At 74.8% G+C, this 55,996-nt stretch carries 50 protein-coding genes, 5 tRNA genes and 2 pseudogenes (2 of these 57 running past the window's edge); 17 read left to right on the forward strand and 40 right to left on the reverse strand.

Annotated elements, in window-relative coordinates; translation table 11 throughout:
* Positions 1-951, reverse strand: partial view of a threonine--tRNA ligase gene (gene thrS, locus B124_RS01210; RefSeq protein WP_496500692.1) — the start only. The gene continues 1,032 nt to the left of window position 1, outside the view; 951 of the gene's 1,983 nt are visible here — the first part of the coding sequence; it begins with the start codon at positions 949-951; its stop codon lies off the left edge, out of view.
* A 113-nt stretch (positions 952-1,064) separates the two neighbouring features.
* Complete coding sequence (locus B124_RS01215) at positions 1,065-2,225, reverse strand: hypothetical protein (protein ID WP_496500693.1); 1,161 nt, start codon at positions 2,223-2,225, stop codon at positions 1,065-1,067.
* Between the two features lie 544 nt (positions 2,226-2,769).
* Between B124_RS01215 and B124_RS01220 the strand changes: the two genes are divergently transcribed.
* Positions 2,770-3,498, forward strand: coding sequence for an exonuclease domain-containing protein (locus tag B124_RS01220; protein ID WP_496500694.1), 729 nt, complete (start codon positions 2,770-2,772; stop codon positions 3,496-3,498).
* Positions 3,499-3,557: 59 nt separating this feature from the next.
* On the opposite strand, the gene B124_RS01225 is transcribed toward B124_RS01220, so the two are convergent.
* Positions 3,558-3,629 (reverse strand) — tRNA-Val (locus tag B124_RS01225).
* Positions 3,630-4,016: 387 nt separating this feature from the next.
* Between B124_RS01225 and B124_RS01230 the strand changes: the two genes are divergently transcribed.
* Positions 4,017-4,430, forward strand: coding sequence for an SsgA family sporulation/cell division regulator (locus B124_RS01230; protein ID WP_018836768.1), 414 nt, complete (start codon positions 4,017-4,019; stop codon positions 4,428-4,430).
* Between the two features lie 175 nt (positions 4,431-4,605).
* Positions 4,606-5,256 (forward strand): CGNR zinc finger domain-containing protein, encoded by a 651-nt coding sequence (locus B124_RS01235; protein ID WP_496500695.1) that lies wholly within the window; start codon positions 4,606-4,608, stop codon positions 5,254-5,256.
* Here B124_RS01235 and B124_RS01240 read toward each other — a convergent pair.
* On the reverse strand, positions 5,246-5,398 hold the full coding sequence (locus B124_RS01240; RefSeq protein WP_496500696.1) for a hypothetical protein: 153 nt from the start codon (positions 5,396-5,398) through the stop codon (positions 5,246-5,248). The two genes, B124_RS01235 and B124_RS01240, sit on opposite strands and share 11 nt — an antisense overlap.
* A 152-nt stretch (positions 5,399-5,550) precedes the next feature.
* Positions 5,551-6,027: a hypothetical protein gene (locus B124_RS01245; RefSeq protein WP_496500697.1), complete on the reverse strand. Its 477-nt coding sequence runs from the start codon at positions 6,025-6,027 to the stop codon at positions 5,551-5,553.
* 128 nt (positions 6,028-6,155) lie between these two features.
* Here B124_RS01245 and B124_RS01250 point away from each other — a divergent pair, with 128 nt between their 5' ends.
* A complete protein-coding gene (locus B124_RS01250) occupies positions 6,156-6,668 on the forward strand; it encodes a DsbA family protein (RefSeq protein WP_496500698.1) in 513 nt (170 codons plus the stop codon).
* A gap of 236 nt (positions 6,669-6,904) precedes the next feature.
* On the opposite strand, the gene B124_RS01255 is transcribed toward B124_RS01250, so the two are convergent.
* The 3 genes from B124_RS01255 to B124_RS01265 form a co-directional block, all read right to left on the reverse strand.
* On the reverse strand, positions 6,905-7,735 hold the full coding sequence (locus B124_RS01255) for a GNAT family N-acetyltransferase (RefSeq protein ID WP_496500699.1): 831 nt from the start codon (positions 7,733-7,735) through the stop codon (positions 6,905-6,907).
* 69 nt (positions 7,736-7,804) lie between these two features.
* The gene (locus B124_RS01260) at positions 7,805-8,644 is read right to left on the reverse strand and encodes an aminotransferase class IV (RefSeq protein ID WP_496500700.1); all 840 of its coding nucleotides are present in this window, start codon (positions 8,642-8,644) and stop codon (positions 7,805-7,807) included.
* Complete coding sequence (locus B124_RS01265) at positions 8,641-9,741, reverse strand: chorismate-binding protein (RefSeq protein ID WP_496500701.1); 1,101 nt, start codon at positions 9,739-9,741, stop codon at positions 8,641-8,643. The genes B124_RS01260 and B124_RS01265 overlap by 4 nt, the downstream gene beginning before the upstream one ends.
* A 256-nt stretch (positions 9,742-9,997) precedes the next feature.
* On the opposite strand from B124_RS01265, the gene B124_RS01270 reads away from it, so the two are divergent.
* The 6 genes from B124_RS01270 (at position 9,998) to B124_RS01295 (ending at position 13,194) form a co-directional block, all read left to right on the forward strand.
* Positions 9,998-10,070: transfer RNA gene (locus B124_RS01270), tRNA-Gly, on the forward strand.
* 26 nt (positions 10,071-10,096) lie between these two features.
* A tRNA-Cys gene (locus tag B124_RS01275) sits at positions 10,097-10,167 on the forward strand.
* Between the two features lies 1 nt (position 10,168).
* Positions 10,169-10,243, forward strand: a tRNA-Val gene (locus B124_RS01280).
* Positions 10,244-10,399: 156 nt separating this feature from the next.
* Positions 10,400-11,614 (forward strand): GNAT family N-acetyltransferase, encoded by a 1,215-nt coding sequence (locus tag B124_RS01285; protein WP_496500765.1) that lies wholly within the window; start codon positions 10,400-10,402, stop codon positions 11,612-11,614.
* A gap of 210 nt (positions 11,615-11,824) precedes the next feature.
* Positions 11,825-12,970: a S1 family peptidase gene (locus B124_RS01290; protein ID WP_496500702.1), complete on the forward strand. Its 1,146-nt coding sequence runs from the start codon at positions 11,825-11,827 to the stop codon at positions 12,968-12,970.
* Between the two features lie 152 nt (positions 12,971-13,122).
* A tRNA-Val gene (locus B124_RS01295) sits at positions 13,123-13,194 on the forward strand.
* Positions 13,195-13,295: 101 nt separating this feature from the next.
* On the opposite strand, the gene B124_RS01300 is transcribed toward B124_RS01295, so the two are convergent.
* The 4 genes from B124_RS01300 to B124_RS01315 all read right to left on the reverse strand — a co-directional run bounded on the left by B124_RS01300 (position 13,296) and on the right by B124_RS01315 (position 15,724).
* Positions 13,296-13,577 (reverse strand): TFIIB-type zinc ribbon-containing protein, encoded by a 282-nt coding sequence (locus tag B124_RS01300; RefSeq protein ID WP_496500703.1) that lies wholly within the window; start codon positions 13,575-13,577, stop codon positions 13,296-13,298.
* 66 nt (positions 13,578-13,643) lie between these two features.
* Positions 13,644-14,813, reverse strand: a complete 1,170-nt coding sequence (locus B124_RS01305; protein ID WP_496500704.1) for a phosphotransferase family protein — start codon at positions 14,811-14,813, stop codon at positions 13,644-13,646.
* 265 nt (positions 14,814-15,078) lie between these two features.
* Positions 15,079-15,285 (reverse strand): hypothetical protein, encoded by a 207-nt coding sequence (locus B124_RS01310; RefSeq protein ID WP_496500705.1) that lies wholly within the window; start codon positions 15,283-15,285, stop codon positions 15,079-15,081.
* A 184-nt stretch (positions 15,286-15,469) separates the two neighbouring features.
* Positions 15,470-15,724, reverse strand: a complete 255-nt coding sequence (locus tag B124_RS01315; protein ID WP_496500706.1) for a DUF8836 family protein — start codon at positions 15,722-15,724, stop codon at positions 15,470-15,472.
* Positions 15,725-15,893: 169 nt separating this feature from the next.
* Here B124_RS01315 and B124_RS01320 point away from each other — a divergent pair, with 169 nt between their 5' ends.
* A complete protein-coding gene (locus B124_RS01320; protein ID WP_496500707.1) occupies positions 15,894-17,192 on the forward strand; it encodes a serine/threonine-protein kinase in 1,299 nt (432 codons plus the stop codon).
* A 111-nt stretch (positions 17,193-17,303) separates the two neighbouring features.
* Here the strand turns inward: B124_RS01320 and B124_RS01325 are convergent, their stop codons facing one another.
* From B124_RS01325 to B124_RS01360, 8 genes and pseudogenes are all read right to left on the reverse strand, one after another.
* A complete protein-coding gene (locus B124_RS01325; RefSeq protein ID WP_496500708.1) occupies positions 17,304-18,122 on the reverse strand; it encodes a TrmH family RNA methyltransferase in 819 nt (272 codons plus the stop codon).
* Between the two features lie 80 nt (positions 18,123-18,202).
* Positions 18,203-19,444 (reverse strand): uroporphyrinogen-III C-methyltransferase, encoded by a 1,242-nt coding sequence (gene cobA / locus B124_RS01330; RefSeq protein ID WP_496500709.1) that lies wholly within the window; start codon positions 19,442-19,444, stop codon positions 18,203-18,205.
* Between the two features lie 301 nt (positions 19,445-19,745).
* Entirely contained in the window at positions 19,746-24,530 is a 4,785-nt protein-coding gene (gene cobT / locus B124_RS01335; protein ID WP_496500710.1) for a nicotinate-nucleotide--dimethylbenzimidazole phosphoribosyltransferase, read from the reverse strand.
* A 376-nt stretch (positions 24,531-24,906) separates the two neighbouring features.
* Positions 24,907-26,178: a precorrin-6y C5,15-methyltransferase (decarboxylating) subunit CbiE gene (cbiE, locus tag B124_RS01340; RefSeq protein ID WP_496500711.1), complete on the reverse strand. Its 1,272-nt coding sequence runs from the start codon at positions 26,176-26,178 to the stop codon at positions 24,907-24,909.
* A gap of 134 nt (positions 26,179-26,312) precedes the next feature.
* Positions 26,313-26,918: a GNAT family N-acetyltransferase gene (locus B124_RS01345; RefSeq protein WP_496500712.1), complete on the reverse strand. Its 606-nt coding sequence runs from the start codon at positions 26,916-26,918 to the stop codon at positions 26,313-26,315.
* A 77-nt stretch (positions 26,919-26,995) separates the two neighbouring features.
* Entirely contained in the window at positions 26,996-27,802 is an 807-nt protein-coding gene (locus tag B124_RS01350; protein ID WP_496500766.1) for a MetQ/NlpA family ABC transporter substrate-binding protein, read from the reverse strand.
* Positions 27,797-28,516: pseudogene (locus B124_RS01355) on the reverse strand (methionine ABC transporter permease); the annotation flags it as partial. The gene B124_RS01350 and the pseudogene B124_RS01355, both read right to left, overlap by 6 nt.
* Positions 28,513-29,535: a methionine ABC transporter ATP-binding protein gene (locus tag B124_RS01360; RefSeq protein WP_496500713.1), complete on the reverse strand. Its 1,023-nt coding sequence runs from the start codon at positions 29,533-29,535 to the stop codon at positions 28,513-28,515. The gene B124_RS01360 and the pseudogene B124_RS01355, both read right to left, overlap by 4 nt.
* A gap of 575 nt (positions 29,536-30,110) precedes the next feature.
* On the opposite strand from B124_RS01360, the gene B124_RS01365 reads away from it, so the two are divergent.
* The gene (locus B124_RS01365; RefSeq protein ID WP_496500714.1) at positions 30,111-30,479 is read left to right on the forward strand and encodes a hypothetical protein; all 369 of its coding nucleotides are present in this window, start codon (positions 30,111-30,113) and stop codon (positions 30,477-30,479) included.
* On the forward strand, positions 30,472-30,933 hold the full coding sequence (locus tag B124_RS01370; protein ID WP_496500715.1) for a hypothetical protein: 462 nt from the start codon (positions 30,472-30,474) through the stop codon (positions 30,931-30,933). The genes B124_RS01365 and B124_RS01370 overlap by 8 nt, the downstream gene beginning before the upstream one ends.
* On the opposite strand, the gene B124_RS01375 is transcribed toward B124_RS01370, so the two are convergent.
* Positions 30,887-31,390 carry a GNAT family N-acetyltransferase gene (locus B124_RS01375; RefSeq protein WP_496500716.1) on the reverse strand — a complete coding sequence of 168 codons (504 nt, stop codon included), beginning with the start codon at positions 31,388-31,390 and terminating at the stop codon, positions 30,887-30,889. The two genes, B124_RS01370 and B124_RS01375, sit on opposite strands and share 47 nt — an antisense overlap.
* Before the next feature lie 238 nt (positions 31,391-31,628).
* The gene (locus tag B124_RS01380; RefSeq protein WP_496500717.1) at positions 31,629-32,792 is read right to left on the reverse strand and encodes a glycerophosphodiester phosphodiesterase; all 1,164 of its coding nucleotides are present in this window, start codon (positions 32,790-32,792) and stop codon (positions 31,629-31,631) included.
* 215 nt (positions 32,793-33,007) lie between these two features.
* Here B124_RS01380 and B124_RS01385 point away from each other — a divergent pair, with 215 nt between their 5' ends.
* Positions 33,008-33,679, forward strand: a complete 672-nt coding sequence (locus B124_RS01385) for a lysophospholipid acyltransferase family protein (RefSeq protein ID WP_496500718.1) — start codon at positions 33,008-33,010, stop codon at positions 33,677-33,679.
* A gap of 39 nt (positions 33,680-33,718) precedes the next feature.
* Here the strand turns inward: B124_RS01385 and B124_RS01390 are convergent, their stop codons facing one another.
* The 11 genes from B124_RS01390 to B124_RS01440 all read right to left on the reverse strand — a co-directional run bounded on the left by B124_RS01390 (position 33,719) and on the right by B124_RS01440 (position 46,260).
* Positions 33,719-35,026 (reverse strand): sensor histidine kinase, encoded by a 1,308-nt coding sequence (locus B124_RS01390; protein WP_496500719.1) that lies wholly within the window; start codon positions 35,024-35,026, stop codon positions 33,719-33,721.
* Entirely contained in the window at positions 35,023-35,694 is a 672-nt protein-coding gene (locus B124_RS01395; RefSeq protein ID WP_496500720.1) for a response regulator transcription factor, read from the reverse strand. The genes B124_RS01390 and B124_RS01395 overlap by 4 nt, the downstream gene beginning before the upstream one ends.
* Before the next feature lie 9 nt (positions 35,695-35,703).
* Positions 35,704-36,609 carry a S1C family serine protease gene (locus tag B124_RS01400; RefSeq protein WP_496500721.1) on the reverse strand — a complete coding sequence of 302 codons (906 nt, stop codon included), beginning with the start codon at positions 36,607-36,609 and terminating at the stop codon, positions 35,704-35,706.
* An 11-nt stretch (positions 36,610-36,620) separates the two neighbouring features.
* Complete coding sequence (locus B124_RS01405) at positions 36,621-37,571, reverse strand: VWA domain-containing protein (RefSeq protein WP_496500722.1); 951 nt, start codon at positions 37,569-37,571, stop codon at positions 36,621-36,623.
* A 631-nt stretch (positions 37,572-38,202) separates the two neighbouring features.
* A complete protein-coding gene (locus B124_RS01410; RefSeq protein WP_496500723.1) occupies positions 38,203-39,162 on the reverse strand; it encodes a DUF58 domain-containing protein in 960 nt (319 codons plus the stop codon).
* Positions 39,159-40,229, reverse strand: a complete 1,071-nt coding sequence (locus tag B124_RS01415; RefSeq protein WP_496500724.1) for an AAA family ATPase — start codon at positions 40,227-40,229, stop codon at positions 39,159-39,161. Before B124_RS01415 ends, B124_RS01410 begins: the two co-directional genes overlap by 4 nt.
* A complete protein-coding gene (locus B124_RS01420) occupies positions 40,226-40,462 on the reverse strand; it encodes a hypothetical protein (RefSeq protein ID WP_496500725.1) in 237 nt (78 codons plus the stop codon). The genes B124_RS01415 and B124_RS01420 overlap by 4 nt, the downstream gene beginning before the upstream one ends.
* Positions 40,463-40,712: 250 nt before the next feature.
* Complete coding sequence (locus B124_RS01425; protein WP_496500726.1) at positions 40,713-41,684, reverse strand: aldo/keto reductase; 972 nt, start codon at positions 41,682-41,684, stop codon at positions 40,713-40,715.
* A gap of 130 nt (positions 41,685-41,814) precedes the next feature.
* Positions 41,815-43,320: an argininosuccinate lyase gene (argH, locus tag B124_RS01430; protein WP_496500727.1), complete on the reverse strand. Its 1,506-nt coding sequence runs from the start codon at positions 43,318-43,320 to the stop codon at positions 41,815-41,817.
* Complete coding sequence (locus B124_RS01435) at positions 43,317-44,513, reverse strand: argininosuccinate synthase (protein WP_496500728.1); 1,197 nt, start codon at positions 44,511-44,513, stop codon at positions 43,317-43,319. The genes argH and B124_RS01435 overlap by 4 nt, the downstream gene beginning before the upstream one ends.
* Before the next feature lie 139 nt (positions 44,514-44,652).
* Positions 44,653-46,260 carry an SLC13 family permease gene (locus B124_RS01440; RefSeq protein ID WP_496500729.1) on the reverse strand — a complete coding sequence of 536 codons (1,608 nt, stop codon included), beginning with the start codon at positions 46,258-46,260 and terminating at the stop codon, positions 44,653-44,655.
* 83 nt (positions 46,261-46,343) lie between these two features.
* On the opposite strand from B124_RS01440, the gene B124_RS01445 reads away from it, so the two are divergent.
* From B124_RS01445 to B124_RS01455, 3 genes and pseudogenes are all read left to right on the forward strand, one after another.
* Positions 46,344-47,399, forward strand: a complete 1,056-nt coding sequence (locus B124_RS01445) for a tartrate dehydrogenase (RefSeq protein ID WP_496500730.1) — start codon at positions 46,344-46,346, stop codon at positions 47,397-47,399.
* A 95-nt stretch (positions 47,400-47,494) separates the two neighbouring features.
* Positions 47,495-48,080, forward strand: a pseudogene (locus B124_RS01450) (pyridoxamine 5'-phosphate oxidase family protein).
* Positions 48,081-48,168: 88 nt separating this feature from the next.
* Positions 48,169-48,723 carry a GNAT family N-acetyltransferase gene (locus B124_RS01455; RefSeq protein WP_496500731.1) on the forward strand — a complete coding sequence of 185 codons (555 nt, stop codon included), beginning with the start codon at positions 48,169-48,171 and terminating at the stop codon, positions 48,721-48,723.
* A gap of 64 nt (positions 48,724-48,787) precedes the next feature.
* On the opposite strand, the gene B124_RS01460 is transcribed toward B124_RS01455, so the two are convergent.
* The 7 genes from B124_RS01460 to B124_RS01490 all read right to left on the reverse strand — a co-directional run.
* Positions 48,788-49,111 carry a DMT family transporter gene (locus tag B124_RS01460; protein WP_496500732.1) on the reverse strand — a complete coding sequence of 108 codons (324 nt, stop codon included), beginning with the start codon at positions 49,109-49,111 and terminating at the stop codon, positions 48,788-48,790.
* Positions 49,112-49,720: 609 nt separating this feature from the next.
* On the reverse strand, positions 49,721-50,245 hold the full coding sequence (locus B124_RS01465; protein WP_496494890.1) for an arginine repressor: 525 nt from the start codon (positions 50,243-50,245) through the stop codon (positions 49,721-49,723).
* A 23-nt stretch (positions 50,246-50,268) separates the two neighbouring features.
* Complete coding sequence (locus tag B124_RS01470; protein WP_496500733.1) at positions 50,269-51,489, reverse strand: acetylornithine transaminase; 1,221 nt, start codon at positions 51,487-51,489, stop codon at positions 50,269-50,271.
* Positions 51,486-52,454 carry an acetylglutamate kinase gene (gene argB, locus B124_RS01475; RefSeq protein WP_496500734.1) on the reverse strand — a complete coding sequence of 323 codons (969 nt, stop codon included), beginning with the start codon at positions 52,452-52,454 and terminating at the stop codon, positions 51,486-51,488. Before argB ends, B124_RS01470 begins: the two co-directional genes overlap by 4 nt.
* Positions 52,451-53,617, reverse strand: coding sequence for a bifunctional glutamate N-acetyltransferase/amino-acid acetyltransferase ArgJ (gene argJ, locus B124_RS01480; protein ID WP_496500735.1), 1,167 nt, complete (start codon positions 53,615-53,617; stop codon positions 52,451-52,453). Before argJ ends, argB begins: the two co-directional genes overlap by 4 nt.
* The gene (argC, locus tag B124_RS01485) at positions 53,614-54,642 is read right to left on the reverse strand and encodes an N-acetyl-gamma-glutamyl-phosphate reductase (protein ID WP_496500767.1); all 1,029 of its coding nucleotides are present in this window, start codon (positions 54,640-54,642) and stop codon (positions 53,614-53,616) included. The genes argJ and argC overlap by 4 nt, the downstream gene beginning before the upstream one ends.
* A 144-nt stretch (positions 54,643-54,786) precedes the next feature.
* On the reverse strand, positions 54,787-55,996 hold the 3' portion of the coding sequence (locus B124_RS01490; protein WP_496500736.1) for a GMC oxidoreductase. The gene runs 548 nt beyond the window's last position; the window shows 1,210 of its 1,758 coding nt (coding positions 549-1,758); its start codon lies off the right edge, out of view; the stop codon is at positions 54,787-54,789.

The following is a 55,996-nucleotide window of genomic DNA, read 5'->3' on the forward strand; positions in this document are numbered from 1 at the left end:
CGCGTGCGGGGTGTAGACGAACTCGTAGCCCGACTCCTCGTGCCGCCGGCGCGAGTAGTCCTCCATCGTGCGGCGTACCACGCCCCCCTTGGGGTGGAAGACGGCGAGGCCCGAACCGATGTCCTCGGGGATGGAGAAGAGGTCCAGTTCGGTGCCGAGCTTGCGGTGGTCGCGCTTCTCGGCCTCGGCCAGGAACTCCAGGTGCGCCTTCAGCTCGTCCTTCGACGGCCAGGCGGTGCCGTAGATCCGCTGGAGCTGCGGGTTCTTCTCGCTGCCGCGCCAGTACGCGGCGGCGGAGCGCATCAGCTTGAAGGCGGGGATCATCCGCGTCGTCGGCAGGTGCGGGCCGCGGCAGAGGTCCTTCCAGCACAGCTCGCCGGTCTTGGCGTCGAGGTTGTCGTAGATCGTCAGCTCGCCGGCGCCGACCTCCGCGGAGGCGCCCTCCGCGGCGTCGGCGGCGCTGCCCTTCAGGCCGATCAGCTCCAGCTTGTACGGCTCGGCGGCCAGCTCCTCGCGGGCGTCGGCGTCGGTGGTGACGCGGCGCGAGAAGCGCTGGCCGCGCTTGACGATCTCCTGCATCTTCTTCTCGACGCGCTTGAGGTCGTCGGGGTGGAAGGGCTCGGCGACGTCGAAGTCGTAGTAGAAGCCGTCCTTGATGGGCGGGCCGATGCCGAGCTTGGCCTCGGGGAACAGCTCCTGCACGGCCTGGGCCATGACGTGGGCGGTGGAGTGGCGCAGGATGTCCAGGCCGTCGGGGCTGTCGATCTCCACCGGCTCGACGATGTCGCCGTCGGCGACCTCGTACGCGAGGTCCTTCAGCACCCCGGCGACGCGGGCGGCGATCACTGTGCGCTGGCCGGGGAAGAGGTCGGCGGCCGTCGTGCCCGTCGTGACCACGCGCTCTTCCCGCTGGGCGGCATCGCGGCTGATGATCACACGGACGTCGGACACGGGGACTCCTTCGCTGGGAACGGGTGCCGCGCGGGCGGCGGCACCGGCGTGAATCGTACCGAGCCCGGGGGGCGCACGGCGAAATCGGGCGTCGCGTGCGCAGGCCGGCGCCCTCAGCCGTCGCCGTACGCCTCGTCGAGGAGGTCCGGGTGCCCGTGCGGCGCCTGCGGCGGCCGGTCCCGCCGGGCGTCCTCCACCGGTACGGGCCGCACCCCCGAGGCCCCGGTCAGCCGCCGGAAGCCGCCGCGGCTCTCCAGCCGGCCGCTGAGCCGCACCGGCACGCCGGCCAGGTGCGCCTCACCCGCGACGCGGTACGCCTCCTCGTCGAGCGACGTGCGCACCTCGGTGACGTCCGCGCCCGCGAGCACCCGCAGCCGCACCCGGCCCGGGCCGGCGGCTGCCGACCGGCTGAGCCGGATGACGGCTGCGGTGAGCCGGACCGGGAGGGAGGGCTCCCGGTGCCGGTAGCGCACGGCGGCCTGCTGCAGGGCCGGGATATCGCCGGGGGTGAACTCCACCGCCTCGGGGACGGCGGCGAAGCCCTCCGGCGGCGGGTGCGCGGGGGCCCAGGCCAGGGTGATGCGCACGCCCTGCGTGCCGCGCACGAGCGCGGTCAGGGCCTCGGCCAGCTCGTGGCACACACCGAGTCCGACGGCGCCGTCGAAGGCGTCCATGCTGCCGGTGGTGCGCTGGTGGTCCAGCGCGTCGCGGGTGCCGCGCAGGGCGCGGAGCAGGGCGGTGGTGACCGATCGCCGCGCCGGCGCGGGGACGAAGGCGGTGAGCCGGGCGGCGTGGGCGCCGGGGCCGAGCAGGGTCTCGTCGACGTCCCGCGCGGCCTGCGGGCGCAGCCGGGCGCCGTGGAACCCCGCGGGGCGGCGGGCGGCGAGCGCGCCGGCCAGCAGCATGGCGCGGGCGGCGGCGGACAGCCGCTCGGCGTCGGCCCACCGCGCGGGCCCGGCACGCCGCTCGGCGCCGTACTCCCAGCTCACCTCGTCGCTGGGGACGGCCAGGGCGGTGAGCACGAGGGGGGCGGACGGCTCGGGGCTGCGGGCCAGCGCGGCGAGGGCGTCGGCGAGGAGGTCGGTGCAGTCGGGGAAGGCGCGGTCGGACGGTACGAGGACGCCGGCGCCGCCCGGCGCGGCGCCAGGCGGGGTGAAGCGCGCGTACCGCCCGGTGGAACCGCCGTGCCGGCGCCAGCCATGGCGGGCGAGGAGGGCGCCGAGCACGGCGGGGTCGGTGTGGTCGGGGTCGGGCTCGGGGGGCTGCCGGTGCATCAGGGTCTCCCTCCCCTGCCGGCCCGCGGCGCGTTCCCGCGGCGCGCGCGGCCGTCGACGAGGCGCACGGCGCGGCGGGCCGGAGCGCGGCGGGCCGGAGCGGCCCGGTGGCGGCAGCGCCGCGGTTCCGGCCGCGCGTGCGCGGCCTGTAAGCCGGCGCGCCGGTCGGTGCCGCTGCCGGGGAAGGGCTGCGTGAGGGTGCAGCCGGCAGCGGCAACGACCGCGCGCGGGCGGCCGGTCTGCCGCGTCTGCGTACGCGCCGCCACGGCGGGGGCGGTGCGCCGCGCGGCGGCCCGCTCGGGGAGCGGGCCGCCCGGTTCCGGCCGGGTGAGGGCCATGGCCCAACTGCCTTCCACGCGCTGTCGGTAGCGGACGGGGGCCGGCCCTGCCACGGGCGGCCGAGACGCGCCCGGCCCTCACTCTCTGTTGTCACCGCGCTGACTCTCCGCCAAACAACCATTGTTCGAACGGGGGGTGTTGCGGGTATCACCGGGTGGGTGGGCCTGCCCTCCACTACCCGTAAAAGTCCAGGGAGTTGGGGCTGATGACGCTCTGGTACGAGGGGCCGCTCGCGGCCTTCGACACTGAGACCACCGGCGTGGACGTGGAGCGCGACCGGATACTCTCCGCAGCCGTCGTCGTGCAGCCTCACATCACCTCGCCGCCGCGCTGTACGTCGTGGCTCGTCTGCCCCGACGTGGAGGTCCCGGCGGCGGCCACGGCGGTCCACGGGCTGACGCTGCCGCATCTGCAGCGCCTGGGCCGCTGGCCGGCGCCGGTGATGGAGGAGGTCGGCAAGGCGCTGGCGGCGCAGTGCGCGAGCCATGTGCCGCTGGTGGTGATGAACGCCCCGTACGATCTGTCCCTGCTGGACCGCGAGTTACGCCGGCACCGGGCCTCCTCGCTGCCGAAGTACCTCGGCGGCGCACCGCTGTGCGTGCTGGACCCGCTGGTGCTGGACCGGCACCTCGACCGCTGCCGCAAGGGCCGCCGCACCCTGACCGCCCTGTGCGAGCACTACGGCGTGGAGCTGACCGGCGCCCACGAGGCGGGCACGGACGCCACGGCGGCGCTGCGTCTCGTACGGGCCATCGGCCAGCGCTACGCGGACCGGCTGGGCGAGCTGAGCGCCGCGGAGCTGCACGCGCGGCAGGCGGTCTGGCACGGCGCCCAGGCGCGCGGCCAGACGGCGTGGTTCGCGCAGACGGGCTCGGACGAATGCTGCGACCCGGCCTGGCCGTTGCGCACGAGCGGTCTGGCGACCGTGGCCTGAGCGGTGCGCGGGGAACGAGTGAGGGCCGTCCCGCGCAGTGCGGAACGGCCCTCTCCGGGTGGGCGATACTGGGATCGAACCAGTGACCTCTTCGGTGTGAACGAAGCGCTCTCCCCCTGAGCTAATCGCCCCGGAACGCCGTGGTGGCGTGGCCAGAACCATACCGCGCGGTGGGCTCACTGTTCAAACTCGCAGCCGCACCCGGAGACGCCGCGGGCGGCCCGTACCCGAGGTGAGCATCCCCGCGTGCCGCTCACCGGCCTTCGCCGACGTACCCCCGCGCGCCTCCGTCACAGCACGCCCAGTTCTCGTTACTCTCCGCATCCATGGAGTCCAAACTATCCGTGCCGGAGAGTTCACCGGAACGGACCCGCTCCGAGAACCCTCACTAGGCCGTACGAACTACGAAAAACATCACAAAACAGTCAGAGGGGTTTACAACGCCCCGGTAGGTGGCATGTCGACTTCGCCGACGTGCGAATCCCCGAGCGCACACTGAGCGAAAGGCCCTGGCGCTTATGAACCACACGGTCAGCTGCGAGCTGCACCTGCGCCTCGTTGTGTCGAGCGAGTCTTCCCTGCCTGTCCCCGCAGGTCTGCGGTACGACACCGCGGATCCTTACGCCGTGCACGCCACCTTCCACACGGGCGCAGAAGAGACGGTCGAATGGGTGTTCGCCCGCGATCTGCTCGCCGAAGGGCTCCACCGCCCGACCGGCACCGGAGACGTCCGCGTCTGGCCATCCAGGAGTCACGGCCAGGGCGTCGTCTGCATCGCCCTCAGCTCGCCCGAGGGCGAGGCGCTGCTCGAAGCGCCCGCGCGGGCGCTGGAGTCCTTCCTGAAGCGCACGGACGCAGCCGTGCCGCCCGGGACGGAGCCACGCCACTTCGACCTCGACACCGAGCTCTCGCACATCCTCGCGGAGAGCTGAGCCCCTGCGACCCCACCGTCCGCAGCCGTCAGCCTCGGGGAGACGGCCGGACCCGACCGGACAACCGCATCAGCACCGCCGTCGTGCCACTCTGGGCGACGGCGGTGTCACGTTTTGGCTAGAGTCGGCGTCAGACCGACCAGGGGAGCACGCGGCCCGACCAGGGGAGCGAACGGTGCTGATCAATCACGACACCCGGTGCGCGCTCGACATCGTCGTAGCGCTGCTGAACACCGACACCGGGGGCGAGGACGCGGACGTGCTCGTGGACGTGGGTGCCCTCCAGGGGTTCACCGACGAGCACGGGATCAGCGGGATCGAGGCCCTCTGCACCTCCGACGTGGCCGCGGTGCGGGCCGTACGGAACGACCTCTCCGCCGTCTTCGCCGCCCCGGACGACCGGGCGGCGGCGGAGCGGCTCAACGCGATCGTGGCCGCCGCCGGCACGACGCCGCAGCTCACGGACCACGACGGCTACGAGTGGCACGTGCACTACTTCGCCCCGGGCGCCTCCGTCGCCGAACACCTGGCCGCGGACGGCGGGATGGCGCTGGCGTTCCTCGTCGTCGCCGGCGAGCGTGAGCGGCTGCGCCGCTGCGAGGCGCCGGACTGCGGCCGGGCCTTCGTCGACTACTCGCGCAACCGCTCCCGCCGCTACTGCTCCAGCCGCACCTGCGGCAACCGGCTGCACGTGGCGGCGTACCGCGCACGGCGGCGGGAGGCGGCGGCCGAGAACGGAAACGGGACGGGGACAGGGACGAGGGCAGGGGCGGGGACCGGGAAGGCGGCTGCCGGGGCAGGCGGCGGGGCGGCGCTCACCAGCTGATGAGGTCGTAGACCGACGTGCCGAAGATCAGCACGCCCACGACGGTGAGAAAAAGCATCAACGGCGGCTGGGACAGGGCGAAGAGGCAGCCTCGGGGCTCGGCAGGGGCGGGAGGCCGCGGTGCGGGCGTGTGATCGTTCATCTCGCGCAGATAATTGCGCAGGCCCGCATACCCACGTGGGCAACACGCCAGGAAATACCGGCCTGTTCACGAAGATCGGCCGTGCATGATCGATTCTTGTCGTTGGAGACCGACTCAGCGGCTGCGCAGGGTAGTTCGGCGGGGCCGCAGCGTCAGATTCCGTGCTTCTTCAAGATGGCCTCGATGTCGGAGAAGTCCTCGTCTCCCGCGCCGGAGCCCTTCCGGCCGGACGCCGCCGGCGCCGAGCCGCGCGACCTGCCGCCCTTGCCCCCGCCCAGCGCGGGCCGCGACGCCGAGGGCGCTGCCGCAGGGGCCGCGGCGCCCCCGCCCGCCTTGCGCTTGGCGCGCTCGCCGGCGAGGCGCTGGCCGACCCACAGCACGACGGCGACCGCGAGCACGCCGAAGCCGCCCCAGACCGAGGGCTTGAAGACCAGGTCCGTCGCCCAGTCCCCGGTGGCCTTGCCGACCTTGCCGCCGAGCTCGACAAGCCCCGCCATGGCCAGGCCGACGGGCACCAGCGACAGGGCGGCGATCTTCGTCGCCCGCCGGAACCTTCGCCGGTATGCGGTCAACAGCGCGATCGCGAGCCCCGCCGCGGAGAGCGCGGCGCAGACCGTGGTGGTGAACATGCTTCCATCGTGCACCGGAACGCGCCGCGATTGCCATGGTGCGGCACGGCATGGGGGACATCTCCGGGTCCGCCTCGTCCGCAGGACCGAGACGGCGGTGCCCCGCGGGGACTGGAAGACTGACGTCCATGGAGAACGATGTGAACGGCGCGCCCGTCCTCGACGTGTGGTGCGAGCTGCAGTGCCCGGACTGCCGGACGGCGCTCGCCGACGTGCGCGCGCTGCGGGAGCGCTACGGGGACCGGCTCGACATCCGGCTGCGCCACTTCCCGCTGGGCAAGCACCAGCACGCCATGGCGGGCGCCCAGGCCGCCGAGGAGGCCGCCGTGCAGGGCAAGGGCTGGGAGTACGCCCAGGCCGTGCTGGCGCGGGTGGAGGACTTCGCGAAGCAGGGCGAGCCGCTGCTGGTCGAGGCGGCGCGGGAGCTGGGCCTGGACGCGGCGGAGGTGGAGACGGCGCTCGTGGACGGGCGGCACTTCCTGGTCGTGGACGCGGACGTCGCGGAGGGCAAGGCGATCGGGGTGACGGGGACGCCGACGTACGTCGTCGGGGGTGAGCGCCTGGACGGCGGCAAGAGCCAGGAGGGGCTGCGGGAGCGGATCGAGGAGATCACGGACCGCCTGCTGGCCGCGGCGGACTGAGCCGGGACGCGGCGGGCGGGCTGCGCACCGCGGGGCCCCGGCCGGCGGGCGGGCACCCACGCGAGGTCCGTGGCGGGCCCGCGCGGGCTGGAGCGGGTCGTACGGCCCGGGCGGCCGGGGCCGGCAGCCGCGGCGCGTGCGGCGTCCCTGAGGCCCCAGCCGGATCCGGACGGCCGGTTGCGGGCGGTGTGCGGGCAGCCCTCGGGCGACGCCGCGGCCGGCGCGCACGCGGCCGGTCAGACCAGGGGCTTGCGCAGGTGGTAGGCCGTGGGGCCGTAGCCCAGGGACTCGTACAGGCGCAGCGCGGCCTCGTTGCCCGCGAAGACGTGCAGGCCCACGGTGCGCAGCCCCGCGGTCAGGCACTCGCCCTCCGCGGCGCGCATCAGGGTGCGCCCGTGGCCCCTCCCCCGGTGCTCCGGGGCGACGGTCACCGAGTAGACGTACCCGCCGGTGGCGATCCGCGGTCGCAGCGCGATCCAGATCGTGCCCACCTGCACCCCGTCCTGCTCCAGGACGCGCAGCGCCACGTCGGGGGTGGCGGTGCCCGCGGGCAGCAGGTCGTCGTGGTTGGCGCGGGCCCGGCTGCGGGCTTCGTCCGGTGACATCCCCTGCTCCAGCCACCGCTGCGCGTACCCGTCCGCCTCCGCGGTCCGCCAGGCCGGGTACTCGTCCGCCGTCATCGGCCGCACCACCGAGCCGCGCGGCGGCTCGGGCGGCGCGGCCGGCTCCTTGGCCAGTGTCCGGCCGGTCTCCGTGTAGCCCAGTGCGGTCGCGAGCCGGAGGCCGACGTCCGCACGGGCGTCCAGGCTGAGCAGGACCTCCCGGCAGCCCCAGCCGCGCAGCACCTCCTCAGCGGCCAGCGCCGCCACCGTGCCGCGACCGCGACCGCGTTCCGGCAGCCGGATCCGCAGCGCGCGCACGCGGCCGGCGGCGGGGCCGAGGCGCGGGTCGGTGGCCAGTTCGACGTCGCCGACCGGGCGGCCGTTGACGCACACGGCGTATGCGCGCACACGGCCGCCGTCCGGCTCACGCCGCTCGGCTCCGGCCGGGCGCAGGTGGGTCGTCATCGCTTCCCCTTCGTCCTCGCACCGCTCGTCCTCGCACTGCTCGGCGTCCCGCTCCCGGCCCCGGGGTCGCTACGGGTCGATGCCGGCCGCCGACCGCTCGGCGAACACCTGCATCGCCTTCGCCGCGACCGGCCCGGCGGCCCCGGGCAGTTCGCGGCCGTCGAGGCGGCGTACGGCCTGGACGTCGCGCAGCGAGGAGGTCAGGAAGACCTCCTCCGCCTCGCCGCCCTCCGCGAGCACCGAGAACGGCAGGTCGGTCTCCTGCGCCCCGGTCCATTCCAGGACCAGTTGCCGGGTGATCCCGGCCAGGCAGCCGGAGGCGAGCGGCGGGGTGTGCACTTCGCCGCCGATGACGACGAAGACGTTGGAGCCGGTGCCCTCGCAGAGCCGGTCGCGGGTGTTGGCGAAGAGCGCTTCGCTGGCGCCGCCGTCGTGCGCGCGGGCCAGTGCGACGACGTTCTCCGCGTACGACGTGGTCTTCAGGCCGGTGACGGCCCCGCGCTCGTTGCGCGTCCAGGGCACGGTGACGACGTCCGTCTCGTCCGCCCCGGGCTCGGCGGCGGCGAGGGCGGCGACCAGGGTGGGGCGGGCGTCGTCCGCGTCGCTGCGGTGGGAGGACAGGGGGGCGGCGCCGCCGGTGTACGTGATGCGCAGCCGGCCGTGCGGCACGGGCTCGGCGGCCAGCACCGCGGCGCAGGCCCGGCGCACCTCGTCGAGGTCGGGCTCGGGCAGGCCGAGGCCGCGGGCGGAGCGGGCCAGGCGCTCCAGGTGCCGGGTGACGGCGAAGGCGGTGCCGCCGGTGGCCTTCAGCGTCTCGAAGACGCCGTCGCCCACCGTGATGCCGTGGTCGAACACGGAGACCCGTGCCTCGGCCAGCTCGCGCAGCCCGCCGTCCAGCCAGACCTTCATGGGCGTACGGTCCCTTCACTCGTGACTTCCGCCTCCGACGCTACCGCGAGCAGCCGCGACGCCTTCAATTCGGTCTCCCGCCACTCCTTCTCCGGGTCCGAGCCCCAGGTGATGCCCGCGCCGGTGCCGAAGCGCAGCAGGGGGCCGCCGGCCGCGGCGCGGTCGATCCAGAACGTCCGGATGCCGACGGCCAGTTCGCCGGTGCCGCGGTCGGCGTCGACCCAGCCGACGCCGCCGCAGTACGGCCCGCGGGGCGCGGTCTCCAGCTCGTCGATGAGGCGCAGCGCGCTGCTCTTGGGCGCGCCGGTGATGGACCCGGCGGGGAAGGTGGCGCCGATCAGCTCCGCCCAGCCGGCGCCGGGGGCCAGTTCGCCGCGGACGGCGGAGACGAGGTGGACGAGGCCGGGGTGCTCCTCGACGGCGCAGAGGGCGGGCACGGTGACGGAGCCGGTGGTGCAGACGCGGCCGAGGTCGTTGCGCACGAGGTCGACGATCATGACGTTCTCGGCGTGGTCCTTCGCGGTCAGGTCGGCCGTGGTGCGGCCGGTGCCCTTGATGGGGCCGGACTCGACGGTACGGCCGGTGCGGCGCAGGTACAGCTCGGGCGAGGCGGTGGCGACCTCGACGCCGTGCGCGGGCAGGCGGACGACGCCGGCGTACGGGGCGGGGTTGCCGCGGGCGAGGACGGCGGCGAGGGCGTCCACGTCGGCTGTGTCACCGTCGGCACCGGCGTCGGCGGCGGCCCCGACCCGCGGGCCGGGGAGCGGGGCGCTGAGGATGCGGCACAGATTGACCTGGTAGACGTCGCCGGCGCCGATGTGCTCCCGTATGCGGTGCACCCCCGCGACGTAGCCCGCGCGGTCGAGCGAGGTCGTCCAGTGGGCGGCGCGGGGGCCGCGCCAGCGGTGTGCGCGGGCGGCGGGCGGGTGCGGGTCGGGGCGTACGTCACCGAAGCGCGCGCACACCGTCCGGCCCTCGTACCCCGCGACGACGGCCCACCAGCCGGTGGAGTCGAGCGCGGCGGGGTCGTCGGTCACGTCGCGCAGGTCGGAGGCGACGAGACCGCCGAAGCGGGCGAGCGGGGCGAGGCGGGGCACGTCGCGAGTCTATGGCGGCCGGCCGGTATCAGGCCGGGCCGGTGCGGCGGGTGCGGGTACGGCCGGTACGGGTACGGCCGGTGCGGGCCGGGTGCGTCAGGTGCGGGTACGGGCAGGGTACGGGCCGGCGCAGCCGGGTACGTCAGGGCCGGGATCAGGCCGGCCCGTGCGGGAAACCGAATTTGAGCTGGCCCCGGAATCCGCTAAGGTTCATGACTACCGGAAGCGCTTCACCGGCGCCTTCGGAGCACGACCGGCGGACGTAGCTCAGTTGGTAGAGCATCACCTTGCCAAGGTGAGGGTCGCGAGTTCGAGTCTCGTCGTCCGCTCGATGGGGGTCTGACGGACCCCCGCTGGTGGAGTGGCCGAGAGGCGAGGCAACGGCCTGCAAAGCCGTCTACACGGGTTCAAATCCCGTCTCCACCTCGGACGATTAGCTCAGCGGGAGAGCGCTTCCCTGACACGGAAGAGGTCACTGGTTCAATCCCAGTATCGTCCACCACCGAAGGCGACCCACGGGCCCGCGCACCGCGCGCTCACGGGTCGCCTTCGTCGTTGGCGAGCGGCTGCCGCACGCCTTCAGGACCTGACACGAAAGCGATGTGCAGGGATCGGGCATGACGGATACTGTCAAAATATGAACGACCGTGCTGCCATTGTGTTCCGTGAAATACCCGAAAGTGACATCGACCGGGCTCAGGAGCTGGCCTATCTGGTCTTCCACGCGAAGCCCGAGGGCGAGCTTCGCAAACGCCATCACGAACTCCTGGCGGGCTGCCTGCGCATCGGCGCGTACGACGCGGACACGCTGGTCGGCATGGTCGCCACGCTGCCGTTCACCATGGCCGTCCCCGGCGCCGAACTCCCCTGCCCCAGCCTGACGTTCGTCTCGGTCGCACCGACCCACCGGCGCCGCGGCGTGCTCTCCGGGATGATCGCCGAGCTGTTCGCGCGATGCGCGGCCGAGGGGTGGCCGATGGCGGCGCTGTGGGCCTCGGAGGCCGCCATCTACGGGCGGTTCGGCTTCGGCCCCGGCACGTACGGCGCGACCGTGGAGATCGACTCCCGGGAGCCGCTGCGGCTGCGGATCGCCCCCGACGAGCGGCCCCTGCGGCTGGTGGACCCGGCCGTGGCGCCCGCGCTGCTCGCCCCGTACTACGACCGCACCCGCGCGGCGCGCGCCGGCCGCCCGGCGCGCAGCGAGGAGTGGTGGGCCAAGGAGTGGATGGCCGAACAGGACCCGGACGACGACTCCTTCTCCCGGCCGCGCGTCGTCGCCCTCGGCGACCCGCTCGCCGGCTACGCCGTCTACCGCACCAAGGGCGAGGGCGACCGCCCCGACAGCCCCGGCCTCGTACGCCTGGAGGAGCTGGAGGCGGACACCCCGGCCGTGGCCGCCGCCCTGTGGGGCTATCTCGTCTCCCTGGACCTGACCGGCACGGTACGCGCCTGGGGCCGCCCGCTCGACGACCCGCTGCTGCACTTCGCCGCCGACCGCGACCAGGTACGGGTCACGAGCACGTTCCCGGCGCTGTGGGTGCGGCTGACCGACGTCGGCGAGGCCCTGCGGCGCCGCTCCTGGGCCGCCGCGGCGGACGTCGTGCTCGCGGTGACCGACACCGCGGCGCCGGCCAACGCGGGCACGTACCGGCTCACCGTCGCACCCGGCACCACGGCCGCGTACGAGAGCGCCGACGCCGCGCCGGACCTCACCGTGGACGTACGCGACCTGTCCGCCGCCTACCTCGGCGGCACCACCCTCTCCGCCGCCGTCCGCGCCGGCCTGGCGGCCGAGCACACCGCGGGCGCGGCCGACGCGCTCGACGCCGCGCTGCGCACGCCGCTGCTGCCGCACACGGTCGAGGAGTTCTGACGCGGCACGCCGAACCGGCGTACGCCCCCAGGCGGTTGAAGGCGGTCGCACGGTCCCGTACGGGCCGGGCGGCCGCCTTTCGTCCGCGCGAAAGGTCTGGACAAATAAGCGGGCCCGTGCTGTGGTGTCAGCGCACCGACTGAGAGCGCTCTCACCCGCCTGTGTTCCACCCCCACTCGACATGAGGGAACGACAGAAAGGTCCGCCATCGTGAGACGCACCTTCGGATTAGGGCTCGGCCTGTCCGCACTTCTGCTGGTAAGCACCTGGGGCGGCGCCGCCGCCCACACCCCCGCCGCCGGCGCGGACTCCTCCGCGCAGCGGCTCTCCCCCGGCCTGGCGACCGCGCTCCAGCGGGACCTGGGCCTGACGCCCGACGAGGCCCGGGAGCGGCTGGCTGACGAACGCCGGGCAGCCAAGGTCGAGAAGAGGGCCGAGCGCGCCGCCGGAGCCGCCTACGCCGGCTCCTGGTTCGACGCGGACAGCGGCCGTCTCACCGTCGCCGTCGCCGGCCAGGGGCGCGCGGACGCGGTACGGGCGACGGGCGCGGACGTACGCGTCGTCGAGCACAGCGCCGCGCGGCTGGACGCCGTGAAGAAGCACCTGGACGGGCTCTCCGCCCCCGCGGGCGTGGCCAGTTGGCGGGTGGACGCCCGCGCCAACAGCGTCCGGGTCGACGTCGTCGCCGGCAGCCGCGACGACGCCGCCGTCCGCACGTTCCTCGAACGGGCCCGCGCCGCAGGTCCCGTCGAGACCGGAACGGTCGCCGAGGCGCCCAGTACCTTCGCCGCCGGAACCGTCGGCGGGGACCCGTACTACACCGGCAACGTCCGCTGCTCCATCGGCTTCTCGGTGCACGGCGGCTTCGTCACCGCGGGACACTGCGGCGGCGGGGGCGCGGCGGTGTACGGCTGGGACCGCTCGTACATCGGCACCTTCCAGGGCTCGTCGTTCCCCGACAACGACTACGCCTGGGTCAGCGTCGGCAGCGGCTGGTGGACCGTGCCCGTTGTCCTCGGCTGGGGCACCGTGCCCGACCAGCTCGTCCGCGGCTCCGCGGAGGCCCCGGTGGGCGCCTCCATCTGCCGCTCCGGCTCCACCACCCACTGGCACTGCGGCAGGCTGCTGGCCAAGAACGAGACGGTCAACTACAGCGGCGGCGCCGTGGTGCACCAGCTCACGAAGACCAGCGTCTGCGCCGAACCCGGCGACTCGGGCGGCTCGTTCATCAGCGGCGACCAGGCGCAGGGCGTCACGTCCGGCGGCTGGGGCAACTGCAGCAGCGGCGGCGAGACCTGGTACCAGCCGGTCAACGAGATCCTCGGCCGCTACGGGCTGACGCTGCACACCGCCTAGCGCGACCGCACCCCCGGTCACCGGTCCCCCGCCGGTGACCGCCCGCCCGTGCCAGCCGCCCGCCGGCGGGTGGCACGGGCGTTCCGGCCGCATGATGATCATGGACTTGCGATGGCGGTCGGCGCGTGGAAGTATCTAGCCGCAGAAACCGCGCGCGGTTAGCTCAGCGGGAGAGCGCTTCCCTGACACGGAAGAGGTCACTGGTTCAATCCCAGTACCGCGCACAGCACGATGACAGCACAGCGCCACGACAGCGGGCCGGAGCAATGCGCTCCGGCCCTTTGCCATGCGGTCGTGTGCCCTCCGCGGAGGGCACACGACCGGGTCAGGACGAGAACAGCATCCGGGAGAAGCCGCCCTTGCGGTGCCCGTAGTGGCCGTGGCCGCTGTGGTGGCCACCGCCCCAGCCCGGACCCTGCTGCGGGTAGCCCTGGGCGGCCGGCGGCGGAGGCGGCGGGGCCTGCTGTGCCCACTGGGACTCGAGTCGCGTCAGGGTCTCCAGCTCGCCGTAGTCGAGAAAGATCCCCCGGCACCCGCTGCACTGCTCGATCTGCACGCCGTTGCGGTTGTACGTCTGCATCGGCGCACGGCACTTGGGACACTGCATGGTCGCCCTCAACTCCTCAGTTCTCCCGCCGCCACGGATGACGGACGGCGGCCATGGCTGCACAGCCTACGACGTGCCGCCCGGACGCGTCCCGGCCCCCGGTCCGTCCCCCGGCCCGTCCCCCGCCGCGGCGATCCGGGCGCAGGCGGCGAGCAGGTCGTGGTCGGTGTCGTCGAGGGGGCGCACGCCGGTCGCGCCGTCCACGAGGGCGCGGGCGGCGAGCTGGACGGTGAGGGTACGGGCCGGAATGTCGACCTCCGGCGGCCACAGGCCGTCGCCGGGGGCGACGGCGGGGCCGCCGGCCTCGCGGTAGCCGGCGAGGAAGGCGGCCCAGTCGGCGGCGGGGATGAGACCGGTGGCGTAGCCGGCGGCGGGGCGGGCGAGGTCCCAGGCGGGCTCGCCGAGGCCGAGGTCGTCCACGTCGATGAGGTGCCAGTCCCCGTCGGGGGCGGGGTGGCGCACGAGTTGGCCGAGGTGGAGGTCGCCGTGGCAGAGGAGGGAGCGGGGCTGTGCGCGCGGCTCCTCGTCGCGGGCCCAGGCGGGCAGCCGTTCCCAGGCCTGAAGGACGAGCGCGGCGGCCGGGGTGCGGCCGGGCGGGGCCTGCGCGGCGAGGGTGGCGGAGACGGGCAGGGGGCCGGTGGCGGGGGCGGAGGGCGGAACGGCCCGGGCGGCGCCGGGTATGCGCTCCGGCGCCGGGCCGGGGTCCGGGAGCGCGGGTTCCATGGACGCGGCGGACGCGGGGAACACAGCGGACGCGGCAGACGCGGGGAACGCGGCGGACGCGGGAGGCACGGGCTCGGGGGGCGTGAGCGTCGTGCGGAGGGCCGTGACGGCGCGGGCCGCGTTCGCCGGGCCGGACATCGGCGGCAGCGGGCCCGGCAGCCGGTCCGCCGGTACCGCGTGCAGCCGGGCCGCCAAGCGCCCCGCCTCCCGCCACGGCGCCGCCTCCGGGGCGTCCGGCGCCACCGTGGCTCCGTACGGCCAGCGGCTCACACGCCGGCCCTCGACGGGGCCGGTCAGCTCGCCGAGCGGCGCCAGCAGGATGCCGGCGAGCAGCGGGTGCGCGGCCACGCGCAGCCGGGCGGCCAGGGCGGCGGGGTCCAGGCGCGCGGCGTGGGCCTTGAGTACGGTGCCCCCGCTGCGTACGACGGTGACGTCCGGGCGGTCGACGATCACCGCGGGCTCGCCGGTGCCCCGGCTCAGCTCCGCCAGCCGGTCGACGAGGCGTGCGCGCACCGGGTCATCCTAGGCCCCGTACCGCGGCGGCCTGCATGAACGTGACGGGACCGGTGCGCGGGGCGGTGAGTGCGCGGGCACGGTGCCCGTACGGGACCGGTGTGGTGCCGTACGGCGAAGGCGCCGCGGCCGGCCAGCCCGGAAAACGCGTAGCCCGGGCGTCTCCCCAGACGCCCGGGCTGACACGTCCGTCCGCCGCACCCCCGTCCCCACGGGGCTGAGCCGGCTGTCCCCGGCCCGGGCCGCTCTCCCGGGCCTGACGGAGCTAACGCTCCATCATTCCGGCCACGGACGACGCATGTGTGATGACCGCCTCCCAGCCGCCGAAGACGACGGTGAGGACGATCGCCAGGGGCAGGACCATGGCGAGGGCGACCAGCGGGTGCCGGCGCTCCGACGGCTGTGCGCCGAACGCGGCGAGCGCCCCGGCGACGGCCTTGGGCCGTGCGGTGTGCTCCGCTGTCCTCTCCATTGCTCCCACTCCTGTGTTGGGGCGGCGGGCGTCCGACCTCGGGGGACGAGTGCTGCGCCCGCCGCTTGACGACAACATTAGGGAAATGATCGGCACCGGGCGTCATGCCCGCGTACTGATTGCCTGGCCTCCCGGAGGATGACTGCGGCGAGAAGTCGCTACTCCCATGGGTGGAGACCGCGTACTACGTCCCAGGGTCTTCCCGGAGGGGGACCTCGACGTCCGTCCGCGGCACGGGATGCTCCACCAGGGCGAGCACCCTGTTGGCCATGAACCGCGCCGTGCGCACCACCGACCCGCTGCGCGTCACCTCGCTCACCTCCACCACGCCCCGGCGCACCGACGTCTCGACCCTCCGGCCGGCGCGCGAGGCCACCACCTGGTACGTCCGCGTCGTGTCCCCCGCGTCCACGACTATCTCCACTCGATCGCCCTTCACCGTCCCGCATCCCCCTTCCTCGGGGCCGCACTTGGGCCCGGCCATATCTCCAGGATCCCACCTGGGACTGACAATTCGGCCCGCCGCACGGCGCCCTGCCAGCGCGGGCGGCGGTCAAGTCCGTAAGCTGTGCACGGCAGACAGACCGGGCAGCGGGGATGGTTACGGCATGGCGATGATGCGGCTCCGCCGGGAGGATCCGCGTGTCGTCGGCTCGTTCCGGATCCACCGGCGGCTCGGCGCGGGCGGCATGGGCGTGGTCTACCTGGGCTCGGACCGGCGCGGCCAGCGGGTCGCGCTCAAGGTGATCCGGCCGGATCTGGCGGAGGATCAGGAGTTCCGCTCGCGGTTCGCCCGCGAGGTCTCGGCCGCCCGGCGGATCCGCGGCGGGTGTACGGCGCGGCTGGTGGCGGCCGATCTGGACGCGGACCGGCCGTGGTTCGCCACGCAGTACGTACCCGGCCCCTCCCTGCACGACAAGGTCGGCGACGAGGGGCCGCTGCAGGCCGCGCGGGTCGCGGCGATCGGCGCGGCGCTCTCCGAGGGCCTGGTCGCCGTGCACGAGGCGGGCGTAGTGCACCGCGACCTGAAGCCGTCCAACATCCTGCTCTCCCCCAAAGGCCCAAGGATCATCGACTTCGGCATCGCCTGGGCCACCGGCGCCTCGACCCTGACGCACGTCGGCACGGCGGTCGGCTCGCCCGGGTTCCTCGCGCCCGAGCAGGTGCGGGGGCAGCCGGTGACCCCGGCGAGCGACGTGTTCTCGCTGGGCGCCACGCTCGCGTACGCGACGACGGGCGACTCGCCGTTCGGGCAGGGCAGTTCCGAGGTGATGCTCTACCGGGTGGTGCACGAGGAGCCGCTGCTCGACGGGGTGCCGGACGCGCTGGCGCCGCTGCTGCGCACCTGCCTGGCGAAGACGCCGGACGACCGGCCGTCGACGCTGCAGTTGTCGCTGCGGCTGAAGGAGATCGCCGCCCGCGAGGCGCACGGCGCCGGGCCGGAGGCCGCCTCGCCGCGCCGCCCCGCCGCGGAGCGTGCGGCCCCGGGCCCGACGGCCGCGCACCGGCCGCCGGCGCCGCGGGCGACGGGCGCGGGCCGGCCGGGACCGGGCGCCGGGCACCGCCCGGGGCCCCACGGCACCGGGCGGCCGGGCGCCGGGCAGCGGCCCGGACCGGCGCAGCGGCCGGGGCAGCGGGCCGGCGGCAGCGGTGCGACCCGGGGGCCGGCGGTGCCGGAGCGCGCCCGGCCGGCCGCGGAGCGCGGGCGGCCGGCGGAGCAGCGGACGCAGGGGTCGCGCGGCGGGGCGCGCGAGGGCGCGGCGGCGGCGCGGAAGCCCGCACCGCAGCGGCGGCCGACGCCGGACCGGGCGCGGCTGATGCGGCAGCGCCTGATCGTGTTCGTGACGGTGACGCTGCTGGTCGCGCTCGGCATCGCGGCGGCTCAGGGCTGCCAGGGCCCGCTGTAGTACTCCCGGTGGATCACGCCGGGGCGCCCCGCCCCGAGGTCGTCCACCGTGCCCGCGGCGGCCCTGCGGCGGTTTTCGGCCACGGCCCGCGGCCTGGCCGCGGCGCCGGGTTCAGGTCCCGGCCGGGGCCGTCGCCACCGCGTAGAACGCGACGGCCGCGGCGGCGCCCACGTTGAGCGAGTCGACGCCGTTCGACATCGGGATACGTACCCGCTGATCCGCCGCCCGCAGGGCCCGCGCCGACAGCCCCGCGCCCTCCGTGCCCAGCATCAGCGCGACCCGCGGCAGCCGCTGCGGCGCGGCTTCGGTGATCGGCACCGCCCCCGGATCCGGGGTGAGGGCGACGAGGGTGAAGCCCGCCTCGCGGACCGTCTCCAGGTCGTGCGGCCAGGAGGTCAGCCGCGCGTACGGCATGTGGAAGACGGCGCCCATGGAGACCTTCACCGACCGCCGGTACAGCGGGTCCGCGCAGTCCGGCGAGAGCAGCACGGCGTCCATGCCGAGGGCGGCGGCGCTGCGGAAGACGGCGCCGACGTTGGTGTGGTCGTTGACGGTCTCCAGCACCGCGACGCGGCGGGCGCGCGCCAGCAGCCCGGCGGCGCCGGGCAGCGGCCTGCGGTGCATGGAGGCGAGCGCGCCGCGGTGTACGTGGTAGCCGGTGACCTGCTCGGCCAGTTCGGGGCTGACGACGTAGACCGGCGCGGGCAGCGCGTCGATGACGTCCCGCATCACGTCGACCCACTTGGCGGAGAGCATCATGGAGCGCGTCTCGTAGCCGGTATGGACCGCGCGCCGGATGACCTTCTCGCCCTCGGCGATGAACAGCCCCTCCGCCGGCTCGCGCCGGCGGCGCAGCTCGACGTCGGTGAGGCCGGCGTAGTCGGACAGCCGCGGGTCGGCGGGGTCGTCGATCGTGAGGAGTTCTGCCACGGCACGATCCTGCCGTGCCGCGGGCGGGATTCCGGCACCGGGGTACGCGACGGGCGCCGCCCCGCGCCGTGTCCGCCCCGTCAGCCGGGCCCGTGCGCCGCCACCTCGCCGACGACGATCACCGCGGGGGGCCGCACGCCTTCCCGCGCCACCGCCGCGGCGGCCGTGGCGAGTGTGGCGTCCACCCGGCGCTGCGCCGACGTGGTGCCCTCCTGCACGATCGCCACCGGCGTCGCCGGGTCGCGCCCTTCGCGTACGAGCGTCTCGGCGATGGCCCCGATCCGCTCCACGGCCATCAGCAGCACCAGCGTGCCCCGCAGCCGCGCGAGCGCCGGCCAGTCGACGAGCGAGCGCTCGTCGTCCGGCGCGACATGGCCGCTGACGACGGTGAACTCGTGCGCCACCCCCCGGTGGGTGACCGGGATGCCGGCGGCTGCCGGGACGCTGATCGCGCTGGTGACGCCCGGCACCACCGTGCACGCCACGCCCGCCCGCGCCAGCGCCTGGGCCTCCTCCATGCCGCGGCCGAAGACGAACGGGTCGCCGCCCTTGAGCCGGACGACGGCCTTGCCCGCCCTGGCGTGCTCGATCAGCGCGTCGTTGATGGCCTGCTGGGCCATGGCCCGGCCGTACGGGATCTTCGCGGCGTCGATCACCTCGACGTGCGGCGGCAGTTCGTCGAGGAGGTCGCGGGGGCCGAGGCGGTCGGCGATGACGACGTCGGCCTCGGCGAGCAGCCGGCGGCCCCGGACGGTGATGAGGTCGGGGTCGCCGGGGCCGCCGCCGACGAGCGCGACGCCGGGGACGCGCGTGCGGTGGTGCGGGGCGCTGAGGGTGCCGTCGCGCAGGCCCTCCACGACGGCGTCGCGGACGGCGGCGGAGCGGCGCGGGTCGCTGCCGGTGAGCACGGCGACGGTGACGCCTTCGCTGCGGCCGGTGGCGGGGGTCCAGGCGGTGGCGGCGGAGGCGTCGTCGCTGCGTACGCACCAGACGCGGCGGCGCTCGGCCTCCGCGGAGGCGGCGGCGTTGGCCGCGGGGTCGCGGGTGGCCACGACGGCGTACCAGGCGCCTTCCAGGTCCCCGTCCGCGTACGGCCGCCGCTCCCACGTCAGCTCGCCGGCGTCGGCCATCGCCTCGACGGAGGGGGTGGCCGACGGCGAGACGAGAGTGACCCGGGCGCCGGCGGCGAGCAGCGCGGGCAGCCGCCGCTGGGCGACCTGGCCGCCGCCGAGGACGACGACGCGCCGGCCCGCGAGGCGCAGGCCGACGGGGTAGGCGAACGCGTCGGAGCCGGGGGCGGAGCGGTCGGGGTGACGGGACATGGCGAAGCTGCTCCTCGTACGGTGTGCCGGCCGCTGCGGCGCTGGAGCGGCGGTTCGTCGCGGACTGCGGTGCCGGCCGCGGCCGTGCGGCCCGCGACGCCAACCCTATGGCCTGCGCCGACGCCACACCGCGGCAGCGACGCCCGCGGTGCGTATCCGGGGCGGGCCCGGGACGCACGCGGAGGGGGACTCGGCGGGTGCTGACCGTACGCCGACGCCACGCCGCGTCGGCGGCCAATGCCGGACGCGCGGGCCGCCACCGCGGCGCGCGTACGCCACGGCCGGGGCCGTACGCCCGCGCTCAGCCCTTCTCCGTCACGCCTGCCGCGTCGAACGTCGCCACCTCGTGCACCGCCCGCGCCGCGCTCTGCACCAGCGGCAGCGCCAGCAGCGCGCCGGTGCCCTCGCCGAGGCGCAGGTCGAGGTCGATCAGCGGGCGCAGCCCCAGCTTCGTCAGCGCCGCCGCGTGCCCCGGCTCCGGGCTGCGGTGGCCGGCGATGCAGGCCGCCAGCGCCTCCGGCGCCACCGCGCGGGCGACCAGCGCCGCCGCGCCCGCGCTCACCCCGTCGAGCACGACGGGCGTGCGCAGCGAGGAGCCGGCCAGGATGAAGCCGACGAGCGCGGCGTGCTCCAGGCCGCCGACCGCGGCCAGCACGCCGACCGGGTCGGACGGGTCGGGGCGGTTGACCTCGATGGCGCGGCGGACGGCCTCGACCTTGCGGGCGTACGTCTCGTCGTCGACGCCGGTGCCGCGGCCGGTCACCTCGGCGGGCTCGGAGTCGGTGAAGACGGCGATGATCGCGGCGGACGCGGTCGTGTTCGCGATGCCCATCTCGCCGGTCAGCAGCGCCTTGTTGCCCGCCGCCACCAGGTCACGGGCGGTCTCGATGCCGACCTCGACGGCCCGCAGCGCCTCCTCGCGGGTCATCGCGGGGCCCGCCGTCATGTCCGCGGTCCCCTCGCGCACCTTCCGCGGCACGAGGCCCGTCTGGGCGGGCAGTTCGGCCGCCACGCCGACGTCCACGACGCACACCTCGGCGCCGACCTGGGCGGCGAAGGCGTTGCAGACGGCGCCGCCGCCGAGGAAGTTGGCGACCATCTGGCCCGTGACCTCCTGCGGCCAGGGCGTGACGCCCTGCGCGTGCACCCCGTGGTCACCGGCGAAGACCGCGACGGCCGCGGGCTCCGGCACCGGCGGCGGGCACTTGCGGGACAGGCCGCAGAGCTGCGCCGAGATGATCTCCAGCATGCCGAGCGAGCCGGCCGGCTTCGTCATCCGCTTCTGCCGCTCCCACGCCTCGCCGAGCGCCTTGGCGTCCAGCGGGCGGATGCTCTCCAGGGTCTCGGCGAGCAGGTCGTGCGGGTCCTCGCCGGGCAGCGCGCGGCGGCCGTAGCTCTCCTCGTGGACGACCCAGGACAGCGGGCGGCGCTTGGACCAGCCGGACTGCACCAGCTCCGGCTCGTCGGGGAACTCGTCGACGTAGCCGACGCAGAGGTACGCCACGACGTGCAGGTGCTCCGGCAGGTCCAGCTCGCGGACCAGCTCGCGCTCGTCGAAGAAACTGACCCAGCCGACGCCGAGGCCCTCGGCGCGGGCGGCGAGCCAGAGGTTCTCGACGGCGAGCGCGGAGGAGTACGGGGCCATCTGCGGCTGGGTGTGCCGGCCGAGGGTGTGCCGGCCGCCGCGGGTGGGGTCGGCGGTGACGACGATGTTCACCGGGGTGTCCCGGATGGCCTCGACCTTCAGCTCCTTGAACTGCTTGGCGCGGCCCTTGGGCAGGCTCTTCGCGTACGCCTCGCGCTGGCGTGCGGCCAGCTCGTGCATCCGGTGGCGGGTCTCCTCGGAGCGGATGACGACGAAGTCCCAGGGCTGGGAGTGGCCGACGCTGGGGGCGGTGTGGGCGGCCTCCAGGACGCGGAGCAGCACCTCGTGGGGGACTGGGTCGGAGCGGAAACCGTTGCGGATGTCGCGGCGTTCGCGCATGACGCGGTGGACGGCGGCGCGCTCGGCCTCGGCGAAGCCGGGGGCGGCGTCGGCGGCACCAGGGTCATGGGGGGCATCGGGTGCAGGGAGATCGGCGGGTGTGCCGGGGGTCCCGGGCGTGCCCGTGCCGTCCGCCGGGGTGGCGGAGACGGAGGCGGGCGCGGCCGGCGCCTCGTCCGCGGGGGCGGGTCGGGGGGCCGAGGAGGCTTGCACCGGTACGGACACGGCGGAGCCGCGCCGTCGCCGGCCGCGGGCTGGGGTCCCGGCGGTGCCGGCGCGCTGCGCGCTGTCGCCCGCGGGCTGCGCCTCGGCCGAGGAGCCGGCCGCCGCTTCCCCGACGGTGCCGGCCGACGAGCCGGCCGCGGCGCCCCCGGCGGTGCCGGCGGCCTCGGCGCCGGTCGGGACGCCCACCGAAATCCCGCGCCGCCCACCGGCGGCGGCGTGCACGGCGCCGTCGAGGGCGGCCTCGTCGCCCGCCGCCCGCGCGGCGGGGACGCCGGCCGCCTGACCGTTCGCCGCCCGCGCCCTGGCACCGTTGACGGGCTGCGCGCTGGTCACGGCCTGCCGCCCGGCCGCGGGCCCTCCGGCGGGGTCGTCCTGACGGCCCGGCTGGGCCGGGGAGTTGCCGCCGGACGGCCCACTGGCCTGCACGGCCGTGGCTGCCGGGTCGACCGGCACATCCACGCCGGCGGGGACCGCCCCGGCTGCCGGCGGGGCGGTCGCGGCGGAGTCGTCCTGGCCCCCGGCCGGGGCCGGGGAGTTGCCGCCGGGCACGGCGTGGGGCACGGACCCGTCGACGGACAACCCACCCAGCGCCTGGCCCCCGGCGGAGCCCACCGACCCGACCGGCACGACCGCGCCACGCCGATCCGCAGCGCCGCCCCCGGACTGACCGCCCGATACGGCGTGGGGCACGGCCCCGTTGACGGGTTGCGCACTGGGCGTACGGCCCTCGCCAGAGCCTTCCGCCCTGCTCACCACGGCGGCACCGGCGCCGGAGCGAGTCGCGGCACCGTTACGGGTCCGGCCGGCGGGTGCAGAACGCGGCGCAGCCCCGGTCACGGAGTCGCCACCGGGCGCCTGCCCTGCCGCGCCGCCCTCCGGCCCGTCCGGCGCGGCGGCGCCGGGCTGTCCGTCCGGTACGGCGTGCGGCACGACCGCGTGCGCGGAGCCGGCGCCCGGCGCCTGGCCCGCGGCGGAACCCTCCGGTCCGCTGGACACGGCAGCGGCAGCGGCCAGTTGGCCGTCGCGTACGGCGTGCGGCGCGGGCCTCTCCACGGAGACACCGCCGCCCCGCGGCCGGCCTCCTGCGTCGCTCTGCGGGCCGCCCGGTGCGGCGCCGGTCTCGGCCGCGGCACCGTCGGCGGGCCGAGCGCCGGGCACGGCGTGCGGCGCGGCGCCGGCGGCGGGTTCACCGCCGGCTGCCTGCGGATCGCCCCCGGCCGCCGCGGCGCCGGGCTGCCCACCCGGGGCCGCCCGGTTCGCCTGTGCTGCCTGCGCTGCCGCGGAGGTTGCGTCCACGGGCTGCGCCGCTGTGCCGTTGGCGGACTGCCGCCCGTGGGTTGCGGTGGTGGCGTCCGCGGGGTGCGTCCCGGCGGAGCCGGTCGAACTCCCTGACGGCGGCACGGACCCGCCGTCGGCGGAGATCCCGCGGCCCAAAGACGCGCCCGCCGAGGCCGCCGCCCTGCGGACGGCGGCCTGCGCCGCGTCCACGGGGGCGGGTGCCGGTGCACCGCCCGCGCCCTGCTCGGCGGCGGAGCCGGCGCCCTGCGCCGCCGCGACCGGTGCACCGTTCGCCGCCGGGCCGGTCCCGTCTGCCGTGCCCTGCACGGCCGTTGCGCCGGACGGCCGGCCGCCCGCCACGGTGGCGCCGCCGTGCGCGGGGGCCGCCTCCGGACCGTGCGGCGGCACCGGGAGGGGGACGGCCACCGGGCCCTCTCCGCCGGCGAGCGGCGGCTGAGACTGGGCGGCGGCCGTCTCACCGTTTGCGGGGTGCGACACCGTTGTCCAGCCCGCCGGTGCGGGCGGGATCTCGCCGAGTTGCGGGCCGGGCAGGTGGGGCGCGCCGGCAATGGTGACGTCCAGGTACTCAGGACCGACCGTCGGCGGCCCCTGCGTACGTACCGGCGGCTGGGGAACCTGCGTGCCCTCCCCCGCCGCCTGCGGCGCTACGGATCCCTCCGAGGTCTGCGCCGGCTGCCCGGAGGTGGCGGTGCTCTGTTCGAGGGCGCTTCCGCCCGTTGTCGCCGGGCCGGGCCCGGACGTCTGGTCTACGGCGGGCTGCCCGCCGGCCGTCGTCTCCCCGTCCGCGCCGTCCGCCGCCGGAGCGCCCTGGTCCGGTACGGCACCCGCCGCCGCTCCGGCAGGCGCACCCGGCCCGGAGTCCTGCGCACCGTCCGCTGCCGCGGCCAGCGCCCCGCCGGTCTGCCCGGCCCTCGCGACGGAGCCCGGCCCCGCGGCAGTGCCCTGGGCGCTCGGCGCGGAACCGGCGGCGGAGTCCGCCGGCGCGGGGGCGCTCTGCCCGGTGCCCGGTGCCGCGTCCGGCCGCGGCGACCCACCCGTGGCCTGCGGCGTCGCGGCCTGCGGGCCCGCCGCGGTCGCCGGAGCCGGTGAACCGGCGCCCGTACCGGCCGCGTTGCCGCCGTCCGTCGCAGCGCCACCGGCAGCGCCGTCCGCAGTGCCCTTGCCGTCCCCGGCGCCGGCCGCATCCGCGGCGGCGACCGCCTCGCGCGTGTCCACGGAACCGCTCGCCGGTCCCCGGTCCGCGAGCGAACGCACCACTCCCCCGGCCGTCTCCGGCACCGGCGGGCCCATGTGCAGCGGACGCCGCTGCCCGCCCGTGGCCGGCTCCGTACCGCCCGCGGCGGGCGCACTCCGCGTGCCGGCGGCGGCCGGAATCCGCGGGTCGGTCCAGGCGCCCTGCGCGCCGGGGAGGAACAGGAAGTCGTCGTCGTCCACCGCGCCTTCGGCCGCGGGGGCGGTCCCGGCGGGCGCGGCGGGGTCCGGCTGGGCGGCGGCGGGTGCGGGGGCGGGGTGGTGTCCTCCGGCGGCGTCGTCCGGCTCCGGCTGGTGCCCCTCCGGGAGCTTGCCGGTGTCAGTCATGCGTCCGTACCCCTCGCCCATCGTTCCAGCTCCTTCCCCGACCGTTCGTCCGGCAGCAGCCCCCCGCGGGACAGACCGGCTGCCCATAGCTAGAACGAGCACACCCCGCCCGGCGGCACGACCGTCCCGCAGGGATTACGTTCCCGACAACTACGACAAGACCCCCGGACATTACCGGCATTCGGCCACGCTGCTACGAATTCCCCCTACGCCCTGCGGGCGTGGGAGGTACCCCCTAGTCACGGCGCAACAGTCGGCCAGCCTACCCGTAATCCGCACGCGAGTCCGGCTGGGGTCGAGCCCGGCGGGCGCACCGCGGGGAGCACCCGGCGCACGCCTCCCGCGCGCCAGGAGCGCATCGCGCGCACCCCGCGCCTCAGCCCGCGCGGCTCCCCGCGATCAGGAACACCACGGTGCGCTCCCGCTCCCGCCACCCGGCGCCGTCCCCCGCGTCCGCGGGGGGCGCCGGGTCGAGGTCGACGGACTGCAGCAGCGAGCACTCCACGGCGTATCCGGCGTCCGCGAGGGCCCGTACGACCTCCTCCGCGCCGTCCCGGGTACGGGCGTGCGCGACGATCCGCTCGGGGCGCCGGGCCGCACACTCCGCGACGACTCCCGCGCCCCCGCCGCCGACCCGGACGACGTCCGGCTCCGGCAGGTCGCTGAGCACGCCGGGGGCGGTGCCGTGGACGGTCTGCAGCAGCACCCCGAAGCGGCGGGCCGCGGCGGCGGCGCGGGCGCAGGCGTCGGGGTCGCGGTCGACGGCGATGACGGCGGCGCCGAAGCGCGCGGCCTCGACCGCCGCGGCGCCGCAGCCGGAGCCGATGTCCCACACCAGGTCGCCCTGCCGGGGCCCGAGCCGGGCGAGTTGGAGGGCGCGCAGTTGCGGCGCCTCGCCCTCGTCGGGGGCGGCGGCGTACTCGGCGGCGGGCAGGCTCCAGCCGCGCACCGCGGGCGGGTAGCCCGCGTCGTGCCCGGCGAGCCAGCCGCCGGGCGCGGCGGCCCCGGGGCCCGTGGGCCCGGCCCCCGCCGCCCCTGCCCCGACGCCTCCGCCGATCACCAGCGTCACGTTCGGGTCCCGCCACACGTGCTCCGCCACCTTGTCGGAGGTGAGCACCGTCACACGCTCCTGCGCCCCGCCGAGTTCCTCGCAGATGACGAACGTCCGGTGCACGTCCCGCAGCAGCAGGGCGAGTTCGGCGGGGCCCGCGCCCGGCGAGGTGAGGACGGCGACTTTGGGATGCGCCCGGCAGACGTTCACGGCCCGGCGCAGGTTGCGCTCGTGCGCGACGACGACCTGTGCGTCGTCCCACGGCATCCCGGCGCGGGCGAATGCGGCGGCGACGGACGAGACCGCCGGCAGCACCTCGACCTCCAGGCCGTGTTCAGGGGCGCGCAGGGTGCGTACGACACCGAAGAAGCCCGGGTCGCCGTCGGCGAGGACCACCGCCGTGCCGCGGTGCCGGGCGATCCTGCGGGCCGCCAGGCCCACGCTGCCCAGCCTGATCCGCTCGGCGCCCGGCGGCACTTCGGGCAGGGCGAGGTGGTGTGCCGCCCCGGCCACGAGGCTGGCCGCGCCGAGCGCGGCGCGCGCCGCCTCGGTCAGCGGAGAACCGTCCCACCCGATCACGGTGACCCGGTCCGCCATCGCTCACTTCTCTCCTGGTCGTCGCTGCGGCGCGCGCCGGCAGGCCGGCGCCCGCTCCCGGCCCGCGGCGCCGCGCGCGTGCGTCGCGCGTACGTGCGGCGTCGATGCGCGGGCACGCCGGGGATCAGGGAGCGTCAGAGCACACTACTCTCGCCGTCCGCGTCCAGGTCCTCCGGCAGCAGACTCCAGACGATCAGGTCGGTGCGGATGTCCGTCCAGCCGCCGTCCTCGGTGCGGGTACGCGCTATCCAGGCGTTGCGCAGCACCCCCTCGCTGATGCCGCCGATCTTCTGCGCGACCTGCTGCGCCGCGGTGTTGTCCGCGGTGGTGCGCAGCTCCAGGCGCTCGAACTTCTGCACGTCGAAGAGCCAGCGCGCGACGGCGAGCACCGACTCCGCGGCGTACCCCTCGCCGCGCGCCCAGGGGGCGACGACGAACCTGGCCTCGGCGGCCAGCGTGCGCCAGTCGGTCCGCCGCAGGTGGACGATGCCGACGAGGCGCTGGGTGAGGAACTCCGAGACCGCGAAGACGATGCCCCGGCCGCCGGTGCGTTCGGCCGGGGCCACGCGTGTCACCCAGTCGCAGGCGTCGTCCCGGGTGTACGGGTGCGGCGCCTGCGTCCACGCGGTGACGGCCTCGTCGTTCATCATCTCTGTCAGCGCCGGCACGTCCTGGTAGTCGAACGGGCGGAGCACCAGCCGGTCCGTGCTGAGGGAGACGTCCGGGAAGGTGGATGACATGCGCTTCTCCGAGTGCGTGGACCGATGGGGAGCTGACTCGGACAGCATGCAGCATCCGCGGGCGGATGTGCCACGGCTCAGTTCACGGGGCCGAACACCGGCACGGACGAGGGGAACTCCTTCTCCATGAACTCCTTTGTCTCCGGGGAGTTGAGCAGCTCGCCGAGCTTCTTGATCTCGGGGTCGTCGGCGTCGTCCGCCTGGACGGCGAGGATGTTGACGTACGGGTTGCCCTCTGCCTGCTCCAGCGCGATGGCGTCCGAGCGCGGGTCGAGGCCGGAGTCGATGGCGTAGTTGCCGTTGATGACGGCGGCGTCGACGTCCTGGAGCGCCCGCGGTGTCTGGGCGGCCTCCAGCTCCCGGATGTCCAGGCCGCGGTCGTCGGCGATGTCGTCGAGGGTGGCGTTCAGGCCGGTGCCGTCCTTCAGCTCGATGAGCCCTTCGGCGTCGAGGAGATGGAGGGCGCGGCCCTCGTTGGTGGTGTCGTTCGGTACGGCGACGGTGTCGCCGCTGCCGATGCCGGAGACGTCGCCGGTCTCGTCGGAGTAGAGGCCGAGGGGTTCGACCAGCACGCCGACGGTCGGGACGATGTCGGTGCCGTTCTTGTCGTTGTAGTCGTCGAGGAACGGGGTGTGCTGGAAGAAGTTGGCGTCGACCTCGCCGTTCGCGACCGCCTCGTTGGGCTTGACGTAGTCGGTGAACTCGCGGATGCGCAGGTCGATTCCGGCGTCCTCGGCGAGGTTGTCCTTGACGAAGGTCAGGATCTCCCCGTGCGGCACGGGCGTCGCGGCCACGGTGACGGTATCGGCGCCGCCGTCGCCGCCGTCGGAGGTGAGGTTGGCGGTGCCCACGGTGAGCGAGCCGACGAGGGCGACGCCGGCCACCGCGGTGACCCCGGCCCGCGCCGGGCGGGAGATGCGCAGGTAGGCGGCGCTGCGGGTGCTGCGGTCGCTGAGGCTGCGGACGAAGAAGTCGCCGATCAACTGCACCGCGTTGACGAGGATGACGAGCAGCACGACGGTGACGAGCATGACGTCGCCCTCGTAGCGCTGGTAGCCGTAGCGGATGGCGACGTCACCGAGGCCGCCGCCGCCGACGGCGCCGGCCATGGCGGAGTAGCCGACGAGGGCGATGACGGTGGTGGTCAGCCCCGCGACCAGGGACGGCAGCGCCTGCGGCAGCAGCGCCTTGACGACGACGGTCCAGGTGCTGCCGCCCATCGCCTGCACGGCCTCGGCGAGGCCGGCGTCCACCTCGCGTACCGCGGTCTCGACCAGCCGGGCGAAGAAGGGGATCGCGCTGATCGCCAGCGGCACGATGGCGCCCTTGAGGCCGATGGACGTGCCGACCAGCGCGCGGGTGAACGCGGTCAGCGCCAGCATCAGGATGATGAACGGCAGCGAGCGGCCGACGTTCACGACGAGCCCGATGACCCGGTTGACGAGGACGTTCTGCAGCGGCCGGCCGCGGTCGGTGAGGACCAGCAGCACCCCCAGCGGGGTGCCGACGACGACGGCGATGAGCGCCGCCCAGCCGACCATGGCCAGGGTCTCCCACAGCCCGGTCAGCAGCTCGGGGCGTATCTCGGTCCAGCTCACTTGGCACTCTCCAGGGCGGGCAGGCCGGCGGCGTCGGCGCCGGCCAGGTCGATCTGCAGGCCCTGCTCGCGCAGGAAGCCCAGGGGGACGACGTTCTCTTCGTGCGAGCCGGGCAGCTCGATGCGCATCCGGCCGACCTGCCGGCCGCCGACGGTGTCCATGGCGGCGCCGAGTATCGACACGTCGAGGTTGTAGGTGCGGGACAGGTGGGAGATCACCGGGCGGCCGGCGGTGTCGCCGTGGAAGGTGATGTCGACGATGGTGCTCGTGGTCCCGTACGCCTCGCCGCCCACGGGGAAGAGCTGGGCGGCGATCTCGGAGCCGGGGGTGGCCAGCAGGTCGTCGAGCGTGCCGGATTCGGTGATGCGGCCGGAGCGCATCAGGGCGGCGGAGTCGCAGACGGCCTTGACGACGTCCATCTCGTGGGTGATGAGCAGGACGGTCAGGCCCAGCTCGCGGTTGAGTTCGCGGAGCAGCTCCAGGACGGAGCGGGTGGTCTCGGGGTCGAGCGCGGAGGTGGCCTCGTCGGAGAGGAGCACCTGCGGGTCGCCGGCGAGCGCGCGGGCGATGCCGACGCGCTGCTTCTGGCCGCCGGACAGTTGCGCCGGGTACGCCCTGGCGCGGTCGGCGAGGCCGACGAGGTCGAGGAGTTCGAGCGCCTTGCGGGCGCGCTCCTGCCCGGACAGGCCCAGGATCTCCAGCGGCAGTTCGACGTTGTCCTGCACCGTGCGGGCGCTGAGCAGGTTGAAGTGCTGGAAGATCATGCCGATACGGGTACGGGCGGCGCGCAGCTCGCGGCCGGACAGGGCCGTGAGGTCCTGGCCGGCGACCGTGACGGTGCCGGAGTCGGGGCGCTCCAGGAGGTTGATGCAGCGGATGAGGGTGGACTTGCCGGCGCCGCTGCGGCCGACGACGCCGAAGACCTCGCCCTCGCGTACGCGCAGGTCGACGCCGTCCAGTGCGGCGGTCTCGCGACCGCGGGAGCGGTAGACCTTCTTGAGGTCCGTAACTGTGATCACGTGTGTTCCATCGCTCTCGGGTGCCCGGCCGCGGGCGCGGGCGGGCACGGCGCGCCCACGGCGGGGCGCGCTGCTCGGGTGGCTGGAGTGGCAGGAGTGCTCCCGGCGGCGCATACGGGGGGTGCGGCGCGGTCTGGGGGCACGCGGGCTCGGCTCTCGGCGCGGCCGTGCGGGGCACGGCGGCGGAGCGGCCCGCGGACTCGCTTCGGGGCGCGAGTCTCGTGACGGGGGCCCTCAGCGGTGCATTCGACACATACAACGAGCACCGGGCGGCATGTGCATCGCCTCGGTCGCACAGGTGCGGCTGCTCGTCGTGGTCATGCGGGTCAGTAAAACAGATCGCCGGCGCGGGCCGGGAACGCTGTCCGTATTGCGGACAGTCCGGGACGGGCCCCGACTCGCACCCGCGAGAACCGCGGTGACCTGCACGCACGCGCTATCGGGCGGGAAGCCGGCGGGGCGGTACGTGGTGCGCGCTGTGGTCAACGCCACGGCGGCGGGGGCGTGGCGGGAGGTGTACGCACAGCGCCGGGACCCGGATCAGCGGGCGGGGGACGACGCAGTAAGGTCGAGTCATGTTCCTCCCCTTGACGATCGCGGTCGCCGTGGCCGCGCTCGTCCTCGCGGCCTGGTGCGGGCACGCCACCGTGAAGGACCAGCCCACGAAGGACTGGCACTTCGCCGCCATGGCCGTGGTGACGCTCTTCGCGCTCGCCCAGGTGGTCGTCGGCCTGGTGCAGCTCGGCCGCGGCGAGGACCCGGACGAGGGCACGGCGGTGTTCGTCTCCTACCTGATCGCCGCCGCGCTCGCGGTGCCCGCGACGGGCTTCCTGTCGCTGTCGGAGCGCAGCCGCTGGGGCTCGGCGACGGTGGCCGCCGGGGGTTTCGTCCTGGCGGTGCTGGAGGTCCGGCTGCACGACATCTGGGCGGGCACCGGTGGCTGAGCGGCAGCCGGCGGCCGGAGAGCCGCCCCGCGAGGGCGGGCACGCCGGGCTGTCCAGCGGACCCGGACGGCTGATCCTCGCCCTGTACGGAGTCTTCGCGGTCGGCGCCACCTCGCGGGCGGTCTACCAGCTCAGCACCCAGTTCGACGAGGCGCCGCTCGCCTACGTGCTCTCCGCGCTGGCCGCCGTCGTCTACATCGTCATCACCGCCGCCCTCGCGCGCGGCGGTGAGACGGCCCGGCGGCTCGCGCTGGTGTGCATCACCGCCGAGCTGATCGGCGTGCTGGCGATCGGCACGTGGACCGAGGTGCAGCCGTCCGAGTTCCCGGACCAGACCGTGTGGTCCGACTACGGCCGCGGCTACCTGTTCCTGCCCGTGATCCTGCCGGTCGTCGGGCTGTGGTGGCTCAGGAAACAGCCGTCGCGGCGCCCTGCGGAGCCTTCTCCAGAGTGACCAGGCTCAGCCTGGCGCTGACCTTCTCGGTGCCCACCGGCTCGTAGCCCAGCCGCCGGTACAGGCGCAGGTTCGCCTCGCTGCGGTGCCCGGTGAAGAGCTGGAACCGCTTGACCGGGTCCCCGCCCTCGGCGAGCCGGACCTCCATGGCGAGCAGCAGCCGGGCGCCGAGGCCGTGGCCCTGCATCCGGGGGTGCACGATGAGCCGGCCGATGACGGCGGTGCCGTTGACCTCGACCGTGCCGCGGACGGCGCCCACGACCTCGTCGCCGAGGCGGGCGACGACGGCGGCGCCGCGGTCGAACTCCGCGCGCAGTTCGTCGAGGGTCTCGGTGAGCGGAGGTATGCGGTAGTCCCCGTAGAGCGCGGCCTCGGCCTGGTAGCAGAGGTACTGGAGTTTCAGGACTTGCTCGGCGTCGTCGTTCGTCGCCGGCGTGATCGTCACACTCTTGCCCATGCCGCGCCCGCCTCCCTTTGCACCCAGTAGACAGACCGCAAGAACTTGCGGCCTACCGCGTGTTTCCCCGCACTTCACCCGGCGCAACCTCCGCCGTGAGCATTCTGCGCGGCGCGGTCGGGCCCTGGCTACGGACGGAGCCGAGGCTGCCCTGTGATATTGCCAACTCGCCTGAGATGTCCGGGTACGTGGCGCCGGGCGGAGGGGGCCGCCGCCGGCCGGCGGCGGCCCCCGCGGGTCAGCCCCGGGCGAGGAAGTCGTCCCGGGCGAGCAGCCCGGTGTCGGCGTTGTCGGTGAAGATGCCGTCGATGCCCGTCTCGAAGTAGACCTGGAACGCGCCGAAGGCGTCGCCGTACTGCGCCGGGTCCGTGCCGGTGCGGAAGTCCGCGGGCAGGAAGGTGTTCTCGTTGCGCATCGTGTACGGGTGCAGCACAAGACCGGCGTCGTGCGCGTCGCGGACGAGCGTCGTGGGCTGAAGCAGCCTGCCGCCGGAGTCCTTCGGGATGATCAGGTCCAGGGTGGGGCCGAGGCCCTTGGCGAAGCCCGCGATCCACGCCAGCCCCTCGGGCGTGACCAGGTCGGCGACGGTGCGCGGGTCGCCCGCCTCGACGAAGTCCCACGGCCGCGAGGACGCCCCGCCGAGCAGTACGACGCCCGGGGAGCCGACGAGCCCGGCGAGCCGCTCGACGCTGGTGGGCTCGAACGACTGCAGGAAGACGGGCGAGTCGGCCTTGTCCCGGCCGTAGCGGCGCAGCAGCCGCGCCAGCGGCTGCTCCAGCTCCAGGCCGATGGACCTGAAATAGCTGGGGTGTTTCGTCTCCACGTGGAGGTATACGGCCCGGCCGGTGGCGCGCCGCTGCCGCTCCGCCCACTGCAGCACCTCTTCGAAGGCGGGCACCTCCCAGCGGCCGTTGTAGAGGGTGTTGCGCTGCCGTACGTCCGGAATGCGCTCCGTGGCGCGCAGCGTCTTCAGCTCGGCGAGGGTGAAGTCCTCGGTGAACCACCCGGTGAGCTGCACGCCGTCGACCGTCTTGGCGGCCTTGCGGTCGGCGAACTCGGGGTGGTCCGCGACGTCGGTGGTGCCGCCGATCTCGTTCTCGTGGCGGCAGACGAGGTGGCCGTCCCTGGTCGGCACGAGGTCCTGCTCGATGACGTCGGCACCCAGGTCGAGGGCGAACTGGTACGCGCCGAGGGTGTGTTCCGGCCGGTAGCCGCTGGCCCCGCGGTGCGCGATCACCGCCGGGTGCGCCAGCCGCCCGCCCGGCCCGCCGCTGCCGCCGGACCCGCCCGCGGCCCGCGCCGTACCGGGCAGGCCCACCGCGGCCACCGCGCCGCCCAGCGCCGCCGCGCCGAGCACCGCGCGTCTGCCGGGCTGCTGCCGCTCCGTACCGCCGTCGCTCATGTTGCTACCTCTCCGTCGTACCCGCGCCGTGCCGGCGCCTCGGCAAAGACGGCCCGATGGTAGGGCGCGACGGCGGGGGTGCGGGAGACGTACGGCGGCGGCCTCGTGAAATCGGCGGCAACACTGCGTCACGGGCCGGTTGAATCCGGGGTGGGAACGGCGCGGACGGGCGAGTATCGTCGCAGGCGTCACCATCCCGACCGGAGGACCCTTCGTTGTTCCGCATTCTGATCAAGGCACTGCTCGGCGTGCTCATGCGTGTCCTGTACCGCCCCCGGGTGGAGGGCCACGAGCACATTCCCGGCACGGGCCCGGTCGTCCTCGCCGGCAACCACCTCACGTTCATCGACTCGATGTTCCTCGGCCTGATCGTCAAGCGGCCGGTCTTCTTCATCGGCAAGGACGAGTACGTCACGGGCAAGGGCGTCAAGGGCCGGCTGATGGCCTGGTTCTTCACCTCGGTCGGGATGATCCCGGTGGACCGGGACGGCGGTCGCGGCGGCGTCGCGGCGCTGATGACCGGGCGCCGGATCCTGGAGGAGGGCAGGGTCTTCGCCATCTACCCGGAGGGCACCCGCTCCCCCGACGGCCGGCTGTACCGGGCGCGTACGGGCGTGGCGCGGCTGACGCTCATGACCGGTGCGCCGGTGGTGCCGTTCGCGATGGTCGGCACGGAGAAGATCCAGCCGGGCGGCGCCGGCCGGCCGCGGATCGCGCGGTTCACGGTGCGCTTCGCGGAGCCGCTGGACTTCTCCCGCTACGAGGGCATGGACCGCGACCGGTACGTGCTGCGGGCGGTGGCCGACGAAGTGATGAGCGAGGTCATGCGGCTGTCCGGCCAGGAGTACGTGGACGTGTACGCCACGAAGGTCAAGTCCGCGGCCTGAGCCGTACGACCCCGCAGCCACGCCGCCCCGCGGCGGCGCCTACTTCTGCAGCACCTCCACCGCACCGCCTTCCCCCGGCCCGTCGTCGCCCGGCCCGTCGCCCCGCCCGTCGTCCCCCGCGCCGCGCATCCCGGCAGGCAGCCCGTCCGGCGGACCGCCCGCGCCGCGCGCGCCGGCGTCGGGCAGCCAGAGCACGAACGTGCTGCCCGCGCCCACCCGCGAGAAGAGCCGCGGCCGGCCGCCGTGCGACTCCACGATCTGCCGCACGATCGCCAGGCCAAGACCCGCGTGCCGGTCGCGGGGCTGGCCCTCCTGTCCGGCGTCGCCGCGCCAGAACCGGTCGAAGACCCTGGCCTGTTCACCCTCGCCGATGCCGGGCCCCGCGTCCTGCACCGCGATCCACAGCCAGCCCTCCGCGCGGCCGGCCGCGGCCGTGATGCGGGTGCCGGGGGGCGCGAGGCGAACCGCGTTGGAGAGCAGGTTGCCGACGGCGCGGCGCAGCGCGTACGGGTCGCCGATGAGCACCAGGCCCTCGTCCAGCCGGCGCTGGATCGACAGCCCGCGCTCCGCCGCCAGCGGCGCGAACTCCTCGCACGCCTCGTCCGCCACCACCGCCAAGTCCACGTCCGCGTCCGCGAACGCGGCGGCCGAACGGCGGGCGGTGGCGAGCAGGTCCTCCACCAGCCTCGTCATCCGCGTCGTGGCCCGGTCGACGACGGCGACGGCCCGCCGGCGCTCCTCCGGCTCCGACTCCTCGGCACAGAGCACCGCGTCGAGGTTGGCCCGGATGATGGCCAGCGGGGTGCGCAGCTCGTGCGAGGCGTCGTCCACGAGCTGGCGCTGCGCGGCGAACGCGCCGTCGAGCCGGTCGAGCATGGAGTCGACCGTGTCGGCGACCATCCGCAGCTCGTCGCGGGGGCCGTCGAGCCGGATGCGGCGGGAGAGGTCGCTGCCGGCCTGGATCTCCTCGGCGGTGCGGGCGATGGCCCGTACGGGGCGCAGCGCCCGGCCGGAGAGTACCCAGCCGGTGCCGAGGCTGGCGACCGCCACGCCGCCGAGGACAGCGAAGGAGAAGGTGCGCAGGTTGCCCAGCGTCTCGTAGTTGACCGCGGCCTCGACGTCCTCGGCCTTGACGACGTCGATGTCCCCGACCCGTACGCCGTCGACCCGCTTCTCGGCCCGCAGCTCCTTGCTGACCGGCTGGGCGTCGCCGCTGCGCTGCACCGCGACGTACGCGCCGCCGAGTACGAGCGCGGTCAGGCAGAACACCAGCACCGAGTAGAGCACGGTGAGCCGGAAGCGGATGGTGTGGACGAACGCCGGGAGCGGCAGCCGGGGCCGACTCACGGCGTCTCCTCCTTCAGCCGGTAGCCGTGCCGGATGACGGTCTCGATCAGCGGCTCGTCCTGGCCGGTGACCTTGCGGCGCAGCGAACCGACCGTGACGCGCACGGTGTTGGTGAACGGGTCGGCGTTCTCGTCCCAGACGTGCTCCAGCAGTTCTTCGGCGGAGACGACGCGGCCCGGCCGGGTCATCAGGTAGTGCAGCACGCCGAACTCCTTGGGGGTGAGCCGCAGCGCGCGGCTTCCGCGGTACGCCTCGAACCTGGCGGTGTCCAGCCGCAGTTCGCCGACCGCCAGGACGGACGTGCCGCCCTCGTCGCGGCGCAGCAGGGCGCGTATGCGCGCCAGCAGCTCGGGCAGCGCGAACGGCTTGACGAGGTAGTCGTCGGCGCCCGCGTCGAGGCCGCGGACCCGGTCGGCGAGGCGGTCGCGGGCGGTGAGCATGAGAATCCGCGGGCCGCCGGGGGCCGCGCGGATCTCCCGGCAGACGGTGAGGCCGTCGCCGTCGGGCAGGGTGAGGTCCAGCAGCACGAGGTCGTACTCGTTGACCCCGAGCTTCTCCAGCGCGCCGTCCACGTCGGCGGCGGTGTCGACCGCGTACCCGGAGCGGACCAGACCGACCCTGAGCGCGCCCACCAGGTCCTCTTCGTCCTCGACCACGAGAATCCGCATGGCACGAACCTAGTCGCCGTCGATGATGGAGTCCGCCGCCCGGACCGCGTCCTCCACGGGCACGGCGAAGCCGATGCCGATCGAGCCGCCGCCGCCCCGGTCCAGCGAGGCGATGGCGGTGTTGATGCCGACGACCCGGCCCCGGGCGTCGACCAGCGGGCCGCCGGAGTTGCCGGGGTTGATGGAGGCGTCGGTCTGCACCGCCCGCTGCTGTGCGCCGCCGCCGAGGGAGACCTCCCGCTCGACGGCGCTGACGATGCCGGAGGTGACGGTGCCGGACAGGCCCAGCGGCGAGCCGATGGCGAGGACCGAGTCGGCGACGGACAGGTCCGCGGAGCGGCCCATGGGCAGGGGGCGCGGGGCGTACGACCCGGTCACCTCCAGCACCGCCACGTCCCGGCCGGTGTCGCGGCCCAGTACCCGTGCGTCGACGCGGCGCCCGCTGTGCAGCACCAGGGTGGCGTCGGTGGCGCCGCCGACGACGTGGGCGTTGGTGAGGACGCGACCGCGGTCGTCGAAGGCGAAGCCGGAGCCCTGCCGTTCGCCGGCCTGCACGGACACCACGCCGGGCAGCACCCGGGCGGCGACGCTGTCGAGGTCGCCCGGGTTCTGCCCGGCGGCGGCCGGCGGGGGGACGCCGGCCGCCGCCTCCTCTCCGCCCGCGGGACCGCGTAGTCCGCCGGCGGCGAACCCGGCCGCGCCGCCGGCGAGGACTGCGGCGACGACGGCGACGGCCAGGGCGCGGTTCGCCGCACGGCGCGGCGCCGGGGGCGGGGTCGGGGGGACGGGGGCGGGGTGCGCCGCGGCCGGCGGCACGGGTCCGGGCGCCGGCCGCGGAGCCGCGGGGCCGGTGCGGGCGCCGGCGGTGAACGCAGGGCCGCGGGGTTCACCGAGGCCGGTACGGGCGTGGGTCACGGTCGTTCTCCTCACGGTAGGCGCGAGAACCACAGCAGGGACGTGGCCGCGGCCAGCAGCGCCGCGACCAGCGCGGCGGCGACGAACCACTGCCAGATCTCGCGCTCCTCGGTGCGGTAGCCGACGGAGCTGCCGATGTCCTCGTACACGGCCTCCAGTTCCTCGCCGGAGGCGGCCTCGTGGAACGCGCCACCGGTCGCGGTGGCCAGCTCCTCCAGCGCGGGGCCGTCGACCGGCACGGGCACGCTCTGCCCGCTGGCCAGGTCGATGGCGCCGGTGTCGGTGCCGTACGCGATGGTGGACACCGGGATCCCGGCCGCAGCCGCCTCCTCGGCGGCGGCGGGCGTGTCGCGGCCGGTGGTGTTCTGCCCGTCGGAGAGCAGTACGACGTGCGCGGGCGGTGGCTCGCGTTCGGCCTGTTCGTCGAGGGTGCGGATGGCCTCGGCGGAGGAGAACACCGCCTCGCCGATCGCGGTGCCCTGCCGGGTGTCCAGCCGGTCGAGCGCGCGGCGCATGGCCTCGCGGTCGGTGGTCGGCGGCAGGGCGAGGGTGGCGGTGCCGCTGAAGGTGACGAGCCCGACGTTGAACCGCTCGGGCAGTTCGGCCACGAACGCCTGGGCGGCGTCCTGCGCGGCGGTGAACCGCGACGGCTGCACGTCGGTGGCGCGCATCGAGGCGGAGACGTCCAGCGCGACCATGATCGTCGCCCGCTCGCGCGGTACCTCGGTCTCGGCGGTGGGCCGGGCGAAGCCGACGATGAGCAGCCCGGCCATGGCGCAGAACGCGGTGGCGGGCACGTGCCGGCGCCAGTGGGGGCGGTGGGGCATGACCTTGTCGAGCAGGTCCACGTTGGTGAACCGCACGGCGTAGCGGCTGCGCCGGGCCTGCGTGACGACGTAGGCGACGACGAGGGCGGCGAGCGGCACGAGCAGCACGAGCCACCCGGGCGAGGCGAGACTCATGCGGCACCTCCGGGGAAGCGGCTGGGGCGGCGGACGCACGTACGGTGCCGGCGCGGGCGGGTGCGGTCGAAGGGGCACGCCCGGAGCGCTGGGCCGCCGCCGGAGAAGTACGCGCTCGGCGCGGGGGCGACGCTGGAGAAGTACGCGCTCGGCGCGGGGGCGACGCCGGAGGGGGACGCGCACGACGCGGGCGCGGCGCCCGGGTGCGCGCCGGTGTGCCGCCGCGCGCGGGTGCAGGGCGCAGGTCTCCGCGTACCGGCCAGCCGCGCGCCGCTGCCATCCGGGCAGGGGCCCGGCACACGAACCCGGCGCGCGGGCGCGGCGGGGGCGGTGCCGGCGCGGCGGCGGCCCGCCGGGTGCCGGCTGTCCTCGCGGCCCGGCGGGCGGCGGGGGCACGGGGCCCGCCCCGCCCAGGACGACGGGGCCTCCGGCACCGGAGCCGCGGCGGCCCCGTGCCCGCCGGGATACGGACCGGCGGGCACGGGCACCGGGCGATCTCCCGCACCCGGCGATCCGTACGCAGCCGCAGCCGCGCCCGCGGCCCGCAGGGCCGGGCCCGACGAGACCGACGAGAGCGACGGGACCGCAGGGGGCACCGCGGAACCGGGACGCCCCGGAGCCGGACCGGAGGTCATGCCGCACCTCCCCGCCCGCGGCGCTGTGCCGCCGCGTACCGGGCGATCTCCCGCACCCAGTCGCGGTCCGTACGCAGCCGCAGCCGTGCCGCGCCCGCGGTCCGCAGCGACCGGTCGATCGCCGCGCGCTGTGCCGCCGCGGCGGTGGCGTACCGCTCCCGCAGGCGCCTGGAGTGCGTGGGGATCTCCCGGCGCCGGCCCGACTCCGGGTCCACGACGGTCAGCAGGCCCACCGCGGGCAGCTCCAGCTCGCGGAGGTCCACGACCTCGACGGCCAGGACCTGGTGCCGCCGGGCCAGGGCCCGCAGCGGCTGTTCCCAGCCCGGTTCGAGGAAGTCGGAGACGACCGCGACCAGCCCGCGGCGGCGCTCCGCGCGCTGCAGCGCGGCCACCGCCCCTGCCAGGGTGTGGGTCTGCGGCCCGGCGGGCACGCGGGGCCGTTCGAGTGCCGTACGCAGCACCCGCATCAGGTGGCGCCGGCCGCTGCGCGCGGGGATGTGCTGGATGCCGTCGGGGCGGACGAGCCGGGCGCCGAGGCGGTTGCCGGCGCGCTCGGTGAGGAACGCGACGGCCGCGGCGGCGCCGACGGCCAGGTCGCGCTTCTCCATCCGGCCGGTGCCGAAGTCCATGCTCGCGCTGGCGTCCAGGACGATCCAGGTGGTCAGTTCGCGGTCCGCGAGCGTCATCCGCACGTGCGGCACGGTCGTGCGCGCGGTGGCGTTCCAGTCCATGCGGCGGACGTCATCGACGCCCGGGGCGTACGGGCGGTTCTCGTCGGGGTCCGCGCCGGGGCCCGGGACGAGCGCGGTGTGCTCGCCCTGGAGGAGGCCGTCGGGGCGGCGGGTGAAGAGCAGCCGCAGGTGCCGGAGCGCCTGTTCGGGGGTGAGTTCGCCCAGCGAAGGCGACCCGGGCACCTTCGGGGACGTCGCGCCTGCCGCCGTGCCAGCCGCGCTCACGCCGCTCTCCCGGCCTTCCCGGATCCGGCGGCGTCCGCGGCGGCGGCGTCCTCGGCCTGGTGCGGCGTGACCCGCGGCTGCGGCACGGCGGCCAGCACCTCGTCGACGACGGACGCGGGGGTGACGCCGTCGGCGAGCGCGTCGAAGGACAGCACCAGGCGGTGCGCGATGACCTCGTGCGCGAGCGCCGTGATGTCGGCCGGGAGCACGTACTCGCGCCCGCGCAGCAGCGCGAGCGCCCGCGCCGCGGCCACCAGACCGAGCGTGGCCCGCGGCCCCGCGCCGTGGGCGAGCCGACCGCCGCCGGAGGCGTCGCCGCGGGCGGCGAGTTCGCGGGTGGCGAGGACGAGGCGGACCGCGTACTGCGCGAGGGCGTGGTGGACGAACACCTCGTCGGCGCGCCGCTGGAGGGCCGCGAGGGTGTGCGGCGCGAGCACCCGCCGGGCGGCGGGCGGGTCGACGCTCATCCGGTAGAGGATCGCCAGCTCCTCGTCCTCGGTGGGCGCGGAGACGTCGACCTTGAGCAGGAAGCGGTCGCGCTGGGCCTCGGGCAACTCGTAGACGCCCTCTGACTCGATGGGGTTCTGGGTGGCGAGGACGAGGAACGGCTCGGGCATGGGGATGGTCCGGCCGCCGATGCTGACCTGCCGCTCGGCCATGACTTCGAGCAGGGCGGACTGGACCTTGGCGGGCGCGCGGTTGATCTCGTCGGCGAGGACGAAGTTGGCGGCGACCGGCCCGGGTTCGACGCTGAACGACTCGCTGGAGGGCCGGTAGATGCGGGTGCCGGTGATGTCGGACGGCACCAGGTCGGGGGTGAACTGGATGCGGTGGAACGTGCCGCCCGACACGGTGGCCAGGGTGGCCGCCGCGAGCGTCTTGGCGACGCCGGGCACGCCCTGGAGCAGGCAGTGCCCGCGGGCGAGCACGGCGGTCAGCAGCCGCTCGACCATCCGGTCCTGGCCGACGATCACCCGCTTGACCTCGAAGAGCGCCTGTTCCAGGAGCGCGGTCCCGGGGCCCGGCGCGGCGGCGGGCCCCGGGACCGCGGGGGTGGTGGTGGTCACAGGTCGCCCGCGTTCTCGGCGGCGCCCGAGGGCGCCTGGGAGCCGCCCTTGTCCGGGCAGTCCTTCTTGCCGTCGCCCGGGGCGCCGGTCTGCTCGCGGTCCTCGTTGACCACCAGCCGCACCTCGGGCTTCTCGTCTCCGTTGTCGAGCGCGGCGGACGCGCCGGTGGCCAGGCCGGCCACGGCGAACACGGCGGCACCGGCGACCGAAAGCCTGCGTATACGACGGGACATCGGGGTCTCCTCCGTCAGACGACTGCGTTACCGCATGTCATCACCGGGAGGCGAAAATCCCCTTAAAGCTGCCGCCGGGCAGCCCTTGGACGGCTGCCGCGAGCCGGGGCGCGGCCTCCGGGACCGTGCCCCCGGCGGTCGTCTTGCCGTCGTCGGTCTCCCGTCGTTCGCCCGTAGGGCGGGCGGCGCAGGAGGCGCCTGAGCGCGTGGGCGGGACCTCCAGCCGCGGGCGGGAGATCGACGGCAGGCCCTACGCCCAGGGGGTGGCGGCGCGGCGGCGCCAGTAGTCCTCGGCGGGCTCGGCGAGCGCGGCGAGGCGGTCGCACTGCGCGGGGTCGAGGTCGACGGCCGCGGCGGCGAGGTTGGAGTGCAGTTGCGCGGCGGTGGCGGCGCCGGAGAGGACCACGCCGGCCCACGGCTGGCGCAGCACGGCGGCGAGCGCGACGGCGTCGGGCTCCGCGCCGGTCTCGGCGGCAACGGCGCGCAGCTCAGCGGGCGCGTCACCGCCGGCCAGCCGGCCGTTCGCCAGGCCCTCCTTGACGATCACCGTCAGCCCGGCGTCGTGCGCCTCGGCCAGCGCCTCGCCGGCCGTGGGCTCCAGCACGTTGTACGTGCTCTGCACGGTGCGGAACAGCCGCTCGCCGTCGACGGTGATCTCCAGCGCGGCGCGTACGGCCGCCGCCTGCTCCGGGCCGCTGGTGGAGAAGCCGACCGTGACGCCGCCCGCGGCGAGCGCCGCGAGGCGCTCGTGCAGGGCGGTGTCGGTGAGCGCCGGGCTCTCGGGGGTGACGGAGTGGATCTGGTAGAGGTCGAGGCGGTCGCCGAGGAGCTTCGCGGACTCCTCGCGCTGCCGGTCGTAGGCGTCGACGCCGTGGTCCTTGACCTCGTGCACCTCGGCCTCCGTGCGCCAGTCGCCGACGTACGCGTAGCCCCACTTGCTGCCGACGACCGCGTCCCGGGCGTCGGGCCGCTGCCGCAGCCAGTCGGCGAGGAACTCCTCGGCGCGGCCGTAGGAGCGGGCGGTGTCGAAGTACCGCACGCCCTGGGCGTAGGCGGCGTCCAGCAGCTCGTGGGTGCGGGCGCGCATGTCCTCGACGCTCCGCCCGGCCGGGAGGTCGCCGGCGCGGCCGGTGGTGAGGTAGGCGGGGCGGCCCACGGCGGCGAGGCCGAAGCCGATGTGGGCGGCGGGCGTCGTCACTGCGGCCAGTCGGTCGAACGCCATCGCGGGCTCCTACGTCCTCGGTGCGGCTGTCAGGCCCGTCCACCGTAGAAGACGGGCCCTGCCCCGGGCAGCCCGACACGGCATTCCGCCGCGGGGGCCGGCCGGGCGCCCCGCCGCCGCGGGCGCCGTGCTAGGCCGCGGGGCCGGACGAGCGCGTCGCCGCCGCCCACAGCACCTGCGCCGCCACGTCCTGTTTGACCTCCGCGAGCTGCACCGCGACCGCCGCGGGCGCGGTGCCGCCGCGGGCGTCGCGCGCGGCGAGCGCGCCGGGGACGGTGAGCACGGTGCGCACCTCGGGCGTCAGCCGCGGGGAGACCTTCGCGAACTGCTCGTCCGTGAGCTGGTCCAGCTCGATGCCCTCGGCCTCGCAGACCTTGACGCACTCCCCCGCGCTCTCGTGCGCGACGCGGAACGGCACGCCCTGCTTGACCAGCCACTCGGCGATGTCGGTGGCCAGCGAGAAGCCGGCCGGGGCCAGCTCCTCCAGCCGCTCCCGGTTGACCGTGAGCGTGGCCATCATGCCGGTGAACGCGGGCAGCAGGACCTCCAGGGTGTCGATCGAGTCGAAGACCGGCTCCTTGTCCTCCTGGAGGTCGCGGTTGTACGCGAGCGGGAGCGCCTTCAGCGTCGCCATCAGCCCGGTGAGGTTGCCGATCAGCCGCCCCGCCTTGCCGCGCGCCAGCTCGGCGATGTCCGGGTTCTTCTTCTGCGGCATGATCGAGCTGCCGGTGGAGAAGGAGTCGTGCAGGGTGACGAAGGAGAACTCCTTCGTGGCCCAGAGGATGACCTCCTCCGCGATGCGCGAGACGTCGACGCCGATCATCGCGGTGACGAAGGCGAACTCCGCGGCGAAGTCCCGCGCCGCCGTCCCGTCGATGGAGTTGCCCGACGAGCCGCGCTCGAAGCCCAGCTCCGCGGCGACGGCCTCCGGGTCCAGGCCCAGCGAGGAGCCGGCGAGCGCGCCGGACCCGTACGGCGAGACGGCCGTGCGCTCGTCCCACTGCCGCAGCCGCTCGGCGTCCCGGGAGAGCGCCTGGGCGTGGGCGAGCACGTGGTGGGCGAAGAGGACCGGCTGCGCGTGCTGCAGGTGCGTGCGGCCCGGCATGGCGACGTCCGGGTGCGCCTCGGCGAGGCCGACGAGGGCCTGCTGGAGCTCGGCCAGCAGGCCGGCGAGGGTGCGGGCGTGGTCGCGCAGGTACATCCGGAAGAGGGTGGCGACCTGGTCGTTGCGGGACCGCCCGGCGCGCAGCTTGCCGCCGAGCTCCGGGCCGAGCCGCTCCAGCAGGCCGCGTTCGAGTGCGGTGTGCACGTCCTCGTCGGCGAGGGTGGCGGTGAACGCGCCGCTGGCGACGTCCGCCTCCAGCACGTCGAGGCCGGCGAGCATCCGCGTCAGCTCGCCCCCGGTCAGCAGCCCGGCCCGGGCCAGCACCCGCGCGTGCGCGCGGGAGCCGGCGATGTCGTACGGGGCGAGCCGCATGTCGAAGTGGACGGACGCCGAGAGCCGCTCCAGCGCCGCCGCGGGGCCGTCGGCGAACCGGCCGCCCCAGAGCTTGACCTCCTGCCGCGGGCCGCCCCGGGGCTCTGTGCCCTGCTGCTCTCCGCTTTGCGGGCCGACGCCCTGTGTCCCGTCGCTCACCGGGCCAGGTCCCGGCCGGCCGCGATCTTCGAGGAGAGGCCGAAGATCTCGATGAAGCCCTTGGACATCGACTGGTCGAAGGTGTCGCCGGTGTCGTACGTCGCGAGGTTGAAGTCGTACAGCGAGGCGGGCGAGCGCCGGCCGGTGACGACGGCCCTGCCGCCGTGCAGCGTCATCCGGATCTCGCCGGTGACGTGCTCGTTCGCCTCCTCGATGAAGCCGTCCAGGGCCCGCTTGAGCGGCGAGAACCACAGGCCGTCGTAGACCAGCTCGCCCCACCGCTGCTCGACCTGGCGCTTGTAGCGCGCCAGCTCCCGCTCGACGGTGACGTTCTCCAGCTCCTGGTGGGCGGTGATCAGCGCGATGGCGCCGGGCGCCTCGTAGACCTCCCGGGACTTGATGCCCACGAGCCGGTCCTCGACCATGTCGATCCGGCCCACGCCCTGGGCGCCGGCCCGCTCGTTGAGCTGCTGGACGGCCTGCAGCACGGTGACGGGGCGGCCGTCGAGCGCCACGGGCACGCCGCGCTCGAAGGTGATGACGACCTCGTCGGCCTCGCGGGCCGAGGCGGGGTTCTGGGTGTACTCGTAGACGTCCTCGATCGGGGCGTTCCAGATGTCCTCCAGGAAGCCCGTCTCGACGGCCCGGCCGAAGACGTTCTGGTCGATCGAGTACGGCGACTTCTTGGTGGTCGCGATGGGCAGGCCCTTCTCCTCGCAGAAGGCGATGGCCTTGTCCCGGGTCATGGCGTAGTCCCGGACGGGGGCGATGCACTTCAGGGACGGGGCCAGGGAGGAGATGCCGGCCTCGAAGCGGACCTGGTCGTTGCCCTTGCCGGTGCAGCCGTGGGCGACGGTGCCGGCGCCGTGCTTCTGGGCGGCGGCGACGAGGTGCTTGACGATGGTGGGCCGGGAGAGCGCGGAGACCAGCGGGTAGCGGTCCATGTACAGGGCGTTGGCCTTGATCGCCGGGAGGCAGTACTCGTCGGCGAACTCCTCCCTGGCGTCGGCGACCTCGGCCTCCACGGCGCCGCAGGCCAGCGCGCGCTTGCGGATCACGTCGAGGTCCTCGCCGCCCTGGCCGACGTCCACGGCGACGGCGACGACCTCGGCACCCGTCTCCTCGGCGATCCAGCCGATGGCGACGGAGGTGTCCAGGCCGCCCGAGTAGGCGAGTACGACGCGCTCGGTCACGGGAGTCTCCTTAGATGCATACGCTGACCAGAATAAGTATGCACTGCTCCGTATGATTCGTCAAAACGCCGCGCCGCACGGTGTGCCGCCCGGCCGGACACGCGCGTGTCCGGCCGGGCGGCACAGGCCCGGGGCCCCGCTAACCGATGCCGGTGACCTCGACCATCAGCGGCAGCCCCAGGATGACCAGGATCACGCCGAAGACGTCGAAGCCCGCGCCGGAGCGGATCATCGTGGTGATCGGCACCACGCCGGAGCCGTAGGCGATCGCGTTCTGCGGCGTCGACACGGGCAGCATGAAGCCGAAGGACGCGGCGAAGGTCGCGGCCAGCGCCGGGACGAACGGATCGACGTCGGCGGCCATCGCGATGGGCATGATGATGGGCACCACCACCGCCGCAGAGGCCGTGTTGCTCGTCGTCTCCGAGACGATCACCGCCAGCACCGCCGCGAAGACCGTGATGGTGAAGACGCTGGTGAAGCCGAGCAGGTCGTTGGACTCGTTGCCGATGGTCTCGGCCAGGCCTGTGCTGGCCAGCAGCGAGCCGAAGATGATGCCGGTGCCGAAGAGCAGGATCGTGCCCCAGTCGATGCGGGACGCGTCGCTCCAGTTGAGGGTGGCCTCGCGGCGCGCCCAGTTCGTCGGCAGGATGAACAGCAACGCGGCGCCGAGCACCGCCACGATGCCCTCGTCGAGCCGGTCGCTGACGGTGGTGTACGCGGAGGCGTCCGTGCCGACGGCGAGCGCGACGATGCCCGGGGTGATCCACAGCGCCACGGTGATGCCGAAGGCGATCAGCGTGTTCCACTCCGCCCGCGACAGCTTCCCGAGCGCGGCGCGCTGCTCGCGCACGTACTCCTCCACGCCCTCGATCCGCCGGATCTCCGGCTTGTTGAGCAGCAGCAGGACGACGACGAGGACGACGAACATGCAGGCGCACAGCGGCAGCGCGGTGGCCGTCCACTCGGCGAAGGAGATCTTCTCGCCTGTGGTCTCCTCGATGAGACCGCGGCCGATGAGGTTCGGCGGGCTGCCGACCGGGGTGAGCAGGCCGCCGACGCTGGCGCCGTAGGCGAGCATGAGCACCAGCGCGGCGCCGACGCGCAGCCTCGTGGGGTCGAAGTCCTGCTCCACCAGGCCGCGGTCCTGGAGCATCTTGGCGATGACGGTGAGGATGCCGAGCGCGGTGGGCAGCAGCATCGCCACCGTCGCGGTGTTGGAGACGAACGCCGACAGCAGGCAGGTGATCACGCCGAAGGCGGCGATCAGCCGGAACGTCGAGCGGCCCACCCCCGGCAGGCCCAGGATCCAGAACGCGAACCGGCGGGCCACGCCGTGCTTGAGCATGGCCTGGGCGAGGATGAACGCGCCGATGAACGTGAAGATCGTGGACGAGCCGAACGGGGCCAGCGCGTCATCCGGCGGCACCACGCCGAGGACGACGATCGCACCGACGCCGATGAGCCCGCCCACCGGGATCGGCACGGGTTCCGTGACCCACAGGACGATGACGCCGAGCAGGATGCCGGCCAGTGTCTGCTGGCTCGCCGCCATGTCCAGCGGGAGCGCGAGAAAGATCACGGAGACCAGCGGGGCCAGCCAGAACCCGGTAGTCCGCCGCCCCCGTTCGAACTTCTCCTCCTGCGGCGAGAGTCTCTGCTCACCGAGGCTGCGGTAGGTCGCATGGCCGAGCAGTGCCTGCTCGACATCGGTCTTGGCACGTGGCGCCGTTGCGTCGGACTTCATCGTCCCTCCGGATACAGGTGCTCTGGCTTACATAAAGGGCTGCTCCGTAAGGTGGGGCACAACTCGGCTGAGGGGAAGGGGTCATGACAACACATCGGATCGCCGTCATCGCCGGCGACGGTATCGGGCAGGAGGTCACGCCCGCCGCGCTGGAGGTCCTGGACGCCGTCGGGCGGCGGCACGGCGTGGAGTTCGCGTACACGCACCTCGACTGGTCCTGCGCCCGCTGCCTGCGGGAAGGCGCCATGATGCCGGAGGACGGGATCGAGCAACTGCGCGCGTACGACGCGGTGTTCCTCGGTGCCGTCGGGGCCCCCGGCGTACCGGACCACGTCTCCCTGTGGGGGCTGCTCATTCCCATCCGCCGGGCCTTCCGGCAGTATGTGAACCTGCGCCCGGTCCGGGTCTTCGAGGGCCTTGAGAGCCCGCTGCGCGGCGCCGGTCCCGGCGACGTCGACCTGGTCGTGGTGCGCGAGAACACCGAGGGCGAGTACAGCGAGATCGGCGGCCGGCTGCACCGCGGCTTCCCCGAGGAGATGGCCGTACAGGAGGCGGTCTTCACCCGGGCCGGCGTCACCCGCGTCCTCGACTACGCCTTCGGCCTCGCCGGCCGCCGCACCGGCCGGCTCACCTCGGCGACGAAGTCCAACGGCATCGTGCACACCATGCCGTTCTGGGACGAGCTGGTACGCGAACGGGCCGCGGAGCACCCGGAGGTGACCTGGGACCAGGAGCACATCGACGCGTTGTGCGCCAAGGTCGTCCTGGACCCCGGGCGGTTCGACGTGATCGTCGCATCCAACCTCTTCGGCGACATCCTCAGCGACCTCACCGCCGCCGTCGCCGGCTCCATCGGCATCGCGCCGTCGGCGAACCTCAACCCCGAGCGCGCGTACCCCTCGATGTTCGAGCCGGTGCACGGTTCCGCGCCGGACATCGCGGGCCGCGGGATCGCCAACCCCGTCGGCGCCATCTGGTCGGCGGCGATGATGCTCGACCACCTCGGCCACGAGCGGGCGGGCGCGGAGGTCGTCGGCGCCATCGCCGCGGCCCTCGCCGGCACCGACGTCCGCACCCCGGACCTGGGGGGCTCGGCGAGCACGGCGGAGTTCACCCGTACGGTGGTCACCCGGCTGTGACGGCGCGCGGCGCGGTGACGCGCGGGATCGCCGCAGGCGATCTCATCCTGCGAAACTCCGCGCACCGCGGCCGTGCCGCGCCGCACACTCAGCCCATGGGGAAAACGTACGAACGCATAGACGGCCGGCTGCGTGCCTTCATCGAGGCGCAGCACATGTTCTTCACGGCGACCGCGCCGCTGGCGGCGGACGGCACCGTGAACCTCTCACCGAAGGGGCTGACGGGCTCCTTCACCGTCCTCGACGACCGCACCGTGGCCTACCTCGACTTCGCCGGCAGCAACGCCGAGACCATCGCGCACCTGCGGGAGAACGGCAGGATCACGCTGATGTGGTGCGCCTTCGAGGGACCGCCGGACATCGTGCGGGTGCACGGCACCGGGGAGGCCGTCTTCCGCGACGACCCGCGCTTCCCCGGTCTGCTCGCGCACTTCCCCGCCGTCGACGCCTCCCCGGCACGGGCTGCGGGCGGTCATCGTCGTGCAGGCGGAGCTGATCCGCGACACCTGCGGCTACGCCGTACCCTTCATGGCGTACGAGTCCGACCGCGACCTGCACGGCCGCCGCTTCGAGCGGGAGGACGACGCCAGTTTGGACGCGTACTTCCACAAGAAGGAGCACGTCGCCGTCAGCCTCGACGGGCTGCCGGGCCTCCCGCTGCCGCTGCCGCCCACGCCGTGACGACAAGCCCGTGACGACAAGCCCGTGACGACAAGCCCGTGACGACAAGCCTGTAACGACAAGCCCGGACGAGAAGAGAGACGCACCGATGCTGAGCACACCCCTGGCCGAAGGCGCCGAGCTGACCACGCTGGAGCCGTGGCAGGCCGCGGAACTCCTCGCGTTCACCGACCGGAACCGGGCCCACCTGGAGCCGTGGCTGCCCTGGGCACACGACGTCACCGACGAGGCGGGCGCCCGCCGCTTCCTCCAGGCGTACGCAGACAAGCAGGCCCGGGACGCCGGCCGGATGTTCGCCATCCGGCTGGACGGCGAGCTGGTCGGCGGCATGATCTACCGGCTCTTCTCCACCGCGGAGGGCTCGTGCGAGCTGGGCGCGTGGCTGGCGCCCGAGGCGCAGGGGCGCGGGCTTGTGACCGAGGCGTCCCGCCGGATGATCGACTGGGCGGTGGACGTACGCGGTCTGTCGCGCGTGGAGTGGCTGGTCGATCCGGCGAACAAGTCGAGCATTGCGGTGGCGAGGCGGCTGGGCATGAGCCATGAGGGCACGTTGCGGAGCCGGTTCGAGATGGCTGGCAGGCGGCGCGATCTGGAGGTGTGGGCGCTGCTGAGCCACGAGTGGCGGGAGACGCGGGGCAGGTGACGCCGCGTCTGCTCGCGGCGGCGGGGGCGGGGGCGCGGCGCCGGATGGAGGCGCGGCGCCGGCCTCAGTGCGCGCCGCCGGCCTCCAGCGCGACGACCCCCGCCGCGACGAGGACCAGCCCGCCGATCTGCACCGCCGTCAGCCCGTCGCCGAGGAAGGCCGCGCCGATGAGCGCGACCAGCGCGACGCCGACGGCGGCCCAGATGCCGTAGGCGATCCCGATGTTCATGCCGCGCTTGAGCACCATGCTGAGCAGGGTGAACGCCGAGAGGTAGCCGACGACTACGACGATCGACGGGATGATCTTCGAGAAGCCGTCCGACAGCCGCAGCGAGACGGTCGCCGTCACCTCGCTGATGATGGCGCCGATCAGCAGCACGTAGGTCATCGTCTGCCCTTTCGTGTCCGGCCGGGCTTGCGCTTGGTCTAGTTTCCGGGGTCCTCCGGCACCGCCGTGGCCACGCGCCGGGGGGCGGCTGGGGGTTGTTCCCCGACCCCGCCCCTTCCCGAAACCGGGGCTGCGCCCCGGCCCCCACCGCGCCTCCGGCGCCACCACCGGAGGCTCCGCCCCCGACCCCCCACGGGGCTACACCCCAGCACCCCTCGCGGCTACACCCCGGACCCCACGACCGGCGCCACCACCCGGGGGCTCCGCCCCGAACCCCCGCGGGGCTACGCCCCAGCACCCCACTGGGCTGCACACCAGACCCCGCCACCGCGCCTGCGGCGCGGCCAGCCCGGGGGCACTCCCCCGTCCCCCCGCGGGGGCCCGTGCCCCGCCTCCCACACGACCGACGAGGCCCCGCCCCGCACCCAGCCACCTGTATCTCCCAGCGCGAACGAGCCTCAGGGGCCGACGCCCCCATCCCCACCGAAGGGCAGCCCCCCACACCGGAAAATCGCGCCCCTCCGGCACGAGCACGAGCCTCGGGGCGACACACCCGCGCAGCCGGCGCCGCCGCGCCCCGCGCCTCCGGCGCGGGCTTCGCGCGGGCCCTCAGCGCTCACGTTCTGCGAGTTTCAGCAGGTGGTCCGCCAGCGACTGGCCGCCGGACGGGTCGCGGCTGATGACCATCAGGGTGTCGTCGCCCGCGATCGTGCCAAGGATCGCGTTCAGCTCCGCCGCGTCGATCGCCGAGGCGAGGAACTGCGCGGCGCCGGGCGGCGTGCGCAGCACGACGATGTTCGCGGACGCCTCTGCGGAGATGAGCAGTTCGCCGGCGAGCCGGGCCATGCGCTCCTCCTTCGCCGACTCGCCCAGCGGCACCTGCGGGGTGCGGAAGCCGCCCTCGGAGGGGACCGCGTAGATCAGCTCACCGCCGGTGTTGCGGATCTTGACCGCCCCCAGCTCGTCGAGGTCGCGGGAGAGGGTCGCCTGCGTCACCGTCAGGCCGTCGTCGGCGAGGAGCTTGGCCAGCTGGCTCTGGGAGCGGACCGGCTGCCGGTTCAGGATGTCGACGATCCTGCGATGGCGTGCCGTGCGCGTGTGCGGCACTGCGGGACCGTTGTGCTCCTCGGACATCGTCACTCTCCGGCTCGTCGGGGCTAGGCTGCGGGACCCGCCGCGTCGAGCACGGCGGGCAGCGCGGCGAGCAGAGCGTCCGCCTCCGCCTCGCCGAGGACCAACGGCGGGGCGAGCCGGATCACGTCCGGTGCCACCGCGTTGACCAGGAATCCCGCTGCCTGGGCCGCCTGCTGCACCTGGGGCGCGACGGCCTGGGTGAGCACCATACCGAGCAGCAGTCCGGCGCCTCGCACATGGTCGACCAGCGGGTGCCCGAGTCGGCCGATTCCGTCCCGCAGCCGCTCCCCCACCCGCTTGACCTGCGCCAGCAGCCCGTCGGACGCGATCACGTCCAGCACCGCCAGCGCGGCGGCGCAGGCGACCGGGTTGCCACCGAAGGTGGAACCGTGTCTTCCGGGGGTGAGCAGGCCGGCGGCCGGCCCGAAGGCCAGCGTGGCGCCGATCGGCAGGCCGCCGCCGAGGCCCTTGGCGAGGGTGACGACGTCCGCCTCCACGCCCTGCGCCTGCGCGGCGAACCAGTGGCCCGTACGCCCGATGCCGGTCTGCACCTCGTCCAGCACGAGCAGCGCGCCGGCGGCGCTGGTGATCTCGCGGGCGGCGGCGAGATAGCCGTCCGGCGGTACGACGACGCCGTTCTCGCCCTGCACCGGCTCGACGATCACCAGCGCGGTCTGCTCGCTCACCGCGGCCCGCAGGGCGTCTGCGTCCCCGTACGGCACGTGCGTGACCTCGCCCGGCAGCGGGCCGAAGCCCTCCTGCTTGCCGGGCTGACCGGTCAGCGCCAGGGCGCCCATGGTGCGGCCGTGGAAGCCGCCCTCGGTGCCCACCATGTGCGTACGGCCCGTGCGGCGGCCGATCTTGAACGCCGCCTCCACCGCCTCCGCACCGGAGTTGGCGAAGTAGACCCGGCCCGGCCGGCCGGCCAGTTCGAGCAGCCGCTCGGCGAGCGCCACCGGCGGCTCGGCGACGAACAGGTTGGAGACGTGGCCGAGCGTGGCGATCTGCGCCGAGACGGCCTCGACGACGGCCGGGTGGGCGGTGCCGAGGGAGTTGACCGCGATGCCGCCGACGAAGTCCAGGTACTCGTTGCCGTCGGCGTCCCACAGCCGCGCGCCCGCGCCGCGGACCAGCGGCAGCCGGGGGGTGCCGTAGTTGTCCATCAGCGCGTCCTGCCAGCGCCCCGTCAGCTCCGCGTTGCCGCTCGTGCCGCTGCTCGTGCCGCTGCTCGTGCCGCTGCTCATGTCGCCGGCCTTTCCGTGTCCGGCACGACCATCGTGCCGATGCCCTCGTCCGTGAAGATCTCCAGCAGGATGGAGTGCGGCACCCGGCCGTCGATGACCCGCGCGGTGTGCACGCCGTGGCGCACCGCGTACAGGCAGCCCTCCATCTTCGGGACCATGCCGCTGGCCAGGTCGGGCAGCAGCCGCTCCAGCTCGCCGGCGGTGAGCCGGCTGATGACCTCGTCACTGTCCGGCCAGTTCTCGTACAGGCCCTCGACGTCAGTGAGGACCATCAGGGTCTCCGCGCCGAGCGCGGCGGCCAGCGCGGCGGCGGCGGTGTCGGCGTTGACGTTGAAGACCTCGCCGGCCGCGTCGGCCGCGTCGGCGGAGCGGGCGACGGAGGAGACGACCGGGATACGGCCGTCCGCCAGCAGCGCCCGGATCGCGCCGGTGTCGATGTCGGTGACCTCTCCGACGCGGCCGATGTCGACGGGCTCGCCGTCGACCAGCGGACGGTGCCTGGTGGCGGTGATGGTGTGCGCGTCCTCGCCGGTCAGGCCGACGGCGAAGGGGCCGTGCTCGTTGAGCAGCCCGACCAGCTCGCGCTGCACCTGTCCGGCGAGCACCATCCGTACGACGTCCATCGCCTCCGGCGTCGTCACCCGCAGCCCGGCGCGGAACTCGCTGGCCAGGCCGTGCCGGTCGAGCTGCGCGCTGATCTGCGGGCCGCCGCCGTGGACGACGACGGGCCGCAGCCCGGCGTGCCGCAGGAAGACGACGTCCTGGGCGAAGGCGCGCTTCAGGTCCTCGTCGACCATGGCGTTGCCGCCGAACTTGACCACGACGACCTTGCCGTGGTGGCGCGTCAGCCAGGGCAGCGCCTCGATGAGGGTGCGTGCCTTGGGCAGGGCGGTGTGCTTGCGGGTGGGAGTGGCAGGTGCCGTGGAGGCAGCAGGTGCCGCGGAGGTCGCGGGGGTCGTGGTCAAGAGCTGTACGCGCTGTTCTCGTGGACGTAGTCGGCTGTCAGATCGTTGGTCCAGATCACCGCTTCGGCATCGCCCGCCGCGAGATCCGCCACGATGTGGACCTCCCGGTAGCGCATGTCGACCAGGTCGCGGTCCTCGCCGAACGAGCCGTTCTTGCAGACCCACACGCCGTTGATCGCCACGTTCAGCCGGTCCGGCTCGAAGGCGGCGGACGTGGTGCCGATCGCGGCCAGCACCCGGCCCCAGTTGGGGTCCTCGCCGTGGATGGCGCACTTGAGGAGGTTGTTGCGGGCGATGGAGCGGCCGACCTCCACCGCGTCGTCCTCGCTGGCGGCGCCCACGACCTCGACCTTGATCTCCTTGCTGGCGCCCTCGGCGTCGGCGATGAGCTGCCGCCCGAGGCTGTCGCAGACGGCCCGTACCGCCTCGGCGAACTCCGCCTGCTCCGGCCGGACTCCGCTCGCGCCGGAGGCCAGCAGCAGCACGGTGTCGTTGGTGGACATGGCGCCGTCGGAGTCGACGCGGTCGAAGGTGGTACGGGTCGCGGCGCGCAGCGCGGCGTCCAGCTCACCGGCGGATACGTCGGCGTCGGTGGTGAGGACGACGAGCATGGTGGCCAGCCCCGGCGCGAGCATGCCGGCGCCCTTGGCCATGCCGCCGACGGTCCAGGTCGCGCCGCCCTCGGCGGCGGCGGTGACGACCGCGGTCTTGTGCACGGTGTCCGTGGTCTTGATGGCGATGGCGGCCTTCTCGCCGCCGTGCGCGGACAGCTCCGCCGCCGCCCGGTCGACACCGGGCAGCAGCTTGTCCATCGGCAGCAGCGTGCCGATCAGCCCGGTGGAGGCCACGGCGACCTCCCCCGCGCTGTGCCCGAGGACCCCGGCGACGCGCTCGGCGGTGGCGTGGGTGTCCTGGAAGCCGCGGGGCCCCGTGCAGGCGTTGGCGCCGCCGGAGTTGAGGACGACCGCGGTCACCTCGCCGCCCTTGACCACCTGCTCGGACCAGACGACCGGGGCGGCCTTGACGCGGTTGGCGGTGAAGACACCCGCGGCGGCGCGTCGCGGCCCCTCGTTGACCACGAGGGCCAGGTCCGGGTTGCCGTTCTCCTTGATCCCGGCGGCGATGCCCGCCGCCGTGAATCCCTTCGCTGCCGTGACGCTCAAGGTGCCACTCCTGTCAGAGAAAGCCCCAGCTCCTCAGGGAGCCCGAGGGCGATGTTCATGCTCTGCACCGCGCCGCCCGCGGTGCCCTTGGTGAGGTTGTCGATGGCGCTGACCGCGACGATGCGGTGCGCGTTCTCGTCGTACGCGACCTGCAGCAGCGCCGCGTTGGAGCCCGTGACCGCGCCGGTGGCGGGCCACTGGCCGGGCGGCAGCAGGTGGACGAACGGCTCGTCCTGGTACGCCTTCTCGTACGCGGCGCGCACCGCCTGCGCCGTCGTCCCCGGCCGGGCCCGCGCCGTGCTGGTGGCGAGGATGCCGCGGGGCATCGGGGCCAGGGTCGGGGTGAAGGAGACCGTGACCCGCTCCCCCGCCACCCCGCTGAGGTTCTGGCTGATCTCCGGCGTGTGCCGGTGTCCGCCGCCGACGCCGTACGGGCTCATGGAGCCCATCACCTCGCTGCCCAGCAGGTGCGGCTTGAGCGCCTTGCCCGCGCCGGAGGTGCCGGAGGCGGCGACGATGACGGCTTCCGGCTCGGCGAGCCCGGCGGCGTACGCCGGGAAGAGGCCGAGGCTGACGGCCGTCGGGTAGCACCCGGGCACCGCGATGCGCCGGACCCCGAGGAGCGCCGCGCGGTGCCCGGGCAGCTCGGGCAGCCCGTAGGGCCAGGTGCCGGCGTGCGGCGTGCCGTAGAACCGCTCCCACTCGCCCGCGTCGGCGAGCCGGTGGTCGGCGCCGCAGTCGATGACGAGCACGTCGTCACCGAGGGCCGCGGCGACGGCGGCGGACTGCCCGTGCGGCAGCGCGAGGAACACGGCGTCGTGCCCGGCGAGCACCGCGGGCGTGGTCTCGGCCAGCTCGCGGCCGGCGAGCGGCGCAAGGTGCGGCTGTACGTCGCCGAGGGGCCGGCCGGCGTTGGAGTTGGCGGTCAGCGCCCCGATCTCGACGCCGGGATGCGCCAGCAGCAGCCGCAGCAGCTCCCCGCCGGCGTACCCGCTCGCCCCGGCCACTGCCACCCGTACGGTCATCCGCTCCTCCTCGCTCACAGCATGACTATACGGAGCCAGGCAGAGCTATGCAAAGGTGATATCGGGCAGCCGGGGCGGGCGTGCCGTTGTTCCGGCGGCCCGGCTCGGGCGCGGGGGCGTTTCCGCCGCCGGCTCGGGGAGGGGTCAGGGCTTCGGCGGGACCTTGGGGACCGGGAGCAGCAGGGCGCCGAACGCGTCCGCCGGGACCGCGGGCTGCTGCGGGGCGACCGGGGTGAGCCGGGTGTACGGGAGGTCCTGGGCGGGGCGGGGGTCCTCTTCGCCCTTGTTGGGCCACAGCGCCATCGCCCGTTCCGCCTGCGCCGTGATCGTCAGCGACGGGTTCACGCCGAGGTTCGCCGAGACCGTCGAGCCGTCCACGACGGAGATCCCCGGGTGGCCGTACAGCCGGTGGTACGGGTCGACGACGCCGTGCGCGGCGTCCTCGCCGATCGGGCAGCCGCCGAGGAAGTGCGCGGTCAGCGGGGTGCCCATCAGCTCGCCGAGGTTCGTGCCCGGCTGGCCGCCGATCTGCTCCGCGAGCAGCCGCGCCGCCTCAGCGCCCTCGGGGAGGTGCACCGGGTTGGGCGCCCCGTGGCCCTGCCGGGCCGTGAGCAGCCCCTTGCCGAGGCCCTTGTCCTTCAGATACGTGGTCAGCGAGTTGTCGTGGGTCTGCATGACGAGCCCGATGATCGTCCGCTCGGACCAGCGGTATGTCGTGGCCGTCCGCGCGACCAGCACCGGGTGACGCAGGTACGCGCCCAGCGCGCGCAGCACCTTGGGCAGCCTGCCGTCGGGTTTGAACTGCGGGACGCACAGAAGAGCCATGGCGTTGGAGCCCTTGCCGTAGCGCACGTTCTCGATGTGCGTGGTGGCGTTGGGGTGGATCGAGGAGGTGATGGCCACGCCCTTGGTGAAGTCCAGCTCGCCCGAGCCGCGCTTCTTGCGGTAGGTGCGCGGGAAGGTCACCGCGCCGACCAGCGCCTCGGAGTTGGTGCGGGTCAGCTCGCCGAGGCGCGGGGAGAGCCCGGGCAGCCGGCCGGTGGCCTTCATGCGGTGCAGCAGCGTCTGCGTGCCGTACGTGCCGGCGGCAACCACGACGCGGTCGCAGCGCAGCACCTGGCGCGCGCCGCGGCGGCGCTTGTCCGTCGCCACGGTGGTCACCTCGTAGCCGCCGCCGGCGATCTCGTGCACGTCCACGACGGTGGTGAGCGGGTGGATGACGGCGCCGTGCTGCTCGGCGAGGTACAGGTAGTTCTCCGTCAGGGTGTTCTTCGCGCCGTAGCGGCAGCCGGTCATGCACTCGCCGCACTGCAGGCAGGCGGTGCGCGCGGGGCCCGCGCCGCCGAAGTACGGG

The organism is Streptomyces sp. CNP082 (genome assembly GCF_059570535.1).

What these genes read in the sequence shown, in the direction of transcription:
- B124_RS01425 (WP_496500726.1), bottom strand. Translation starts at nt 41,684, where the DNA reads ATGGCGTTCGACCGACTGGCCGCAGTGACGACGCCCGCCGCCCACATC.
- B124_RS01310 (WP_496500705.1), bottom strand. Translation starts at nt 15,285, where the DNA reads ATGGAGAGGACAGCGGAGCACACCGCACGGCCCAAGGCCGTCGCCGGG.
- cobA (WP_496500709.1), bottom strand. Translation starts at nt 19,444, where the DNA reads ATGTCCCGTCACCCCGACCGCTCCGCCCCCGGCTCCGACGCGTTCGCC.
- B124_RS01375 (WP_496500716.1), bottom strand. Translation starts at nt 31,390, where the DNA reads ATGGGCAAGAGTGTGACGATCACGCCGGCGACGAACGACGACGCCGAG.
- B124_RS01240 (WP_496500696.1), bottom strand. Translation starts at nt 5,398, where the DNA reads ATGAACGATCACACGCCCGCACCGCGGCCTCCCGCCCCTGCCGAGCCC.
- B124_RS01440 (WP_496500729.1), bottom strand. Translation starts at nt 46,260, where the DNA reads ATGAAGTCCGACGCAACGGCGCCACGTGCCAAGACCGATGTCGAGCAG.
- B124_RS01395 (WP_496500720.1), bottom strand. Translation starts at nt 35,694, where the DNA reads ATGCGGATTCTCGTGGTCGAGGACGAAGAGGACCTGGTGGGCGCGCTC.
- B124_RS01245 (WP_496500697.1), bottom strand. Translation starts at nt 6,027, where the DNA reads ATGTTCACCACCACGGTCTGCGCCGCGCTCTCCGCGGCGGGGCTCGCG.
- B124_RS01365 (WP_496500714.1), top strand. Translation starts at nt 30,111, where the DNA reads ATGTTCCTCCCCTTGACGATCGCGGTCGCCGTGGCCGCGCTCGTCCTC.
- B124_RS01220 (WP_496500694.1), top strand. Translation starts at nt 2,770, where the DNA reads ATGACGCTCTGGTACGAGGGGCCGCTCGCGGCCTTCGACACTGAGACC.
- B124_RS01445 (WP_496500730.1), top strand. Translation starts at nt 46,344, where the DNA reads ATGACAACACATCGGATCGCCGTCATCGCCGGCGACGGTATCGGGCAG.
- B124_RS01255 (WP_496500699.1), bottom strand. Translation starts at nt 7,735, where the DNA reads ATGACGACCCACCTGCGCCCGGCCGGAGCCGAGCGGCGTGAGCCGGAC.
- argC (WP_496500767.1), bottom strand. Translation starts at nt 54,642, where the DNA reads ATGACCGTACGGGTGGCAGTGGCCGGGGCGAGCGGGTACGCCGGCGGG.
- B124_RS01455 (WP_496500731.1), top strand. Translation starts at nt 48,169, where the DNA reads ATGCTGAGCACACCCCTGGCCGAAGGCGCCGAGCTGACCACGCTGGAG.
- cobT (WP_496500710.1), bottom strand. Translation starts at nt 24,530, where the DNA reads ATGACTGACACCGGCAAGCTCCCGGAGGGGCACCAGCCGGAGCCGGAC.
- B124_RS01465 (WP_496494890.1), bottom strand. Translation starts at nt 50,245, where the DNA reads ATGTCCGAGGAGCACAACGGTCCCGCAGTGCCGCACACGCGCACGGCA.
- cbiE (WP_496500711.1), bottom strand. Translation starts at nt 26,178, where the DNA reads ATGGCGGACCGGGTCACCGTGATCGGGTGGGACGGTTCTCCGCTGACC.
- B124_RS01260 (WP_496500700.1), bottom strand. Translation starts at nt 8,644, where the DNA reads ATGAAGGTCTGGCTGGACGGCGGGCTGCGCGAGCTGGCCGAGGCACGG.
- B124_RS01380 (WP_496500717.1), bottom strand. Translation starts at nt 32,792, where the DNA reads ATGAGCGACGGCGGTACGGAGCGGCAGCAGCCCGGCAGACGCGCGGTG.
- B124_RS01470 (WP_496500733.1), bottom strand. Translation starts at nt 51,489, where the DNA reads ATGAGCAGCGGCACGAGCAGCGGCACGAGCAGCGGCACGAGCGGCAAC.
- B124_RS01420 (WP_496500725.1), bottom strand. Translation starts at nt 40,462, where the DNA reads ATGTCCCGTCGTATACGCAGGCTTTCGGTCGCCGGTGCCGCCGTGTTC.
- B124_RS01405 (WP_496500722.1), bottom strand. Translation starts at nt 37,571, where the DNA reads ATGAGTCTCGCCTCGCCCGGGTGGCTCGTGCTGCTCGTGCCGCTCGCC.
- B124_RS01460 (WP_496500732.1), bottom strand. Translation starts at nt 49,111, where the DNA reads ATGACCTACGTGCTGCTGATCGGCGCCATCATCAGCGAGGTGACGGCG.
- B124_RS01215 (WP_496500693.1), bottom strand. Translation starts at nt 2,225, where the DNA reads ATGCACCGGCAGCCCCCCGAGCCCGACCCCGACCACACCGACCCCGCC.
- B124_RS01230 (WP_018836768.1), top strand. Translation starts at nt 4,017, where the DNA reads ATGAACCACACGGTCAGCTGCGAGCTGCACCTGCGCCTCGTTGTGTCG.
- B124_RS01320 (WP_496500707.1), top strand. Translation starts at nt 15,894, where the DNA reads ATGGCGATGATGCGGCTCCGCCGGGAGGATCCGCGTGTCGTCGGCTCG.
- B124_RS01250 (WP_496500698.1), top strand. Translation starts at nt 6,156, where the DNA reads ATGGAGAACGATGTGAACGGCGCGCCCGTCCTCGACGTGTGGTGCGAG.
- B124_RS01300 (WP_496500703.1), bottom strand. Translation starts at nt 13,577, where the DNA reads ATGCAGTGTCCCAAGTGCCGTGCGCCGATGCAGACGTACAACCGCAAC.
- B124_RS01345 (WP_496500712.1), bottom strand. Translation starts at nt 26,918, where the DNA reads ATGTCATCCACCTTCCCGGACGTCTCCCTCAGCACGGACCGGCTGGTG.